The sequence below is a fragment of the Sphingobium estronivorans genome (genome assembly GCF_008692605.1).
Lineage (GTDB): Bacteria > Pseudomonadota > Alphaproteobacteria > Sphingomonadales > Sphingomonadaceae > Sphingobium > Sphingobium estronivorans.
The window spans coordinates 1-57671 of sequence record NZ_LFCT01000016.1 but is presented as its reverse complement, the minus strand read 5'-3'; the positions used below and the strand labels follow the sequence as shown (position 1 = coordinate 57671).

Annotated in this window: 49 protein-coding genes and 1 tRNA gene (1 of these 50 running past the window's edge); 32 read left to right on the top strand and 18 right to left on the bottom strand. The window is 64.9% G+C overall.

All coding sequences use genetic code 11. The features are described from left to right. The 8 genes from F7P65_RS12225 to F7P65_RS12190 all read left to right on the top strand — a co-directional run. On the top strand, nt 1–687 hold the 3' portion of the coding sequence (locus F7P65_RS12225; protein ID WP_150292046.1) for a DMT family transporter. Its footprint begins 222 nt before the window's first position; the window shows 687 of its 909 coding nt (coding positions 223–909); its start codon lies off the left edge, out of view; it ends in the stop codon at nt 685–687. 10 nt (nt 688–697) lie between these two features. After that, the gene (locus F7P65_RS12220) at nt 698–1180 is read left to right on the top strand and encodes a GNAT family N-acetyltransferase (RefSeq protein WP_150292044.1); all 483 of its coding nucleotides are present in this window, start codon (nt 698–700) and stop codon (nt 1178–1180) included. 100 nt (nt 1181–1280) lie between these two features. Then, nucleotides 1281–3611, top strand: coding sequence for a DNA translocase FtsK (locus F7P65_RS12215; protein WP_150292042.1), 2331 nt, complete (start codon nt 1281–1283; stop codon nt 3609–3611). A gap of 544 nt (nt 3612–4155) precedes the next feature. Further along, nucleotides 4156–4794 carry a LolA family protein gene (locus tag F7P65_RS12210; protein ID WP_150292040.1) on the top strand — a complete coding sequence of 213 codons (639 nt, stop codon included), beginning with the start codon at nt 4156–4158 and terminating at the stop codon, nt 4792–4794. A 260-nt stretch (nt 4795–5054) separates the two neighbouring features. Continuing rightward, nucleotides 5055–5852, top strand: a complete 798-nt coding sequence (gene xth, locus F7P65_RS12205) for an exodeoxyribonuclease III (protein ID WP_150292037.1) — start codon at nt 5055–5057, stop codon at nt 5850–5852. Then, the gene (gene ribA, locus F7P65_RS12200; RefSeq protein ID WP_150292035.1) at nt 5852–6910 is read left to right on the top strand and encodes a GTP cyclohydrolase II; all 1059 of its coding nucleotides are present in this window, start codon (nt 5852–5854) and stop codon (nt 6908–6910) included. The genes xth and ribA overlap by 1 nt, the downstream gene beginning before the upstream one ends. Next, on the top strand, nt 6907–7407 hold the full coding sequence (locus tag F7P65_RS12195) for a L,D-transpeptidase family protein (protein WP_150292033.1): 501 nt from the start codon (nt 6907–6909) through the stop codon (nt 7405–7407). Before ribA ends, F7P65_RS12195 begins: the two co-directional genes overlap by 4 nt. Nucleotides 7408–7506: 99 nt before the next feature. After that, nucleotides 7507–8453, top strand: a protein-coding gene (locus tag F7P65_RS12190; protein ID WP_092956531.1) for an IS630 family transposase whose coding sequence is annotated in 2 segments (ribosomal slippage) — nt 7507–7843 and nt 7843–8453 — 948 coding nt in all. Because the reading frame shifts where the segments join, the coding sequence is not laid out codon by codon here. 12 nt (nt 8454–8465) lie between these two features. Here the strand turns inward: F7P65_RS12190 and F7P65_RS12185 are convergent. Both F7P65_RS12185 and mutS read right to left on the bottom strand, forming a co-directional pair. Continuing rightward, the gene (locus F7P65_RS12185) at nt 8466–11225 is read right to left on the bottom strand and encodes a [protein-PII] uridylyltransferase (RefSeq protein ID WP_150292031.1); all 2760 of its coding nucleotides are present in this window, start codon (nt 11223–11225) and stop codon (nt 8466–8468) included. A 9-nt stretch (nt 11226–11234) separates the two neighbouring features. Next, on the bottom strand, nt 11235–13886 hold the full coding sequence (gene mutS / locus F7P65_RS12180; RefSeq protein ID WP_150292029.1) for a DNA mismatch repair protein MutS: 2652 nt from the start codon (nt 13884–13886) through the stop codon (nt 11235–11237). A 137-nt stretch (nt 13887–14023) separates the two neighbouring features. Between mutS and F7P65_RS12175 the strand changes: the two genes are divergently transcribed. Beyond that, a complete protein-coding gene (locus F7P65_RS12175) occupies nt 14024–16285 on the top strand; it encodes an NADP-dependent malic enzyme (protein ID WP_150292027.1) in 2262 nt (753 codons plus the stop codon). A gap of 18 nt (nt 16286–16303) precedes the next feature. Here the strand turns inward: F7P65_RS12175 and cofC are convergent, their stop codons facing one another. From cofC to cofE, 3 genes are read right to left on the bottom strand one after another with little or no spacing between them, the layout of a single operon-like run. Then, on the bottom strand, nt 16304–16876 hold the full coding sequence (cofC, locus tag F7P65_RS12170; RefSeq protein ID WP_150292025.1) for a 2-phospho-L-lactate guanylyltransferase: 573 nt from the start codon (nt 16874–16876) through the stop codon (nt 16304–16306). After that, the gene (gene cofD / locus F7P65_RS12165; RefSeq protein WP_150292023.1) at nt 16873–17808 is read right to left on the bottom strand and encodes a 2-phospho-L-lactate transferase; all 936 of its coding nucleotides are present in this window, start codon (nt 17806–17808) and stop codon (nt 16873–16875) included. The genes cofC and cofD overlap by 4 nt, the downstream gene beginning before the upstream one ends. Then, a complete protein-coding gene (gene cofE, locus F7P65_RS12160; RefSeq protein ID WP_150292021.1) occupies nt 17805–18563 on the bottom strand; it encodes a coenzyme F420-0:L-glutamate ligase in 759 nt (252 codons plus the stop codon). Before cofE ends, cofD begins: the two co-directional genes overlap by 4 nt. A 105-nt stretch (nt 18564–18668) precedes the next feature. On the opposite strand from cofE, the gene F7P65_RS12155 reads away from it, so the two are divergent. Further along, a complete protein-coding gene (locus tag F7P65_RS12155) occupies nt 18669–19181 on the top strand; it encodes a flavin reductase family protein (protein WP_150292019.1) in 513 nt (170 codons plus the stop codon). A 32-nt stretch (nt 19182–19213) separates the two neighbouring features. On the opposite strand, the gene F7P65_RS12150 is transcribed toward F7P65_RS12155, so the two are convergent. The 4 genes from F7P65_RS12150 to F7P65_RS12135 all read right to left on the bottom strand — a co-directional run bounded on the left by F7P65_RS12150 (nt 19214) and on the right by F7P65_RS12135 (nt 26695). Then, on the bottom strand, nt 19214–22951 hold the full coding sequence (locus F7P65_RS12150) for a cadherin domain-containing protein (protein WP_150292018.1): 3738 nt from the start codon (nt 22949–22951) through the stop codon (nt 19214–19216). Nucleotides 22952–23196: 245 nt separating this feature from the next. Continuing rightward, the gene (locus tag F7P65_RS12145; RefSeq protein WP_150292016.1) at nt 23197–24363 is read right to left on the bottom strand and encodes a glycosyltransferase family 4 protein; all 1167 of its coding nucleotides are present in this window, start codon (nt 24361–24363) and stop codon (nt 23197–23199) included. Beyond that, nucleotides 24360–25694, bottom strand: coding sequence for a pectate lyase family protein (locus F7P65_RS12140; protein WP_150292014.1), 1335 nt, complete (start codon nt 25692–25694; stop codon nt 24360–24362). The genes F7P65_RS12145 and F7P65_RS12140 overlap by 4 nt, the downstream gene beginning before the upstream one ends. Then, nucleotides 25691–26695 carry a sulfotransferase family protein gene (locus F7P65_RS12135; RefSeq protein ID WP_150292012.1) on the bottom strand — a complete coding sequence of 335 codons (1005 nt, stop codon included), beginning with the start codon at nt 26693–26695 and terminating at the stop codon, nt 25691–25693. The genes F7P65_RS12140 and F7P65_RS12135 overlap by 4 nt, the downstream gene beginning before the upstream one ends. Nucleotides 26696–26896: 201 nt before the next feature. Between F7P65_RS12135 and F7P65_RS12130 the strand changes: the two genes are divergently transcribed. Beyond that, a complete protein-coding gene (locus F7P65_RS12130; RefSeq protein WP_205452050.1) occupies nt 26897–28231 on the top strand; it encodes an O-antigen ligase family protein in 1335 nt (444 codons plus the stop codon). Here the strand turns inward: F7P65_RS12130 and F7P65_RS12125 are convergent, their stop codons facing one another. Continuing rightward, nucleotides 28232–29212: a 2OG-Fe(II) oxygenase family protein gene (locus F7P65_RS12125; RefSeq protein ID WP_150292010.1), complete on the bottom strand. Its 981-nt coding sequence runs from the start codon at nt 29210–29212 to the stop codon at nt 28232–28234. A 311-nt stretch (nt 29213–29523) separates the two neighbouring features. Between F7P65_RS12125 and F7P65_RS12120 the strand changes: the two genes are divergently transcribed. Together F7P65_RS12120 and F7P65_RS12115 are read left to right on the top strand one after the other, a co-directional pair. Then, complete coding sequence (locus F7P65_RS12120; RefSeq protein WP_150292007.1) at nt 29524–31794, top strand: GumC family protein; 2271 nt, start codon at nt 29524–29526, stop codon at nt 31792–31794. A 59-nt stretch (nt 31795–31853) separates the two neighbouring features. Beyond that, nucleotides 31854–32534 (top strand): helix-turn-helix transcriptional regulator, encoded by a 681-nt coding sequence (locus F7P65_RS12115; RefSeq protein WP_150292005.1) that lies wholly within the window; start codon nt 31854–31856, stop codon nt 32532–32534. 77 nt (nt 32535–32611) lie between these two features. Here the strand turns inward: F7P65_RS12115 and F7P65_RS12110 are convergent, their stop codons facing one another. The 6 genes from F7P65_RS12110 to F7P65_RS12085 all read right to left on the bottom strand — a co-directional run bounded on the left by F7P65_RS12110 (nt 32612) and on the right by F7P65_RS12085 (nt 38558). Continuing rightward, entirely contained in the window at nt 32612–33994 is a 1383-nt protein-coding gene (locus F7P65_RS12110) for a lipopolysaccharide biosynthesis protein (RefSeq protein WP_150292003.1), read from the bottom strand. A 126-nt stretch (nt 33995–34120) separates the two neighbouring features. Further along, nucleotides 34121–34873, bottom strand: coding sequence for a LuxR C-terminal-related transcriptional regulator (locus F7P65_RS12105; RefSeq protein ID WP_150292002.1), 753 nt, complete (start codon nt 34871–34873; stop codon nt 34121–34123). A 343-nt stretch (nt 34874–35216) separates the two neighbouring features. After that, nucleotides 35217–35900 carry a PIG-L deacetylase family protein gene (locus tag F7P65_RS12100; RefSeq protein WP_150292001.1) on the bottom strand — a complete coding sequence of 228 codons (684 nt, stop codon included), beginning with the start codon at nt 35898–35900 and terminating at the stop codon, nt 35217–35219. Nucleotides 35901–35903: 3 nt separating this feature from the next. Next, nucleotides 35904–36818, bottom strand: a complete 915-nt coding sequence (locus tag F7P65_RS12095) for a formyltransferase family protein (protein WP_150292000.1) — start codon at nt 36816–36818, stop codon at nt 35904–35906. Then, complete coding sequence (locus F7P65_RS12090; protein ID WP_150291999.1) at nt 36781–37377, bottom strand: sugar transferase; 597 nt, start codon at nt 37375–37377, stop codon at nt 36781–36783. Before F7P65_RS12090 ends, F7P65_RS12095 begins: the two co-directional genes overlap by 38 nt. Then, entirely contained in the window at nt 37374–38558 is a 1185-nt protein-coding gene (locus tag F7P65_RS12085) for a glycosyltransferase family 4 protein (protein WP_150291998.1), read from the bottom strand. Before F7P65_RS12085 ends, F7P65_RS12090 begins: the two co-directional genes overlap by 4 nt. A gap of 314 nt (nt 38559–38872) precedes the next feature. Between F7P65_RS12085 and F7P65_RS12080 the strand changes: the two genes are divergently transcribed. The 11 genes from F7P65_RS12080 (at nt 38873) to F7P65_RS12030 (ending at nt 51004) form a co-directional block, all read left to right on the top strand. Continuing rightward, nucleotides 38873–41017: a polysaccharide biosynthesis protein gene (locus F7P65_RS12080; RefSeq protein WP_150291997.1), complete on the top strand. Its 2145-nt coding sequence runs from the start codon at nt 38873–38875 to the stop codon at nt 41015–41017. Between the two features lie 27 nt (nt 41018–41044). Then, the gene (locus F7P65_RS12075) at nt 41045–42268 is read left to right on the top strand and encodes a DegT/DnrJ/EryC1/StrS family aminotransferase (RefSeq protein WP_150291996.1); all 1224 of its coding nucleotides are present in this window, start codon (nt 41045–41047) and stop codon (nt 42266–42268) included. Nucleotides 42269–42287: 19 nt separating this feature from the next. Then, nucleotides 42288–43127 carry a sulfotransferase family protein gene (locus tag F7P65_RS12070; RefSeq protein ID WP_150291995.1) on the top strand — a complete coding sequence of 280 codons (840 nt, stop codon included), beginning with the start codon at nt 42288–42290 and terminating at the stop codon, nt 43125–43127. A 130-nt stretch (nt 43128–43257) separates the two neighbouring features. Continuing rightward, nucleotides 43258–43833, top strand: a complete 576-nt coding sequence (locus F7P65_RS12065) for a polysaccharide biosynthesis/export family protein (RefSeq protein WP_150291994.1) — start codon at nt 43258–43260, stop codon at nt 43831–43833. Continuing rightward, on the top strand, nt 43833–45071 hold the full coding sequence (locus tag F7P65_RS12060) for an outer membrane beta-barrel protein (protein WP_150292182.1): 1239 nt from the start codon (nt 43833–43835) through the stop codon (nt 45069–45071). Before F7P65_RS12065 ends, F7P65_RS12060 begins: the two co-directional genes overlap by 1 nt. 134 nt (nt 45072–45205) lie before the next feature. Further along, complete coding sequence (locus F7P65_RS12055; RefSeq protein WP_150292180.1) at nt 45206–46342, top strand: glycosyltransferase family 4 protein; 1137 nt, start codon at nt 45206–45208, stop codon at nt 46340–46342. Beyond that, entirely contained in the window at nt 46339–47202 is an 864-nt protein-coding gene (locus F7P65_RS12050) for a sulfotransferase domain-containing protein (RefSeq protein ID WP_150291993.1), read from the top strand. The genes F7P65_RS12055 and F7P65_RS12050 overlap by 4 nt, the downstream gene beginning before the upstream one ends. A 1-nt stretch (nt 47203) precedes the next feature. Next, nucleotides 47204–48334, top strand: coding sequence for a glycosyltransferase family 4 protein (locus F7P65_RS12045; protein WP_150291992.1), 1131 nt, complete (start codon nt 47204–47206; stop codon nt 48332–48334). Between the two features lie 65 nt (nt 48335–48399). Continuing rightward, entirely contained in the window at nt 48400–49116 is a 717-nt protein-coding gene (locus F7P65_RS12040) for a metallophosphoesterase family protein (protein WP_150292178.1), read from the top strand. Beyond that, nucleotides 49113–50096 (top strand): ATP-grasp domain-containing protein, encoded by a 984-nt coding sequence (locus F7P65_RS12035; protein WP_150291991.1) that lies wholly within the window; start codon nt 49113–49115, stop codon nt 50094–50096. Before F7P65_RS12040 ends, F7P65_RS12035 begins: the two co-directional genes overlap by 4 nt. Then, a complete protein-coding gene (locus F7P65_RS12030) occupies nt 50093–51004 on the top strand; it encodes an NAD-dependent epimerase/dehydratase family protein (protein ID WP_150291990.1) in 912 nt (303 codons plus the stop codon). The genes F7P65_RS12035 and F7P65_RS12030 overlap by 4 nt, the downstream gene beginning before the upstream one ends. Nucleotides 51005–51028: 24 nt before the next feature. Here the strand turns inward: F7P65_RS12030 and F7P65_RS12025 are convergent, their stop codons facing one another. Beyond that, on the bottom strand, nt 51029–51598 hold the full coding sequence (locus F7P65_RS12025) for an outer membrane protein assembly factor BamE (protein WP_150291989.1): 570 nt from the start codon (nt 51596–51598) through the stop codon (nt 51029–51031). Between the two features lie 87 nt (nt 51599–51685). Between F7P65_RS12025 and F7P65_RS12020 the strand changes: the two genes are divergently transcribed. From F7P65_RS12020 to dinB, 3 genes are all read left to right on the top strand, one after another. Then, a complete protein-coding gene (locus F7P65_RS12020; protein ID WP_150291988.1) occupies nt 51686–52201 on the top strand; it encodes a ubiquinol-cytochrome C chaperone family protein in 516 nt (171 codons plus the stop codon). Then, a complete protein-coding gene (locus F7P65_RS12015) occupies nt 52198–52722 on the top strand; it encodes a YceD family protein (protein WP_150291987.1) in 525 nt (174 codons plus the stop codon). Before F7P65_RS12020 ends, F7P65_RS12015 begins: the two co-directional genes overlap by 4 nt. Nucleotides 52723–52785: 63 nt before the next feature. Continuing rightward, nucleotides 52786–53868 carry a DNA polymerase IV gene (gene dinB, locus F7P65_RS12010; protein ID WP_150291986.1) on the top strand — a complete coding sequence of 361 codons (1083 nt, stop codon included), beginning with the start codon at nt 52786–52788 and terminating at the stop codon, nt 53866–53868. A 6-nt stretch (nt 53869–53874) separates the two neighbouring features. Here dinB and F7P65_RS12005 read toward each other — a convergent pair whose 3' ends face one another. Continuing rightward, entirely contained in the window at nt 53875–54687 is an 813-nt protein-coding gene (locus F7P65_RS12005) for a DUF1134 domain-containing protein (protein WP_150291985.1), read from the bottom strand. Nucleotides 54688–54916: 229 nt separating this feature from the next. On the opposite strand from F7P65_RS12005, the gene F7P65_RS12000 reads away from it, so the two are divergent. From F7P65_RS12000 to F7P65_RS11980, 5 genes are all read left to right on the top strand, one after another. Continuing rightward, nucleotides 54917–55008, top strand: a tRNA-Ser gene (locus tag F7P65_RS12000). Nucleotides 55009–55296: 288 nt separating this feature from the next. Further along, nucleotides 55297–55755: a Panacea domain-containing protein gene (locus tag F7P65_RS11995; RefSeq protein ID WP_150291984.1), complete on the top strand. Its 459-nt coding sequence runs from the start codon at nt 55297–55299 to the stop codon at nt 55753–55755. Then, nucleotides 55752–56165: a hypothetical protein gene (locus F7P65_RS11990; RefSeq protein ID WP_205452049.1), complete on the top strand. Its 414-nt coding sequence runs from the start codon at nt 55752–55754 to the stop codon at nt 56163–56165. Before F7P65_RS11995 ends, F7P65_RS11990 begins: the two co-directional genes overlap by 4 nt. A 788-nt stretch (nt 56166–56953) precedes the next feature. Continuing rightward, nucleotides 56954–57391 (top strand): DNA glycosylase AlkZ-like family protein, encoded by a 438-nt coding sequence (locus tag F7P65_RS11985; protein ID WP_150291982.1) that lies wholly within the window; start codon nt 56954–56956, stop codon nt 57389–57391. Nucleotides 57392–57419: 28 nt separating this feature from the next. Next, nucleotides 57420–57671 (top strand): DUF2280 domain-containing protein (locus tag F7P65_RS11980; protein WP_150291981.1); only part of this gene is annotated, 252 nt, incomplete at its 3' end.

The following is a 57671-nucleotide window of genomic DNA, read 5'->3' as shown; positions in this document are numbered from 1 at the left end:
CGCGGGGTTGTGGTCGCGGCGATGGCCAGTCTGTTCTTCTGGGCGATCATGCGGCTGCCGCTGGCCGAAGCCATTGCCCTGTCCTTCATCGCGCCGCTGATCGCGCTCTATCTTGCCGCGCTGTTGCTCAAGGAACGGATCGGACGGCAGGCGGTGGGGGCGTCGCTGCTGGGGCTGGTCGGCGTCGGGATCATCCTGTCCGGGCAAATGCGGGGCGATTATGATCTGAATGCTCTACTTGGAGCGGGCGCCGTCCTGCTCTCCGCCGTGCTGTTCGCGTGGAACCTGATCCTGCAACGGCAACAGGCGCAGCTCGCCTCGCCGATTGAGGTCGCCTTCTTCCAGCATGTCGTGATGCTGGGCGTGTTCGCACTCTTTGCCGCTATTGTCCGATGGCCGCCCATAGTGCCGGAGGCGGCGTCATGGGCGCTGGTCCTGCTGGCCGCGACGCTGGCCTTCACTTCGCTGGCGGCGTTGGCATGGGCCTATGCGCGGGCGGAGGCGCAGGCCCTGATTCCGGTCGAATATACCGCCTTCATCTGGGCAGCGATCATCGGCTGGCTCGTCTTTGGCGACCGGCTGACCCTCAGCACGGCAGCGGGCGCGACGTTGATCGTGGCGGGTTGCCTGATCGCGGCGCGCGCGCGACCGGCCGAGCCGCCGCATGTCGAACCTTCCATCGCCTGAAAGGAAAAACATGTCCGTCATCATCCGCGAGGCCGTTCCTGCCGACATCGGGACAATCCATGTCTTCATCCTGGCTCTGGCCGATTATGAAAAGCTGTCGCATGAGGTGAGGGCGGATCGCGCGGGACTGGACAAATATCTCTTCGGTCCGCGTCCGATGGCCGAAGTGCTGATTGCGGAAAATGCCGGGCAGGCCATCGGCTTTGCACTGTTCTTCCACAATTTCTCGACCTTTGAGGGGCGGCCGGGGGTTTATCTGGAGGATCTGTTCGTCATCCCCGAAGCGCGGGGCTTGGGCGCAGGCAAGGCGCTGCTGTCCCGTCTCGCGCAAATCGCGTTGGAGCGGGATTGCGCCCGGCTGGAATGGTGGGTGCTGGATTGGAACGCGCCGTCCATCGCCTTCTATCGTTCGCTGGGCGCGCGCCCGATGGACGAATGGACGGTACAGCGCGTCGATGGCGACGCGCTCAACGCTTTGGCCGCAATCGGGTAGGGCAGGCGTCGTCGGGACGAGCCGAGGGGCGGGAGTCTTGACGGGGACTCCCCGCTCGGCGCATTGTGCCGAAACAGAACATTTGGGGGACAAGAAAGGCATGGCTGTCGGCCGTGGAGCCAAACGCACACCGGAATGGCGTGAAATGCTGAAACGCAGCCTGATCCGCAGCGGCGCGCTGATGGGCGCGCTGGGGCTGATCGCGGCCACGCTTTTCGTGGCGCTGGCGTTGCTCAGCTACTCGCCCAGCGATCCGTCGCTGATGACCGTGGCAGGCGATGAGGCGGTCCACAACATCATGGGCGCGCCCGGCGCCTGGGTGGCCGATTTCCTGCTGCTGCTGCTCGGCGTGCCGGTGGCGCTGGCGCTGCCGCTGATGGCGATCACCGCGCGTCGCCTGTGGGGCGATCAGGATATGAGCGGATGGAAGGGGCAAGCAGGCAAATGCATTGCCGGCATCGCCCTGATCGGCGTGGCGCTGGCGCTGTTCCAGCCCAATCCGCTGGTCGGCCTCCCGTCGGGCTGGGGCGGCATGACGGGGTTGGCGGTGGCCAAGGGCATATTGAGCCTGTTGGCGCAGTTCCCGGCGGCGCAGGGCTGGATCACCGGCATAGCGATCGTGCTGACTTTGATCGCGGGTCTGGCGGTCTGGTATCGCAGCCTGGCGCTGGAAAAGCCGATTATCGCTCTTCGCCGGCCTTCGCTGCCACGCTTCAGTCTGCCCCGGCCTGCTTTCGCTCTGCCGGGCGTGGGCGGCATGGCGGCCGATCCTCTTGAGGAGGAGGATGAGGTTGTCGAACGTGTTGCCGCGCCGCGCAAGACCGTCAGCAACGAACCCAAGCCGCCGATCAACATCCAGACGCCGAAGCCCGCCCCGGTGCAGCGTACCATGGCGCCGGTGTCGCAGGACGATCTGTTCGGCCACACGTCCCTGCCTTCGCCCGACCTGTTGAACCCGATTCCGGCAGGTCAGGGCACGAAGATCGACAAGGCCGCGCTGGAGCGCAATGCCCGGCTGCTGGAATCGGTGCTCGACGATTTCCATGTGAAGGGCAATATCGTGGAGGTCCGCCCCGGTCCGGTCGTCACCATGTACGAGCTGGAACCCGCGCCGGGCATCAAGGCGAGCCGCGTGATCGCGCTGGCCGACGACATCGCCCGCAACATGTCAGCGCTGTCGGCCCGCGTAGCGACGATTCCGGGGCGCACGGTGATCGGCATCGAACTGCCCAACGCCAATCGCGAGGGCGTGTCCTTCCGCGAACTCATCACCAGCGAGCAGTTCGGGCAGGAAGCGACGCTGCCGATCATCCTGGGCAAGAATATCTCGGGCGAACCGATCATCGCGGACCTCGCGCCCATGCCGCACCTGCTGATCGCGGGCACGACGGGTTCGGGCAAGTCGGTCGGCCTGAACGCCATGATCCTGTCGCTGCTCTATCGCATGACGCCGGATCAGCTGCGGCTCATCATGATCGACCCCAAGATGCTGGAACTGTCGACCTATGACGATATTCCGCATCTGCTCTCGCCGGTCGTGACCGAACCGAGCAAGGCGATCCGCGCGCTCAAATGGGCGGTGGAGCAGATGGAGGACCGCTATCGCATGATGGCGTCGATCTCCGTGCGCAACCTCGCCAATTATAATGAGAAGGTCCGCGCCGCGAAAGCGAAGGGCAAGCCGCTCGGCCGCCGCGTGCAGACCGGCTACGATCCCGAAACCGGCAAGCCGATCTATGAGGAGGAGCAGCTCGATTTCCAGCCGCTGCCGCAGATCGTGGTGGTGGTGGACGAACTCGCCGACTTGATGATGACGGCGGGCAAGGAAGTCGAATTCCTGATTCAGCGCCTCGCGCAGAAGGCCCGCGCGGCGGGCATTCACCTGATCCTCGCCACGCAGCGTCCTTCGGTCGACGTCATCACCGGCGTGATCAAGGCGAACCTGCCGACCCGCATCAGCTTCTTCGTCACGTCCAAGATCGACAGCCGGACCATTTTGGGCGAGCAGGGCGCCGAGCAACTGCTGGGCAAGGGCGACATGCTCTACATGCACGGCGGCAAGGGGCTGATGCGCGTCCACGGCCCGTTCGTGTCCGACGATGAGGTGCGCGTGGTCGCCGATCACTGGCGCGCGCAGGGCCAGCCCGATTATATCGCCGCCGTCACCGAGGAACCGGAGGAGGGCAGCTTCGCGCTCGACGGCGTGGATCTGGGCGACGACAGCCCCGACGCGCAGCTGTTCCGCAAAGCGTGCCAACTGGTGTTCGAGAATCAGAAGGCCTCGACCAGCTGGCTCCAGCGCCAACTCCGCATTGGCTATAACAGTGCGGCGCGCCTGATCGAGCAGATGGAAGAGCAGGGTCTGGTGGGTCCGCCCAACCATGTCGGCCGCCGCGAGGTGCTGCGCGATGAAAATGGCAATCCGCTCTGAGTCCATCGGCACGCAGAGATTTCATTTGGGATGATGCGAAAAAGTCACGACCCATTGCGCTGTGCAACGGGATTTGGCCGAGCTGATCCCGGCCGTTGCGACACGGCAAAGGGATCGCAAGGCCCAAGAAATGCCTGATTTCCGGGCCTGATTGCGTTTCATGCAATCGCAATGAGGTTCTTCGCATTTGCGGCGAAATGCATTTTCACCGAAGAAGGCCCTGCCTTTCAGGCATCCTCTCCTAAAAACTTTCGGCTGGTCTTCGGATCAGCCTTTTTTTTGTCGCCGCGCCGGTCTAAGCAGGGGCCGCTTACCGCAGCGCCTAAAAAATAATTTGGGAGAGGGGCCGCCGGAAAAACCGGCACTGGCGAAGCGGAAGCGCAGGGGGATTGAGCGGCCCATGGCCGCTCTCCCCCTTTCCGTTTCAGCGGTCCCCTTCTTCGACAGGGGAGCGCGACCGTTGCTTTCATGGAACGAGTGGGTTCACAGCGGGTTCAAGCCCTGCCACCTAGGCTTCTCATCCTGAACAACCGGAGATGATTGCATGAAGCGCATCCTTGCGCCCCTCGCCCTGACGCTGGCCGCTGTGCCTTTCGTGGTGCCGATGTTGCCCGCCGCGGCACAGGCGGACCCGTCCGACCTGTCCAGGGTCAATGCCTATATACGCGCGGTGACGACCATGACCGCGGATTTCGCCCAGACCGACCGCAACGGCCAGACGCTGACGGGGCAGCTCACCATCAAGCAGCCGGGCAAAATCCGCTTCCAATATCAAAAGGGCGTGCCGCTGCTGATCGTGGGCGACGGCAAGGCGCTGACCATGATCGATTATGAAGTGCGGCAGGTGCAGCGCTGGCCGATCGGCAATTCGCCGCTGGGCGCCCTGATCGATCCCAGCAAGGACCTGTCCAAATTCGGCAAGGTGATCCAGACCGGCGATCCCACCGTGCTGTCCGTGCAGGCCCGCGATCCCAAGCGGCCCGAATATGGCACGATCACCATGATCTTCAAACGCGACGCCTCCAGCCCCGCGGGATTGCAGCTTTACGGCTGGGTGGCGCTCGATGCGCAGAACAACCGGACGGCGGTGAAACTCAGCAACCAGCGTTACGGCGTGCCCGTGGCCGATTCCGCCTTCCGCTGGGTCGATCCACGGCCCAAGGGACGCGCCGCCGGCGGGTGAAGCGGGCCGCGTTCGCGACGGATCGACAGGATTTCGTTTCCGTTCATCTGAGGCTCATATCCCGACCCCTAGAAAGGACTCCACGGCACGAGGCGCGACCGGGATTTCCCCCCTGTTACCCGGACCCTCGCTTCTGTCGCAAAGCGCTTCAAGGGCGCGATCGAGACCCCCGTTCCACGCCCCCGGAGCGGGGGTCTTACTTATCCGGTCGAGAGCGGGCCGCCCTTGCACATGACGGCTGACGCCCCTAGTGGATCAGCATGTCTCAGACACTCAGCATTGCATCGTGGAATATCAACAGCGTTCGGGCGCGGCTCGATATTGTCGAGCGGTTTCTGAAGGAGGAGGCGCCCGATATTCTCTGCCTTCAGGAAACGAAGGTCGTGAACGAGATTTTCCCCACGGACATGTTCCGACAGCTGGGTTACGTCCATCAGGTGTTGAACGGTCAGCGGATGCACCATGGTGTGGCGATCATGTCCAGAGTGCCGATCCATGAGGACGCCCGCCTCGACTGGCAGGCCAATGGCGAGGCGCGCCATGTTGGTGTCCGGCTGGATAATGGCGTGCGGATCGAGAATGTCTATGTGCCTGCGGGCGGCGACGTGGCCGACCGGGAGGTCAATCCGAAATTCGGCCAGAAGCTGGACTTTCTGGAGCGGATGATCGAATGGTCCTCCGGGCTGGAAGACAAGCCGACAATCCTCACCGGCGACTTCAACATCGCGCCGATGGAATGCGATGTATGGAGCCACAAGCAACTGCTGAACGTCGTCAGCCATACGCCGATCGAATGCGAGATATTGGCGCGGTTGCAGGCGTCCAACGATTGGGTCGATATCGGCCGGCATTTTTATCCCGCGCCGCAGCGGCTTTACACCTGGTGGAGCTATCGTGCCCGTGACTGGGCGGAATCGGATCGGGGACGGCGGCTCGACCATATGTGGATGACAAAGGATGTAGCGGACAAGGCGCTCCGCCATCGCGCGGTTGAACCCGCGCGCAGCTGGGGCAAGCCGTCCGACCATATTCCGATCATCACGGAATTCGCTTTCTGATGAGCGCGCGGGAAGCAGCGCGCGCCATCGATGCGCTGCGTCGCGGCTGGGCGGTGACTGTCCGCGCCGATGACGGCGCGCTGCGCCTGATGGCGGTGGAGGGCGCGGATGCGGTGACGCTGCGCGCTTTCGACCCAGCGGGGGAGGCCGATATCCTGATCTCCGCCGCGCGGGCGCAGACGCTGAAGCTCGCCAACCAGATCGCGGCGGCCGATCCCGACATGCCGGTGCTGGTGGCGCGGGCGCCGTGGATAGACGTGGATGTGGCGACGGCGATGTCCGACCCGGTGCTGGATCTGGCCTCGCCGCTCAAGGGACCGTTCGCCGCCAAGCCGTTGACCGCGCCGGTGGCGGCCAAGGCGGCGCTGCGGCTGGCACGGCTGGCGGGCATATTGCCGGCCTTTTTCGCGAAGGCGACGGGTGAGAGCGAGGCGGAGGTCAGCGCCGCTGACATCGACGCCTATGACGACGCCGTGCACCTCGACATCGCGACGCGGGCGCGGCTGCCGGTGTCCGCCAGCGAAACGGCGGAAATCGTCGCTTTCCGCAGCCCCGACGAACCGCGCGAGCATGTCGCGCTGATTATCGGCCAACGCGATTCCTCGCCGCCGGTGATCCGGCTGCACAGCGAATGCCTGACCGGCGATGTCCTGGGGTCGCTGAAATGCGATTGCGGCCCGCAATTGCATGAGGCGCTGCACCAGATCGCGGACTCGACATGGGGCATTCTCCTCTATCTGCGGCAGGAGGGGCGGGGCATTGGTCTCGTCAACAAGCTGCGGGCCTATGCCTTGCAGGATCAGGGTTTCGATACGGTCGACGCCAATGTGCGGCTGGGCTTTGCTATCGACGCCCGCGATTTCTCCGTCGCGGCGCGGATGCTGGACCTGCTCGGCGTGGGCGAGGTGCGGCTGCTGACCAACAATCCCAACAAGGTGGCAGGGCTGGAGGCGGCGGGCATCAAGGTGGCGGAGCGCCTGCCGATCATCCTGCCCGCCAATCCGCACAATGAACGCTATCTGGCGACCAAGCGCGACCGGACCGGGCATCAGCTGTGAGCGTCATCCGCGTCGATACCGGCGCGGGGCGCCTGTCCTTCGGTGCCGTCGACATGCCCTGCACCATCGGGCGCGGCGGCGCCTGCGCGGCGGCGGACAAGCGGGAAGGCGACGGCTGCACGCCCCTGGGGCTATGGCCGATCCGGGGCGTGCTGTTGCGGCCGGGCAAGGTGGAGACGACCGGCATCGGTCTGCCCTGGCGCTGGGTGCGGGCAGGGGATGGCTGGTCCGACGATCCGGCCGATCCCGCCTATAACCGGCCGGTCCATCTGCCGCGCGCTTTCTCGGCGGAAAATCTGATGCGCGACGACGACGCCTACGACGTGATCGTGGTGCTGGGGCATAATGACGCACCGCCGGCGCCGGGACAGGGGAGCGCGATCTTCTTCCACCTGTCGGAAGGGCGACCCACTGCCGGCTGCGTCGCGGTCGAGCGAACGGACATGCTCCGCCTGTTGCCGTTGCTGATGCCGGGCGATCTCATGGAGATTGTGTAGCTCACTAGAGCGGTTTCCACACGAACTGAATCAGTAGGGGTTCCCTTTGCTGCGCTGATGTGATTCACGCTGTCTGCTGGTTGCAGGAGGCCAGCATGGATGGCACGAACGCTTTCACAAGACCTGCGGGACAGGGTCATTGCTGCGATTGATGGGGGTTTGAGTTGTCGTGCTGCCGCTGACCGGTTTGGTGTCAGCGCATCGAGCGCGATCCGCTGGCGGCAACGCGCGCTGGAACATGGTGAGGCTGTCGCCAAGCCACGCGGCGGAGATCGGCATTCGGCCAGGATCGAGGCGCATGGCGGCTTCATCCGTGAACTGCTTGCCGAACAGGGCGACATGACCCTTGTCGAAGTGCAGGCTCGGTTGATCGATCGGGGCGCCCCGGTCGGGATCGGCACGCTGCATCGCTTTTTCGTGCGCCATGGCATCACGCGGAAAAAAAGACCGGGCACGCGATCGAGCAGGACCGTCCCGACGTCCTGAAGCAGCGTCGCGACTGGTTCGACGGTCAGCTCGATCTGGAACCAGAACGCCTGGTCTTCATCGACGAGACCTGGACGGCGACCAATATGACCCGCAGCCATGGCCGCTGTGCCAAAGGCGAGCGTCTGCGGATGGGCTTCCCGCATGGTCATCGCAAGACGACCACGCTGGTAGCCGGCCTGCGCATGACCGGCATGATTGCGCCGATGGTGCTCGACGGCCCGATCAACGGCGACTGGTTCGAAGCCTACGTAGCTCAAGTGCTTGTGCCAGAACTGCGACCGGGCGACATCGTCATCATGGACAACCTGTCGAGCCACAAGCGCCCGGCGGTCCAACTGCTCATCGAGGGCGCAGGTGCAACCCTGCGCTTCCTTCCACCCTACAGCCCGGACTTCAACCCAATCGAGAAGGCGTTTTCCCGGCTGAAGGCAATGCTGCGCAAAGCAGGCGAGCGAACCGTTAGCGGGCTTTGGGGTCTGATCGGAAAGCTCGTCGATATCTTCCAGCCCGACGAATCCGCCAATTACTTCAAATCGTGCGGTTATGAACCGGAATGAGTGGAAACCGCTCTAAGCCCGCTCCAGATCCGCCCCTTCACCGCCGGCCGCCTCCAGCAGCCGCCGCTCCAGCGTTTGCAACCGCCCCTTGCTTTCGATCTTCCCGCCCAACAGGTCGGTCACGTAGAAAGTATCCACCGCCCGTTCGCCATAGGTGGCGACATGCGCGCTGTGCATCGTGACCTTCGACTGGAACAGGGCGTTGGCCAGGCTGAACAGCAACGCCGGGCGGTCCCGCGCATTGACCTCGATCACGGTGAAGCGGTTCGACGCCTTGTTGTCGATCAGCACATTGGGTTCGATGCGGAAGGCTTCGGCGCGGGTCCGGGGCAGGGGGCGCGCTTCCAGCTTGGTGATCATGCGGTGGCGGTTCGCCAGCGAATCCTGGATCGACTTGCGGATGCGGGCGAGCTGGTCGGAACTGTGGAAGGCGCCGCCCAGCGGATCCTGCACCAGGAAATTGTCGATCGCCACGCCGTCGCGCGTGGTGTGGATGCGCGCGTCGATGATGTTGGCGCCCGCCAGATGGATGGCGCCCGCGACCCGGTAGAACAGCCCCGGATGATCGGCGGCATAGACAGTGACCAGGGTCGCGCCGCGCTGCGGATAATATTGCGCGGCGATGGAGAGCGGGGAATCGCCCGCCTCCAATATATGCTGCGCATTGTGGATGAGGATGTCCTCCGGCTCCGCGATCCAGTAGCTTTCGGGCAGCCTTTTGCTGAGCTTGTCGAAATCCGCATCGGACAGGTTCAACGCCTGGCGCAGCGCCTGCTGCTTGGCGGTGACGCGCTCGCTGCGGCCCTTCTGCTTGTGGCCGAGGCGCAGCACCTCTTCCGCCGCTTCATAAAGGTCGCCCAGCAACTGCCGCTTCCAGCTGTTCCACACGCCCGGCCCCACGGCGCGGATGTCGACCACGGTGAGGCAGAGCAGCAGGCGCAGCCGTTCCGGACTCTGCACCACGTCGACGAAATCGAGGATGGTCTTGTAATCGGCCAGATCCCGCTTGAAGGCGGTCGCCGACATCAGCAGGTGATGCAGCACCAGCCACGACACCGTCTCGGTTTCCGCCGCCGTCAGGCCCAGGCGCGGGCAGAGATATTCCGCCACCTCCGCGCCCAAAATACTGTGATCGCCGCCGCGCCCCTTGGCAATGTCGTGCAGCAACACCGCGACATAGACGACGCGGCGGGAGATCATCTTGCCCATCAGCTCGGTGGACAGCGGATGGTCCTGCTCCAGTTCGCCCTTTTCGATCTTCGCCAACAGGCCGACGGCGCGGATGGTGTGCTCGTCCACCGTATAATGGTGGTACATGTCGAACTGCATCTGCGCCACGACCCGACGAAAATCGGGGATGAAGCGGCCGAACACCGTGGACTCGTTCATCCAGCGCAGCACCGTTTCCGGGTCGCGGGGGGAAGTCAACACCTCCATGAAGGCGGCGTTGGCGCGCGGGTCCCGGCGTATTCTGGTGCTGATCAAGCTGGCGTCGCGGCTGGCGGCGCGCATGGCGCTGGGATGGATGGCGAGGCCATGTTTGTCGGCCAGCGCGAAGATTTCAAGCAGGCGGACCGGATCGTCCTGAAAGAAATGATCGTTGGGCAGCGCCAGCCGTCCGCGATCCAGCACGAAACCGTCCAGCTTTTTCGGACGCCGGAAAAAGCTGGGGATATAACGCCGTCCACGTTCCGCCATCTGGTCATCCAGATGCGCCAGGAACACGGCGGTGAGGTCGCCGACCGTCTTCGCGTTCAGGAAATAATAACGCATGAAGCGCTCCACCCCCGACCGCCCGGTCCGCCCGGTAAAGTGCATCCGCGTGGCGGTTTCCAGCTGAAGGTCGAAGGTCAACCGGTCCTCCGCCCGCCCGGTGATCATGTGCAGGTGGCAGCGCACCGCCCAGAGGAAATCCTCCGCCTTCTGGAACTGGCGCAGTTCGCTTTCGGTCAGCAGGCCGACATCGACCAGTTCATCGACCGACTTCACCCGATTCACATATTTGCCGATCCAGAACAGCGTGTGCAGGTCGCGCAGGCCGCCCTTGCCCTCCTTCACATTGGGTTCGACGACATAGCGGCTGTCGCCCATCCGCCGGTGGCGCTCGTCGCGCTCCTCCAGCTTTTCGGTGACGAAGGCGCGGGCGGTGCCCTGCATGACTTCCGCGTCGAAGCGGGTCGCGACCTCCTCATACAGCGCGCGGTCGCCCCAGATATAGCGGGCCTCCAGCAAAGCGGTGCGGACGGTGAGGTCGCTCTTCGCCATGCGCATGGTTTCGTCGATGGAACGGCTGGAGTGGCCGACCTTCAGCCCCAGATCCCACAGGGAATAGAGCATGGATTCAATGACCTGCTCGGTCCAGCCGGTCGGTTTCCACGGGGTGATGAAGCCGATGTCGACATCGCTGTGCGGCGCCATCTCGCCCCGGCCATAGCCGCCCACCGCGATCAGCACGATCCGTTCGCCCGTGCTGCGGTTGCTCGCCGGGTAGAGATGATGCGTCGTCGCGTCGTAGAGCAGCCGCAATATCTGGTCGATCAGGAAGGCGAAGGCCGTGACGGCCTCGCGCCCGCGCGTCGGTTTCTGATCGAGGCGGCGGGCGACATCGTCCCGCCCGGCGTCCAGAGCGATCTTCAATTCTTTCACGATCAGGCCGCGCAGCTTCATCTGTTCGCCCCGATGTTCCTGCGCCAGGGCGTTGATGCGGTCGGAAATGGCGCGCCGGTCGATGATCGCGCGTCGGGACCCCAATTTCGGAAACTGCATGACCATGAGATCTATTTAGCCTTCCTGACCGGCTGCTGCCAGTTGCTTGAGGCGATAGAGCTGATCCAGTGCCTCCCGGGGCGAGAGCGCGTCGGCATCGATGCCCTCCAGCACGGCGCGCAGCGGATCGACCTTCTCCTCGACCGGCGCCGTGGCGGCGGCGAAAAGGGGCAGGTCGTCCAGTCCCGCCGCAATGCCGCCGGTCCTGGCCTTGCCCGCTTCAAGGCGGGCGAGAACGTCCTTCGCCCGTTTGAGCACCGCTGGCGGAAGCCCGGCCAGCCGCGCCACGGCCAGACCGTAGCTGCGATCCGCCGGTCCCTCCGCGACCTCGTGCAGCAGGACCAGATCGCCCTTCCACTCGCGCGCCCGGACATGGTGGAGCGAGAGCGATGACAGGCTTTCCGCCAGACGGGTCAGTTCATGATAATGGGTGGCGAAGAGGCAGCGGCAGCGATTGACCTCATGCACCGCCTCCACCACCGCCCAGGCCAGCGCCAGCCCATCATAGGTGGAGGTGCCGCGCCCGACCTCGTCGAGGATGACGAAGCTGCGCTCGGTCGCCTGGGCGAGGATCGCCGCGGTTTCCACCATCTCGACCATGAAGGTCGAACGGCCCTTGGCCAGATTGTCCGACGCGCCGACGCGGCTGAACAGGCGGTCGACCAGCGTGAGCGTTGCCGCCTCCGCCGGCACATAGGCGCCCGCCTGGGCGAGGACGACGATGATCGCATTCTGACGCAGGAAGGTCGATTTACCGCCCATATTGGGGCCGGTGACGAGCCAGAGCCGGTCCCTGGCGACCAGGCGGCAGTCATTGGCGACGAAGGGCTGGCCTTCGCGGCGTAGCGCATCCTCGACCACCGGATGGCGGCCGCCGCTGATGTCGAGGCAGGGCCCCTCACCGTCATCGGCCAGAAAATGGGGGCGCTGCCATCCGCCTTCGGCGGCGCGTTCGGCCAGTGCCGCCGCGACGTCCAGCCGGGCGAGCGCATCGGCGGCGCGGGCGATCTCCGCCTTGCGGGACAGGGTGGATTCAATCAGGTCTTCCAGATGCGCGGCTTCGGCGACGAGCGCATGGGCCCCCGCCTGCGTGACGCGGCTTGCCTGTTCGTGCAGATCGACCGAATTGAAGCGGACCACGCCGGCCAGAGTCTGGCGGTGGGTGAATCCGCTGTCGGGCTGCAGCAACTGGTCGGCGGCGCGGGCGGGCACTTCGACATGATAGCCAAGCACGCCATTGTGCCGGATCTTGAGCGCGGCAATGCCGGTCTGCTCGCGATATTGGGCCTCCAGCGCGGCGATAGCGCGGCGGCCGTCGCCGGCCAGTCTCCGCAACTCGTCCAGCGCGGGATCATAGCCGTCGGCAATATAGCCGCCGCTGGCGGTCTCGGTCGGCGGGCTGGGGACAAGGGCGCGGGAGAGGGCATCGACCAGCGCGCCATGGCCGTCGAGCGCGGGGAGCAACTGCGCAAGGAGCAGCGGCTGGTCCGGCAGGCGCCCCAACCGCTCGCGCAGCAGGCGCGCTTCGTGGAGACCATCGCGAAGCTGGCCCAGGTCGCGCGGGCTGCCCCGGCCCATGGCGAGGCGGCCCAGCGCGCGCCCGATATCGGGCAAGGCGCGCAGGGCGACGCGCAATTGATCGCGCAGCATGGAATCGTCGTGGAACAGCTGGACAAGGCCCAGCCGCGCTTCGATGGCGGCCTGATCCATCAGCGGCGCGGACAGGTCCTGCGCCAGCAATCGCGCGCCCGCTCCGGTGACGGTGCGGTCGACCGCGCCGAGCAGGCTGCCCTGCCGCGAACCGCTCATCGTGGCGGTGATTTCCAGGCTCTCGCGCGTCGCGGCGTCGATGGCGACATGCGCGCCGCTGCTCTTGCGCATCGGCGGCGCGAGGAAGGGCAGGGTGCCCTTGCCCGCATGGTCGAGATAGCTGAGCAGTCCGCCCATGGCCGCCAGTTCGGCGCGACCGAACTGCCCGAAGCCATCCAGCGTGGCGACGCCGAAAACGCGCTTCAGCGACGCTTCGGCGCGGCCGCTGGAAAAGGCGGCGCGGTCGAAGGGGTGGGAGTCGGGCAGATCCATGTCCAGGCTGTCGGGCAGCACGATCTCGCTGGGACGCAGCCGGGCGAGTTCAGCGGGCAGGTCAGCCGCGCGCAGGGTCAGCGTCTCGAACCGGCCGGTGGAAATGTCGGCGGCGGCAAGGCCATATTCCCCCGCATCCTCACCCCCGACCTGTGCGAGGGCCACCAGCATATTGTCGCGCCGGGAATCGAGCAGCGTCTCTTCGGTCAGCGTGCCCGCCGTCACATAGCGGACGATGGCGCGGGCGACGAGCGATTTGGACCCGCGCGCCTTGGCTTCGGCGGGGGTTTCGGTCTGCTCGGCAATGGCGACGCGGTGCCCGGCCTTGATCAGCCGCGCCAGATAGTTTTCCGCGCTGTGCACCGGGACCCCGCACATCGGGATCGGCACGCCGGCATGTTCGCCCCGACTGGTGAGCGCGATGTCCAGCGTTGCCGCGGCTGCCTTCGCATCTTCAAAGAACAGCTCGAAAAAATCGCCCATGCGGTAGAAGAGAAGGCAATCCTGCGCTTCCGCCTTGAGCGCAAGATATTGCGCCATCATGGGCGTGGCTTGTTGCGTGGATGTGTCGATGGTTCGCGCCATGGCACAGCGGATAGCCCGAACCGCCGGTTCAGGCCAGAGCTTCGCAAAACAGCAGGAAAATTGCGCTTCTCGCACTTGCCCCCGGGATATTCTTGCCGCTAGGGCCACCTTCATTGTTCAAAAAGGTGGGTGCAGTCATGACCGACAAGTCGAATGTGGAATTTTCCGAGCGCGAGGCGCTGTTCTTCCACTCGACGGGACGCCCCGGCAAGATCGAGATCATCGCATCGAAGCCAATGGCGACCCAGCGCGACCTTTCCCTTGCCTATTCGCCCGGCGTCGCGGTGCCGGTCCGCGCCATCGCCGAAGACCCGGCGACGGCCTATGACTATACGGCCAAGGGCAATCTGGTGGCGGTGATCTCCAACGGCACGGCGATCCTGGGCCTCGGTAACCTCGGCGCGCTGGCGTCCAAGCCGGTGATGGAGGGCAAGTCGGTCCTCTTCAAGCGTTTCGCCGACGTGGACAGCATCGACATCGAACTCAAGACCGAGGATGTCGACAAGTTCATCGACGCCGTCGAGCTGATGGAGCCGACCTTCGGCGGCATCAACCTTGAGGATATCAAGGCGCCCGAATGCTTCATCATCGAACAGACGCTGAAGGAACGGATGAACATCCCGGTCTTTCACGACGACCAGCATGGCACCGCGATCATCGCGGCAGCGGGTGCCATCAACGCGGCGATGCTGACCGGCCGCGAGATGAAGGATATGAAGGTGGTGGTAAACGGCGCGGGCGCGGCGTCGATTTCCTGCACCGAACTCATCAAGGCGCTGGGCGTCGCGCACGACAATGTCATCATGTGCGACAGCAAGGGCGTGATCTATCAGGGCCGCACCGAGGGCATGAACCAGTGGAAGTCGGCCCATGCGGTGAAGACCGATGCGCGCACGCTGGCCGAAGCCATCAAGGGTGCCGACGTGTTCCTGGGCCTGTCGGTCGCGGGCGCGGTCAGCCAGGAGATGGTGAAGACGATGGCGGACAAGCCGATCATCTTCGCCATGGCCAATCCCGACCCGGAAATCTCGCCCCCGGACGTCAAGGCGGTGCGCCCCGACGCCATCGTCGCCACCGGCCGGTCGGACTATCCCAACCAGGTCAACAACGTCCTTGGCTTCCCCTTCATCTTCCGTGGCGCGCTCGACGTGCGGGCGACCGGGATCAACGAGGCGATGAAGCTGGCCGCCGCCAAGGCGATCGCCGAACTGGCCCGCGAACAGGTGCCGGAGGAAGTCGCCAAGGCCTACGGCCGCTCGCACAGCTTCGGGCCGGATTATATCATCCCGGCGCCCTTCGACCCCCGCCTGATGGAGGTCGTGCCCTCCGCCGTGGCGCAGGCGGCGATGGAAACCGGCGTCGCGCAGAAGCCGATTGCCGACATGGCGGCCTATCGCCAGTCCTTGAAGGCGCGGCTCAACCCGACGACCTCGGTCCTGACCGCCGCCTATGAAGTGGCGAAGGCGAATCCCAAGCGCGTCGTCTTCGCCGAGGCGGAAGAGGAAGTGGTGCTGCGCGCCGCAATCCAGTTCCGCGACCTCGGCTATGGCATTCCGGTGCTGGTCGGCCGCGCCCATGTGCTCGACAAGCTCAAGGAACTGGGCGTGCAGGACCCGGAAAGCTTCGAACTGCACAACAGCGTCAATTCGCCGCTGGTGCCGGACATGGTCGACCTGCTCTACAAGCGCCTCCAGCGCCGCGGCTATCTGCGCCGCGACTGCGAGCGGATGGTCAATCGCGACCGCAACATCTTCGGTTCGCTGCTGGTCAAGATGGGCCATGCCGACGCGATGATCACCGGCATGACCCGGCCCTTCGCCCAGACCCTGCGCGAGGTGAAGCGGGTGATGGACCCGGCGGCGGGCCGCACGCCCTTCGGCATTCACGTCATGGTGTCGAAGGACAAGACGGTGTTCCTGGCCGATACCACGGTCAATGAGCGGCCTTCCGCGCAGGAACTGGCCGATATTGCGGAAGGCACGGTCGCGGTCGCCCGGCGCATGGGTCACGATCCGCGCGTCGCCTTCCTGTCCTATTCCAATTTCGGCAACCCGCCGGGCGCTCATCTGGCCAATATGCGCGACGCGGTGAAGATTCTCGACGAACGGGATGTCGACTTCGAATATGAAGGCGAAATGACCGTCGATGCGGCGCTCAATCCGACGGTGATGAAGAATTATCCCTTCAGCCGCCTGTCGGGTCCGGCGAACATCCTCGTCATGCCGGGGCTGCAATCGGCCAATATCTCGGCCAAGCTGCTGCGCGAACTGGGCGGCGCGACGATGATCGGGCCGCTGCTCGTCGGCATGGACAAGTCGGTGCAGATCGCCACCATGTCCTCCAACGCGTCGGAAGTGCTGACGCTGGCGGTGCTGGCGGCGGCGGGCGTCGCGCTCTGATATGGCTCGGCGCCGGGCTCAGCTCCGGCGCCAGCCCGTCAGATCGCCCGGCTGGTCGACATCGAAGCCCAGGCCCTGCCGGACGATGGCCGAAAAGGGCAGACCCAGCCGGCCGGCTTCGGCGCGATGCGCGATGAAGCTGCCCTCGCCATAATGGAACTGGAAATCGGCGGCCTGCGGCAGCGGCAGCGACACGGCGTTGGTGCCCTGTCCATGGAGGTCAGGCGCGACGGCCAGGCCGGAAACCTCCAGCAACGCGGCGACATCCGCCGCCTCGATCAATGGCAGATCGGCGGACAGGATCACCAGCCGGTCGATTCCCGCCAGCAGCGCCGCATCCCGCGCACTCGCCACGGCGGGATTGAGGCCGTGCCCCGGGTCGCCGAGCAGGCCGACCGTTTCGGGCAACCCATGCCGCGACGGCCCCAGCAGCCGCAGTCCCTCCATGCCCACCACCTCCGCCGCTGCGGCCACCGTGCGGTGCAGCATCCCGGCCACCAGATCGCGCCGACCCGCTTCGTCCAGCACGGGCGTGAGCCGCGTCTTGCAGGCGGCGGGCGTCTTGATCGGAATGACGATCCAGCCGGTCAACCGGCGATCCGCTCGGCCAGATCCAGCGCTGCCCGCGCCACCCGCGCGCGATCGTCCAGCGTCTTCATCAGCGTGTCGGTTACCGCATAAGGAATGGCAAGGCCCTCGCCGCCGTCGCGCTCGTCCACCAACAGAGCGTCGATCATATCGGCATAATGGGCGGCGATGGAACGGTTGGTGACGGCCAGCCCAAGTTCGCCCATCAACTTGGCGGTCGGGCCCTTGACCGCCTGCCCGCCGACAATGGGGGAGACGGCGACGACCGGCGCGGACGCCGCTTTCAGCGCCTCGCTGATCCCCGGCACCGCCAGAATCGGATCGACGCTGAGCCACGGATTGGAGGGCGCGATGAGGATGGCGCGGGTTTCGGGATCGCCGATCGCCTCGATCACGCCGGGGGCAGGGCGGGCGCGCTCCGCTCCCTCGAACCGGATGGCGCGCACGGCCGGCGCGCAGCGTTGCTCGACGAAATAACGCTGGAAAGGGAGCTCGCCCCGATCGGTTTCGACATGGGTGGCGACGGTATCGTCGCTCATCGGCAGCACCGAAAGTCCAAGCCCCCAGGCCGCCGCGAATCGCGCCGTCACCGCACTCAACCGCTCGCCGGAAGCCAACAGATGCGACCGCAGCACATGCAGCGCCATGTCGCCATCGCCCAGCAGGAACCAATCCTCTCCGCCCAGCGATTTGAGCGCGTCCATGAAGGTCCATGTCTCGCCCTCCCGGCCCCAGCCCTGCGCGGCATTGGCCTTGCCCGACAAAGTGTAGAGCAGCGTGTCGATGTCGGGTGAAATGGCGAGGCCCAGATGCCGGAAATCGTCAGCCGTGTTGACGATGGCGGTGATTGCTTGCGGCGGGCAGAGCTGCATCAGACCCAGCACCAGCTTGGCGCCGCCCACGCCTCCGGTCAAAACGACGATGCGGCCGCTCACCGGAACAGATCCTCTTCCAGCGGGCGGACCAGCGCGCCCGCGCCATTCTCGCCTGCGGGCAGCGCCAGGCCCCGGATCAGCGCGGCCGGCACGCTTTCCGCGCCTTCGCCCGTCGCCAGCGTCGCGGCGGTGGCGATCTGGTCGGCCAGTGCGATCTGCGTGACTTCCAGCCGCCGCCCGTCGCGATCCTCCTCCCCCCGCCGGTCGACCAGCGCCGGCAGCCCGGCCGCGCCGATGGCCACGCCCACCACGCCATGCCGCCAGGGCCGACCGAAACTGTCCGAAATCACGATCCCGATTCCCGCGGCGTCCGCCCCGGCCAACGCATCCAGCAGGCCGCGCGCCGATCTGTCCGGATCGACCGGCAGCAGCAGGGCACGGTCGGCCTCGCCCGGCCCGATATTCGACCGGTCTATGCCGCTGTTCGCCATCACATGGCCCAGCCGATGGCGGGTGATCAGCACATGGGGCACGGCCCGCACCACGGCGCTGCTTTCGCGCAGCACCAGTTCGACCAGTCGGGCGTCCTTGCGCGTCGTGGCGGCAAGGGCCATCGCCTCCTCGCCCGGCTCAATGGTGGAGAGGTCGATCATCCGCCCCTCCGCCTTGGACAGGATTTTCTGCGTCACCACCAGCACGTCGCCGGCCTTGAGCGGCCACAGGCCTGCCGCCGTCAGGCTTTCGCGCAGCAGCGCGGCAAGATCGTCGCCCGCGCGGATTTCGGGAAGATCGAAGAGCGGATGAATCGCAATCATGCCGTGCCTTAACGTGCCTGTGTCATTTACGGTAGCGTCGGCTTTTGCTTGCCAAGCCGCGTCAAGTCGAGAAGAGAAGACGGAAAGTCGATAAGAGCAGGGAAGATGACGATTTCAGGCACAGATTCCGTAGCGTTCGACGGCGCCACTTTCCGCCGCGTTCTTGGCCATTATCCGACCGGCGTTTGCGTGGTGACGGCGACGGAGGCGGGCAAGACGCCGGCGGGCATGGTCGTGGGGTCCTTCACCTCCGTCTCGCTCGATCCGCCGCTGGTCGCCTTCTTCCCGGCGAAAAATTCGCAAAGCTGGCCGCTGATCGAGCGCGCGGGCAAATTCTGCGTCAACATCCTGGCCAGCGATCAGCAGCCTCTGTGCCAGCAATTTTCGGTCAAGGGCGCGGAGGATAAATTCGCGGGCGTGACGCATCGCGTTTCGGCCAACGGCTCGCCGATTCTGGACGGCGTGGTGGCGTGGATCGACTGCCGGCTCGACGCCGTGCATGAGGCGGGCGATCATTACATCGTTCTGGGCCGCGTCATGGCGCTGGAGGTTGAGACGCCGGGCAAGCCGCTGCTCTTCTTCCAGGGCGGCTACGGCGAATTCGCCCAACTGAGCTGAACGAACGCCGGGGCGCAGCCCCGGCTCCCCAATCAGAAGAAGCTGGTCGAATCCACGCCGGCCAGGCTGTTGACGCCGAGCAGCAGCACGCTCTGTTCGAAAGCGCCGTCGCCATTGGCGTCGTAGAAGAGCCAGCCGTCGCTGGTCCCCGCGACGAAGGTCACATGATTGACACCGGCGGTCGTGTTGGCGGCAGCCAGCGCGTCGGCGAAATTATTGGTGGAGATCGCCCTTTCGGCATAGTCGGCGGCGGGCAGGCTGCCGTTCAGGAAATCGAAGTCGATGCGATCGCCCTCGCTGGCCTTGAAGTCGGTGATCCGGTCGTAGCTCGCCATGTTGAAGGTCGTATCGCCCCGGTTGAAGACGAACACATCCGCCTCGGTCCCGCCGGTCAGCGTGTCCTTGCCCGCGCCGCCGATCAATATGTCGTTGCCCGCGCCGCCCTTCAGCGTGTCGCCGGCCAGCCCGCCATCCAGCATGTCGTTGCCCGCGCCGCCGTCCAGGCTGTCCTGTCCATCCTCGCCATAAAGCCGGTCGTCGCCCGCATTGCCCAGCAGGGTATCGTTGCCCGCGCCACCCCACAGGCTGTTATTGCCGCTGTTGCCGGTGATGGTGTTGGCCAGATCATTGCCGGTGCCGTCGATATTGCCGGTGCCGGTCAGGGTCAGCTTCTCGACCTCCGCAGCGAGTTTGTAGCTGACCGAGGCGTTGACCAGATCGGTGCCCCCACCCGCCAGTTCGAAGACCAGATCGTCATTGGCGTTGTTGCCGTCGTCGGACCAGCTGTCGACGATATAGGTGTCGTCGCCGTCGCCGCCGGTCATGCTGTCCGCGCCGGTGCCGCCGTCCAGATAATCATTGCCCAGCCCGCCGATCAGCACGTCATTGCCGTCGCCGCCGAACAGATTGTCATTATCGTCGCCGCCGTCCAGCAGGTCGTTGCCGCCCATGCCGTACAGGATGTCGGCACCCAGGCCGCCTGAAAGCTGGTTCGTCGCGTCATTGCCGGTGATGGTGTTGGCCAGTTCATTGCCGATGCCGTCGATCGCCGCCGCCCCCATCAGGGTCAGCTTCTCGACATTGGCGGCCAGCCGGTAGCTGACCGAGGCATAGACCAGGTCGCTGCCGCCGCCTGCCAGTTCGATCACCTGATCGTCATTGCTCGCAAAGCCGTCGTCGGAATAGGTGTCGACATAGAAAATGTCGTTGCCCGCGCCGCCGTCCATATAATCGGCGCCCGCCCCGCCATCGATCGTGTCATTGCCGGCAAGGCCATAGATGGTGTCGTTGAGCGCGGTGGTCTGATAGGCGAGAACGGTGGTCGTCGGGCTGATGACATTATTGCCCGAGGAACCGGTGATGGTCTTGCCGCCTTCTGCGATGTCGGTGATGGCGATGGACAGCGACTGGTCGTCGAAATTGCTGCCGTCGGTCGCGCGGACCGTCACCTGGTAGACGCCGTCGCCATCGGCATCGAGGCGGTTTTCATAATCGGGCGCGTTGATGAAGGACAGCGCGCCCGTCACGGCGTCGACGGTGAAGAGCGCCGCGTCGGCCCCGCCCGCAATGGCAAAGCCCGGCGCCGTGCCGTCCGCATCGGTGGCGATGACGGTCGTGACCGCGCTGCCATTTTCCGCCATGCTGATGGACGCCGAAGCGCCGCCACCATTGGAGGTGATGACCGGCGCATTGTCGTTCACATTGGTGACGCCGATGGCCAGTGTCTGCGTGACGCTGTTGGTGCCGTCGCTGGCGCGGACGATGACATTGTAGATGCGGTCGCCATTGCTGTCGCTGGGCGTCTCATAATCGGGCGCCGTGTTGAAGGTCAGCGCGCCGGTCGCCGCGTCGATGGTGAAGAGCGCCGCGTCTGTGCCGCCGCTGATGCTGTAGCTGAGCGCCGCGCCGTCGGCATCGCTGGCCTGCACCGTGGCGGCAAGCAGGCTGTTTTCCGCCACGGAGAGCGTCGCCGAGACCGCCCCGCCATAGGAGGTCAGCACCGGCGCATTGTCGTTGAGATTGGCGACGGTGACGGCCAGCACCTGATTGTCGCTATTGCTGCCGTCGCTGGCCTGCACGATCACGTCATAGATATTGTCGTGATCGGCGTCGGCGGCGGCCTCATAATCCGGCGCGGTCCTGAAGGTCAGCGCGCCGGTCGTCGCGTCGATGGCGAACAGGGCGGCATCGGCCCCGCCGACAATGGCATAGCTGATCGAGGGACCGTCCGCATCCGTGGCCGTCACCATGGTCACGGCCGTGGCATTCTCATTGACCGTGATCGCCGCGCTCGCACCGCCGCCATTGGAGGTGATGACCGGCGCGAAGCCGTCCGGCACGTCGCGCACGGTCACGGAAAGCGCCTGCGTGTCCACTCCGCCATTGCCGTCATTGGCCGCGACGATCAGCTGATAGACATTGTCGCCATTGGCGTCGGCGGGACTCTCGAAATTCGGCGCGGCGATGAAGCGCAGTTCGCCGGTTACGGCGTCGATGGTGAACAGGGCGGCATCGTCGCCGCCGACGATCGAAAAGCCGACCGTCTGGCCCATGTCGGGATCGGTCGCGGTGACCGTGGTGACGGCCGTGCCATTCTCATCAATGGCCAGTGCGGCGGTTGCCCCGCCACCGTTGGAGGTGATGACCGGCGGTGCGTTCAGCGCCGTTGCGGGCGTCGTCACGTCCGCGAACTGGAAGAATTCGACATTGCGGATGGACTTGCTGCCCTCGGGCGATCCCGCGCGCTGGTCGACCGCGACGAGGCTGCCGTCGGTCTGGAGGGTGAACAGATAATCCGCCCGGTTGCCGGAAAAGACCACCGTATCGATATCGGCGCTGCCATCGATCACGTCATTGCCGGCGCCCGCGATGATCGTGTCGTTGCCGCCGCCACCATGCATATAGTCGTTGCCGGCGCCGCCATCGAGCCAGTCGTCGCCCGAATCCCCGTACAGCTCGTCCCCGGCCAGCCCGCCATAAAGCCGGTCATTGCCCGAATCGCCATGCAGCACGTCGCTGCCCGACACAGTGTCGTCATCGCCGTAGAGAATGTCGTCGCCCGCGCCGCCCGACAGGCTGTCGTCGCCCGCGCCGCCATAAAGCATGTCATTGCCGTCGCCGCCGGTCAGCTTGTCCTTGCCCCGCCCGCCATAGAGGATGTCGTTGCCCGATCCGCCGTCCAGCGTGTCGTCGCCGGAAATGCCGTTATTGCCGAGGTCGTCGCCATAGAGGATGTCATCGCCCGCCCCGCCGGAGATCGTGTCGCTGCCGCGCCAACCGAAGATGATGTCGTTGCCGCCGTCGCCCTGGAGGTTGTCCTTGCCCGCGCCGCCGATGATGATGTCGTTGCCTTCGCCGCCCTGGACCAGCACGTCTTTCATATAATCGACGCCGCCCGCGCCATGGGCGGACAGGTCGATGATGTCGTCGCCATCGGCCAGCCAGAACTGCTCGATATTGTCGAAGCTGCCGAAGCCGCCGGACATCACTCCATTATTGTAGAGGATGGCGTCGTTGAGATTGGACCCGTACATGATGTCCGTCCCCTGCCCGCCCAAATAGAGGTCGGTGGAGATCTGGATATTGGTTGCGGTCAGTTGATAGGCCGTGCCGCTGCCGGTGAGGATCGCGGAGTCCCAGACAAGCTGCGCCATCACCGCATCGGGGCGCACATAGTCCAGATTCGCGAGTCGGGTGAAAGCGAAGAACTGGTCCTTTTCATTCCCCGCCGTGATGGTCTGACTGCCCACGACATTGAAATAGTTCGCCATGATCGCCCCTGTCCCTGCATCCTCGTGAAAGGTCGAAAATCTGTACCCTCAAACGTCCCCCAGCAGGTGTGGGCATAGGGATAGAGACTCCTCCATTGGGGGTGCGCCGATGGGCTTATACCGATCCGCTGAGATGCTGACGCATCACGGATGGGAAATGCTCAGGCGCCGCACGGGCTTAACCGCCTTGCCATTAGGGATTATCGTTTCACGGAAGGATCGACACATGCTGTCGGTCAACGGGATCACGACCGCAACGCTTCGTAGATCGCGCTGACCCTGACGCAATGGGCGGCTTCGCTGAAGCGGCTGCGCGCATCGGCCTGCGCCGCCAGCGCCATCGCGCGCGCGTCGCCCGAATTGCCGCAGGCGCGGGCCAGGGCATCGGCATCGTCCGGCTCGACCAAGATGCCGATGCCGCCCTCCAGCGCCTCGATATTGCCGCCGGAGCGGGCCGCGACGATGGGCGTGCCGACCAGCATCGCCTCCACCAGCGTCCGTCCGAACGGTTCGCCGATGGCGGGCACGACAAGCCGGTCGCAGGCCGCGATCCAGAAGGGGCCGGGCGTGCGATAGCCCATCAGCTTCACCCGGTCGGCCACGCCTTTGTCCGCGATCCGCTTGCGCAGCGCGCCATCCATGGCGGGCACGCGCGCCTCGCCGAACATCAGACCCATCACCGGACGGGCTGTCATCGTTTGCAGGCGCGCGATCATGTCCACGAACAGCAAGGGCCGCTTCCTCGGTACGAAAGCGCCGAAATAGCCCAGCAGCAGCGTTTCCCGCGCCACTCCCAATTCGCGGATCAGCGCGTCGCGCGCCTTGGACCGGTCGACGTCCAGGCTGGTGTCGAAGGGGCTGTGGACCACTGAAGCGCGATCCCGCGCCGACCACAGGCCTGCGGGCGGCAGCGCGAAGGACGACACCGCCAGCACCCGATGCGCCAGAGCGGGCGCCAGCAATCGCAGGCCGAGCGCGTTCGGGTCGCCGCGATGGTGCCAGATCAGCTTCGCGCCCGCCATGCGCGCCGCCAGCGCCCAGTTGGCGCTGCTCCGCCCGTCATTGACATGGACGATGTCGATCCGGTTCCGCCGCAGGAAGCGTGCGCGGGGCAGCACGCCGGTCAGCGTCCGTCCGAACTTCCGCAGGGTGAAGGCCTCCCCCGGCACGAACAGTCCCCGGCTCGCGGGATCGTCCATCTGCTCCTGCCCGGCGAAGAAATTGGCGATCATGCCATCGGGGACTTCGGTGACGACGATCGGCCGATAGAGGGTCGGGTCGAGATGCTCCATCAGCCCGCGCACCGAAATATGGCTGCCGCCGACGCTGTCGCCGGAAAAGGGGAAGCAGATGCGCAGACGATCGTCCTCCGCCGTGTCGGCGGCTTGCAGCCGGGGCAGGGGCGCGTTCATCCCGCTCCTCCGCCGATCAGGTCGCGCGAGCGCTGATCGAGAAACTGGTCGAGATTGGCGACGCCGTCGCCATCGGCATCGCCCCAGGGATCCGCCTTGCGCGGGTCGGCGCCATGCTGCGCTTCCCAGCGGTCGTCCATGCCGTCGCCATCCGCATCGGGATAGGCCATGCCGGACGCCGGGTTGTCGATGACGCCGGGCTGCTTGACGATATGCCCCTTGCGCTTGCGCACCTGGTTGACGATGCGCAAGTCGAACGGATCGCGCGGAAAGGCGCCGGCGTCGTTCAGCACCGCCTCATAGGCGGCGTCCGCCCTCGCTGCCGCGATGGTGGAAGGGCAGGGAGGCCTGTCCACCGTGGCCTCCTTCATCAGCGGCGAGATATGGACGAAATCCCCGTCGAACCGATTGTCGGCCAGATAGACCCGCGCGGTCCCCTTCGATCCCATGATATTGCGCGCCACGCCTATTGTGTCGGGCCGGGTGTTCCTGCCCGCGATGAAGCTGTTGCCGATCAGCGATACCGGCACGCCGCCGAAGCTCTCCCAGATTTCGGCAAATTCCGACTGGCCGTTATAGAGAATGTTGTTGATCACCTCCGCGCAGGAGCCGGGCGGGAAGTTGAGGTCGGGATTGCGATCGCCATTATGCGCGCAGATATTGGCGATGAAGCTCAGATGCTGCGGCCCCTTGGGATCGCTTGCCAGCAGCGCGCATTTGTCGTGGCGCGGAATCCCCTCGGCGAAGATGGAGTTGCTGATGGTGATCCAGTCATTGTCGCCATAGCCGTTGATCAGCTCGTCCCGCGCCCAGCTCGCGCTCACATGATCGACGATGACCTGGCGGCTGTTCTCGATGGTGAAGCTGTCCTCCGACCCGCGATGGGTGCCCATCCGGTCGTTGCGCACGCGGATATGGCGGATGACGATGTCATGGGTATTCTTGATGAGAATGGGCGTGCGCCCTTCCTCGCCCCCTCCATGGGTGACGACGATCCCGCCGCCGGGCGCCGTCTGCCCGGCGATGGTGAGATAGGGATTGGCGATCACCGGGGGCCGGCTGGTGAAGCGGATGACCCCGCTCACCCGGAACACGCACACGCGGGGTCCCGAAGCCTCGACACAGGCGCGCAGCGACCCCGGCCCGCCATCCGCCAATGTATCCACGGCGATGATCCGCCCGCCGCGCCCGCCCTTGGCCGCCGCGCCATAGCCCACCGCGCCCGGAAAGGCGGCTTCGCCCTTTACCGGCTGCGCCCGCGATTCATTGCCCGCGCCCGAACAGCCCGCCATGACGATGGGCAGCGCGATTCCGGCCAGCAACCGTTTCATGCCGTATCTCCCTGACGCAGCGGGTAGCCGTAGCGGCGCAGCAAGGGCGCGCACAAAAGGGTGAAGAGCTTTTGCTTCCAGCCGGGCATTTCCCGCTTCCACTTGTCGTCTCCGCGAATGATGAGCGACTTTTGCATCCGGTGCCGGCTTCCTGCGACCTGATGCTGCGGCGCGAAAGGGGCGAGGTCGGCGACGGGCGGATGCGGCGCTTCCCCGACCAGGGCGACGATCCGCCCGATCGTTCCCCGCGGATCGTCGACGAAATCCTCATAGCGCACCCGGATGCTCCGCTTCGGTCCGACCCGGCGGCACAGCCATTCCGCCGCGACATTCACCATGGTCCAGCGCAATGCGGTGTAGAGCAGCGGCTTGGGCCGGAGTTCCCGCTGCACGCCTTTTTCGACGCTGCGCCGATGTCCCTTCATCAGCGACCAGGCCACTCCGCGTCCGTCGCGCACCACATGCACGACATGCAGGTCGATCCCCGGCATCGCCGCCAGCGCAAAGGCCCGCCCGGGCAGCTTGGACGAATCGACCAGGACCGGCCGCCCCGACACCATCGCCATGCCGCGCAGCAATTTCAGTGTGCGCCGCCCATGATCGCGCCAGCCCGGCAGCCTCAACAGCCGCCCCGGCGCCACCAGCCCTTCGGTCCGTTCCTGCGTGCGGCGATAGCGGGCCAGGAATTCCGCCGGCTCGTCCTGCATCCAGCGCATGACGATGGCTTTCCATTCCGGGCAGTCCCGCACCCGCTCCCCGCAGGCGCAATATTCGCCCTTGTCCCAGACATGCCGCGCCAACGTCGTCACTTCGCCCGCGCCCATGATCGCCGGATGCTCGCCCAATGCGATGTCGAGCAGGGTCGTCCCGCTGCGGCCATAGCCCGCGACGTAGATCAGCCGGACCGCCGTCTGCTCCGCTGCCGCTTCCGTGCCTTTGGCGGCCTGTCCCGACCTGTTCGTCGATTCGGCTTTGTGCAGGGGCAGGATCGCATCCGTCACCAGGCTCGTCCTTGTCGCATGCGTCGCCCGGTCGGTCCGGGGGCGTCGGGCGCTTTTATCCTTTGCGGGTGGGAGCCGTTCAACGGGTCACACGGCTGATGCCCCGGCAAATTCGGATAGGGGCCGTCTGACTGAAATCGCCCCGCGCCCTGTCCCGAAGGGCGTTTGCGCCGGGGCCCTGCCCACGGCAGCCTCTTGCGCGTGACGACTCTGACCAACCCCGGCTTGTCCATCTCCTCACCGGGCCCCGCCCGGCCGGATGTTTTCGCGGCCCATGAACAGCTTTGGGACAGGATCGCCCGCTACAGCCTGCTGACGGCGATTTTCCTCAGCGGCTGGGGCCTGTTGCGCGTGGGGCAGATCAACCTCACCTTTTCCGATCTCGCCTTTCTCATCAGCTTCACCATTTCCGGTCTGCGCGGACGCCTCAGCGCCACACCCTTCCGCTCGCTGACGCCCTTCTGGCTCACCGGGCTCGTCATGATGCTGGGCGGCCTTTTCATCGGATCGGTGGTCAATGGCGACCCGTTGCGCTGGGTGAATATCGCCCTGCAATATATGGTGGCCTTCCTCCTCATCCCGATCCTGCTGATGCAACAGGAGGAAAGGACCATCCGCAAGGCGCCGCTGATCTTCATGCTGGGCATCACCTGCTCGGAAGCGATCGGCATCGCGGCCAGCTTCTTCCTGACCTTCCACGACACGCTGCACTGGCTGGGCGACGGCTTCATCACCGGCAATGGCCGCCTGGGTTCGATGGCGGGCCAGCCCAATCCCAATGGCGCGGTCGTCGCCTTTTCGCTGCCGATGCTGCTTTATTCGATGCGCCACCGGTTGATCGGCCGCCTCGGCGGGTTCGCCTGCCTCATCCTGCTGCTCTGGGGCCTGATGCTGAGCGCCTCCTTCACCGGCTTTTCGGCCTCGCTGATGGCGATCTTGGTCACGCTGCTGCTAATGGGGGTGCGCTATATCTTCCGGCTGGGGATGGTGGCGCTGGTCGCGGCGGGCCTGTTCCTGGCCAGCGGCGCGCCCCTGCCCAAAGCCTTTCAGGAACGCGTCGGCAATGCGGTGGAAAGCGGCGACATCGATCAGGCCGGCACTTTCATCAACCGTTCGCAGCTCATTCAGGAAGCCTGGGGCATGGCCGAGGAGAATACGATCATCGGCATGGGCGTCGACCAGTATCGCGAGTTTTCCGCTTATGACAATCCGGTCCACAACCTGTTCCTGCTGATCTGGAACGAGGGCGGCGCAATCGCCTTCTGCGGCCTCATCCTTCTGCTGGGCCTGCTTTGCCTGCTGGGGGCGAACGGCCTGCGCGTCAGCCGCGACAAGGGCGCGATGGCGATCGCCGTGGTGCTGGTGTTCCTGATCTACACCATGTCCTATCCGCACATGTATTCGCGCATGTGGGTGATGCCGGTGATGGTGGTACTGACCGTTACCTATACGCAGCGGCGCATGCCGGAGCCGGACGAGGCGGGGCGGCTGATCTACGCAAAGCCGGTCGGGCCGCAGCCGTTGCCGCAACTTTGATCAGGCAGAGCCGATCAGCAGCGTGACATTGTCGGTGCGCGGATTACCGGACGCTTCGGCCCCATCCTTCCCCACATGCAAAACCCGGTGCAGCACGTGCGGCACACCATAGTCGCGCATTGCCATGCTGCCCGGAAAGACCGCCAGCATGTTCCGGTCGATCGGCAGGTCGATCCATTGTCCATCCACGAAAATCTGGGTCAGCATATGGTCGCGTTGCCCGCACAGTGCCGAGAAATAGCGATAGTCGACATGGGCGCCCTCGATCATCCGCTGGCCCGGCGCGATGGTCCGGCTGCGGTCGCGGCGCAGCAACCCGCGGTTGATCGCCGCGACCATCCGTCTGATGACCGGGACGTGCGCCAGCATCCCGTAAAGGTCGGACAGTCCCCGGCCGCTGAGCGGTCCCGCCGCTTCCCAGCGCCGCTCGTCCAACGCGCAGCCGGCCCGGCCCCACCGCCCCAGCGAGTTGCGCGCCAGAGCGTCCAGCCGGTCGAAATCCTCCACGCTTTCCTGATATTTGAGCCGTTGGACGACCACCTGGAAATCCGCCGGCGGGTTGCCCTGCGGCGCCATCGCGGTCATCAGCCGCCAGCCGATCGACCAGCACTGGTCGAGTATCGCCTGACCCGTGCTATAATGCTGGCCGCCCTGCACGAAATAGGCGGGCCGGGCGGTGACATGATCCGCGTCCCTGTCGTGCGACAGCGCCATTTTCCGCGCGATATAGCCGTGCCGTCCGGGCTGGAAGTAGAACAGATCGCCCAGGCTGGCGGTAATGTCGCCGCTGCCATAATAGTTGCGCGCGATGTCGACCAACGGCGCTTCCCAGGGCATCTGCTCGGCCGGATTCTCCAACAGTTCGCGCCACAATTCGGTGATGATCTCCGGGCAGCGCACCAGCACCGCGGCATGGCCTGCGCCGAACAGGCGCGCCAGCGAGCCGGGCTCCAGATCCTGCAATGCCAGTTCTGCGATCATGTGGACGTTCCCCTGTGGGAAGCGTTCTTATCCCACATCAACTTCGGCACAATGGTGCGAATTGGGCGATCCGGAATAGTCAGAAACCCAGCAGAAATATTTAGGGAATAATCGCTTTGCGGTCGATTGCAGCCGATGAAGGCGCGGCCTGTCCCGCTCCTTCATCCGAAGGGTTAGCACCTATGCGCCATCCGCCGTCCCGATGCGCTTTTGCTCTGGCACGCGACAACCCGCAATATCGCCGCGATTGAAGGAACCGCCTTCCGCATGGTGGCACCCATGCGCCTTCGCGATGCGACAGGGAGACTATCATGGCGTCTGCACAGCTGACACTGATCGACGGCGCGTCCGGCGGCGGAGCGGAAAAGCCCGGCGACCTGTCCTTCGAACTGCAACAGCTTTCCGCGCGGCAAATCTGGTTCCTGCTGCGGCGTCATATGAAGTTGGTGGCGGCGATCGTCATCAGCTGCGTTGTCGTGGTGCTGCTCGTCCAGTTGCAATTGCCCAACCGTTACGAGGCGACCGCGACGGTGCAGGTCGAACTGAACGACTCCACCGGCTCCAACCAGGCGGACGCCACCCGCAACCAGCAGCGCGTCGCCAATGAAGCGCGCATGTACCGTTCGCAGGCCTTGGCTGAACAGGTGGTGCGTGACCTCAATCTGACGCGCAATCCCGCCTTTACCCATGGCGTGCCGATGACGGTGCAGCAGGGCGCCGTGCAGCTGACCAAGAATGTGCGGGTGGTGAGTTCGACCGATTCGGATTTCATCGACATCATCGTCGAGTCGCAAAAGCCCGAACTGGCCGCGCGCATCGCCAATCGCTTCGTCGACAGCCTGCAGAAGATGCGATCGCAGCGCCGCCAGACCTGGCGCGACGGCCTGAGCGTGGCCCTGGACAAGGAAACCGCCCGGCTCGCCCATGAGGTGGAAACGGCCGAGCGTGCCGTGGCCGATTTCCGCCGCGCGCATCTCATGCCCATGGGCGCGGGCAGCGCGGAGGATTATCAGCAGATGAACCGCATCGCCGTGGAGGCCGCCTCCACCGCCGCGATGAGCAGCGCGATGCAGGCGCAGGCCGCTGGCGTCAGCCGCGCCGCCGCGATGCGGACCGTGGCGGGCGCGACCTCACCCGCGCTCGACAATCTTCAGAAGCAATATGACGATCTGATCCGCCAGCGTTCTGAAATTTCGGTCCAGATGGGCGCGGCCCATCCCCAGATGCAGGCGCTGTCGGCGCAGATCGCGCAGGTCGGTGCGGCGTTGCAGAAGGAACGCGCGGCGGTCATCGTCACCCAGCAGACGAAGAACGACACCGATGCCGGGCGTGAGCGGGCGATGGCGGTGGCGGAAGCGAGCGCTGCCTCGGCCCGCGCGGGCCAGCTTCAGTCGAAGCTGAATGCGATCACGGGCGCGGCCTTCCGCAACAATGCGAACCTTGTCGACCTGTCGATCCTCGACCGCCGGGCGGAAGTCGCGCGTCAGGCCTATCTCACCACGGCGCAGCGCGCCCAGACGGTGCAGTCGGAACTGGAAACCACCGGCGTCAACTCGACCATGGTGTCGGCCGCTCCCGTGCCGCTCTATCCGGTCGCGCCCGCGCCCAAGAAGATGGCGCTGGCCGCCTTTGTCGGCTCCTCCGTGCTGGCCTTCCTGATCGTGCTGGGGATCGAGATGTTCGACAACCGCCTGCGCAGCGGCGACCAGCTTCGCCGCCTCTTCGGGCTGCGGACGCTGGCGATGCTGCCCAAGCTGGAGGATGCGATCGGCATCACGATCGAGGAAAATCCGGTGATCACCCAGCCGCAATCGCTATTCACCGAAGTCGCCCGCAACCTCGCCAGCGAGATCGGGGACCTGCCCCATGGCGGCGCGAGCCAGCGCGTGCTGGTAACATCCCCCCTGCCGGGCGACGGCAAGTCCAGCGTGGCGTTGACATTGGCTGCCGCCGCCGCCTCGATGGGCCGCCGCGCCATTGTGGTCGATCTCGATCTGCGCCGCCCCGGCCCCAGCATCCTGCGGTCGATTCAGGACAGTTCGGATACGCCCGACCTGATCGACGTGCTGACTCATGCAAGCGAGAGCCGCAAGCTCATCCCCCAGGCCGAATCCCATGTGGAGCATGACGTGGCCGAGGGGGCCGGGCCCCGGGCGCTGATGCCGGTGGTGCTCAGCACGCGCGAACAGATCCGCAATCCCGCCGCCGTGGTGCAGGGATGGCAGGTCGGCCGCCTGCTCGACGATCTGCGCGACCGGTTCGACCTGGTGGTCATCAATGCGCCCGCCATATTGGCCGTGCGCGATGCGCGGACGCTGTCGACATTGGCGGACTCGACCCTGATGGTCGTGCGCTGGGGCCATACCACGGTCGAACAGATGCGCGCCTCCCTCCAGATGGTGAACAATCAGGTGGTCGGCGCGGTCTTCAACCAGGTCGATTATGAGGAACATGCAAAGCGCGGCTATGGCGACGCGGTGCAATTCTACATGGGATCGGCCGCTTATTATTCCGACAGCTTCCCGGTCCAGCGGAGCTGGAAGGACCGGGTGCGCAATGTTTTCACCCGCCAGGCCGCGTGAGTGCGCTGCCGCCGCCCTCCCCATCCTCGGCGCAGCCGGTTTGTTTCGAAAGCGTAATAGTGGAAGAGGATGCTCCGAAAATCAGCCTGTTGATTATCGACAGCAGCCCGCTGCGCCGGGCCTGCATCGCCGTCGCGCTCGATACGGCAGGGACGCGGGTGCTGCCGCAAGTCGGGCTGGAGACAGACGGAGCGGTCGAAGCGCCTGACATCATCCTCTTCCAGACCGGCGACTCCGATGCGGAAAGCGCTGCCCTTCCCATCCAGATCGCGGAAGCCCGGCGGCGCTGGCCTGCGGCTCCGATCCTGGTGATCGCGGACCATGGCAATGAAGCGCTGATGCAGGCGGCCATTGCGGCGGGTGCGCAGGGATTGTTGCGCTCCAGCACTGGCATCGCCACCATGCAGCAGGCCCTGTTCCTGCTGAAGGACGGATTGGCGGTCTATCCGGCGGCTTTCACCGCGCTGCTGCAGGCGCGAATGGCGTCGGCCGGCGGATCGAATGGGGTCAGCGAACGGATCGCGCTGGCCGTCGACAAGTTCAAGCTGCTGACCAAGCGGCAGCGCGACGTGCTCCGCCTGCTCGCCCAAGGTGCGTCCAACAAGGACATTGCCCAGAAGCTCAACATCAGCGAGAGCACGGTCAAGGTTCATGTGCGGGCGATCATGGCGGTCAATGGCGCCTCCAATCGCACGCAGATCGTCGCGCATCTGCTCAAGGGCGGCGAAAGCGAGGATTAGGAGACCGGCCTACAGGCCATGAAAAAGGCTTCCGGGAAGTGTCCTGGAAGCCTTTTTATCGTCGATCTGTCTGCGGTTCAGCCGATGCCTGCCGCCACCGGCCGGACCCGCGCCCGGCGCAGCCAGTTCACGTCCAGCAGCACTGCCGTCACCACGCCCAATATGACATGGGCGATATTGCCGCCGATCGGTCCGTAGCGCGGCACGGCATAGGCCGCGACGGCCACGAACAGCGCCGTGCCGAAGCCGGAAATCGCCAGCACCGTCCAGCTCTGGTTCATCGCCAGCATCGCCGATCGCGAGGGCGCGGCATGCAGCATCAGCATCACCGCGACCAATTGGGTCAGCAGCAAGACATATGTGTCCGCATAGGCCTCGCCCGGCCCGACGCGAATGAGCAGCGGGCCGAATATCCAGGCGCCCGCCAGCATGGCGAACCCCACTGCCGCGAGCGCCGCCTGCACTTGCAGCGTGGCGCCCCGGAAATTGCGGATATTGCCGTTGGCCCACATGCGGGCGACGTCGGGATAGACCACTGCCTGCACCTGCGCCCCGACTTGGGTGGCAACCTTGGCGATCCGCTTGGCGAGATAATAGACCGCTGCCGCGGAACTGCCCGCTACCGCGCCGACGAACAGCGAGTCCGCCTCCGTGGTGATGACGCGCAGGGTCAGCGACAGGTTGGTCGAGCAGGCAAAGCCGAAGAAGCCGGGAAAATCCTGCACCAGCCCCTTCAACCGGGCGCGCAGCGGATTGGGGATGCCCATCTGCCGTAGGGCACGGAAGCCGACCCAGACGACCAATACCGATCCCAGCGCCTGGGAAGCCGTCCATGCCACCATGAAACCGACGACCCCGGCATGCGTCACCATGCAGATGAAGGCCAGCAGGATGCGCAGCACATTGCCCGCCACCTGCGCATAGGCGAGCATCTTGAACTGGCCAGACAGGCGCAGGGCGGCGGTCGGCACGCCGGCGATGTTGAACAGCGTCGCGACCGAATAGATCGCCACCAGTTCCACATGCAGCGGCTTCAGCCCGAACAGCGGGCCGAACAGCAACGCCAGCCCGGTCGCGCTGAACGCCGCCAGCGCGGCCGCGCCGATGTCCAGCATCAGGCCGTAGCAATAGAGCCGCTGCATGCGCCGGGGCGAACCCTGCGCTTCTTCCTGCACGGCGAAGCGGATCAGCGGCTGCCAGGATTCGAAGCGCAGGATCCGCTCGACCACGCGATTATAGGACAGAACGAGTACCATGACGCCATAGGTGGCCGGTCCCAGCGAACGGGCCGCCATCGCCACGCTGACCAGCATGATGAGCGCGTTCAGGAAATTGCCGGACAGCAAATGCCCCACCGCGATCAGCCGGCCCCGGGTTCCCTTGACCAGGACATCCCCGAACCGGCTGCGCAGCATGGGCAAGGCGCGTGCGGTCAGCACGCCCTTGATTCCAAAGTTCATGACGATCCCCCCTTGGGGTCGTAAAGATCAGGGCACAGGCTCAGTCGGACGCAGATCCCGTGCTCTGGTTCTTTGTGGTCGCATCGTTCCCGCGCAAAAGCCGTTCTCGCTTCGGCGCGCGACGCTCTAGACGCGGCTTGCTATTCCAGCCAGTTCCAGGGCCGGCAGTTGCGCCGGATGGGGAAGGCTGGCGGGCAGTTCCGGTTCGACCTCGGTCACGCGTCCGCGCATCCCGTGATTGGCAGCCCAGATCGCCGCCTGGGTCCGGTTCTTGACGCGCAGCTTGCGCAGCACCGCCTTGACATGGACCTTCACCGTGGCTTCGCTGATGTCCATCCGCTTGGAAATGACCTTGTTCGGGCACCCCATGATGAGCCAGCGCAGGATTTCCAGTTCCCGGTCGGACAGGCAGGCGGCATCCACTGGCCGTTCCACCTCCAGCGCATCGGTCAGGCTGGGCCGCGATTGCAGCTCGTCCGCCAACTGGGGCGGCAGCACCCGTTCCCCCATCGCCACCAGCCGCAGCGTCGCCACCAGCCGGTCGCAGGAAATTTCCTTGATGATATAACCCAGCGCGCCCAGCTTGAACGCCTTGAGCATGATCTGGAAATCGAATCTGTCGGATAACAGAACGAGATAGGAACAGGGGAAACGCTTCTGCAGAACCGATAATGTTTCGACGTCCATCGTTTCGGTTCCGTCATCGATCAACAGCAATGAAGGACCGGTATCTTCTTCCGGCACTTCAACCTGTTGAAGGGCGGTCGTTATGTTGGGGAATTGCGTGACGCGGAAATCCCGCTCCATCAATATTCGGCTCAACCCCTCTCGAACGATGGCATTACCGCACAACAGACGCACATTGACTGGGTAAGACATTGGGTGGTCCCCTCATGATCTCCTCTACCCCGTAAGCAGGCCCCAAACGGTAAGTAGAAGACCAGTAATAAAATGCCTGTAGTGCGACCCTTTCTTTTTGTTTCAACCACTTATCAGTACCATATTTCTGCCGTCGGAGTCCCCGATTGTACATGAGAAATTTGGGGGTAGCGAAATATCCCATTAACGCATTGTTAATCTGCATATTTTTTTTGGCGATATATTAACAATGCTGCATATGCGGCAAATAATCTTACTACTTTGGTAGTATCGCGAACGGTGTAAACCGGGTGGTGAACCCCCAAATCCATTTTGGATGATTCGCCGGCATCTTTAATCCAGATTATATAATTTGGCGTATAACTACAAAGGCTTCGGCGGCACGGCGATGGACGGTTGCGCCTCTTAGCGTGGCAAGCGCGCGAATGGCCTCGATCGACCGCTCGTCCGGCGCCGGCTTCACCTGGGTCTCAAAAGTCTGGAAGGCGGCAATCTTCCGCTCGATGGTGTCGCCGATGTCGACGAACATATTGGGGATGAATGCCGGCGTGATGCCGGGCGCCAGCCAGTTGGTTTCCGACAGCGTCTCATAGGCGAGCACGCAGCCGGGCACCGCGGCGCTGCGCGGGCGGGCATGGACCAGGGCGGCGTTGAAAACGGCCTGATGGTCCAGATGGATATCGCCGATAAAGGGAATCAGCAGAAGATCGGGTTCGATCCGTGAAAGCGCCGATGAAATCGCATGATTAAGGTCGCTTGACTTGACCTGATCGAGCCCGGCGGCGGGGAAATCCAGAAAATGCGTCTCCGCGACCCCGATCATTTCATGCGCATGCAAGGTTTCCTTCCTGATGACTTGCACCAGTTCTTCGTCGAACAGGGGCGGCTGTCCACGCGTGACGACGACGACATGCACTTGCGCACCGGCCGCCGCGGCGCGCGCCATGGTGCCGCCGCAGCCCAATATCTCGTCATCGGCATGGGGCGCCACCACGGCGACGCGGCGTGCGTTGAAAGGCGATGTCATGGGCTATTCCCCCAATGCGATGTGAAGCCGGGGCGGCTTGTCGGCGCCGCTCCACTGGCTGACGGTCAGCGCGCTGTCGTGGCCGCACATCACGGTGAAGCTCTCCGCCGTGCGCAGGATGACCTGACCAGGCCGAGCGGCGTGCCGTCTGCCTATGTCCGACAGCGCCGCAGCCCAGATCTGAAGGTCCGCGCCGTTCATCCGCGTGAACGCGCCGGGATAGGGATGACCCGCCGCGCGGATCAGCCGCAGGACATCCTCGGCAGGCTGGCGCCAGTCGATCCGGCCGTCGGCGGGCGTCCGCCGCGCCGCCCAGGTCGCGCAGCTTTCATCCTGCATCCTGCGCGGCTCGTCCCCCGCCGCCAGCCGCTCCAGCGACCGGTCGAGCATGACCGCCAGCGCCTCCATATGCTTGGCATAGAGCGAGGCCGCCGTTTCCAGCGGCGCGACATGGAAATATTGCTGGTCCAGTATTGCGCCCGTGTCCGTGCCCGCGTCGATCCAGAACAGCGTTCCGGCGGTGATCGGCTCTTGTTGCAATATCGTCCAGGGAATGGCCGCCCGGCCGCGCAGCCGGGGCAGGGCGGCGGGATGATAGCCGACCACCCGATCCGGAAAGAGATCGCGGAAGGCGGCCCCGCAAATTTGCGACCAGCCCATGACGAACGCCATGTCGGCACCGGCGCCGCGCAGGGCGGCCAGCGCTTCTTCCCGGTTGATATTGTCGACATGGATGACCGGGCAGCCCCGGTCCCGCGCCGCCGGTGCCAGATCGACGAAATCCGAATGCCGCCCGGCCAGTGCCGGGTCGAGCGTGACGACGGCGGCGACTTCCCAGCCCGGATGCCGGATGATCGCATCGAACGCGATGCGGGTGGTTTCAACCGCCCCGATGAGGAGGGCGCGCTTCATCGACATGCCAGTTGATCCTCTTTTCGCCGCCGATCACGACCAGCAGCGTGCGGGCGACGATCCACGCATCCAGCCGCATGCTCCGGTTGCGCACATACCAAAGGTCGAAGCGCAGCTTTTCCTCGACGGTCAGCAGCGTGTTGCCGCTGACCTGCGCCAGCCCGGTGAGGCCAGGCCGCACCGCGCCGCGCAATCGCCCTTCCTCCCGCATCATGCCGATGGTTTCGGGCAATAATGGGCGCGGCCCGACGAAAGCCATGTCGCCTCGCACGATGTTGAGCAGTTCGGGCAATTCATCCAGCCGCGACCGGCGCAGGAACCGGCCCATCGCCGTCACCCGCTGCGAATCGGGCAACGGCAGGCCCTGCGCATCGACGGCGTGGCGCATGGTGCGGAACTTCATCATTTCGAAAACCCGCCCGTCGCGTCCGCTGCGCCGCTGACGGAACAGCACCGGCCGCCCCAGATCGGACAGCACCAGCGCCGCCAGCAGGAGCAACAAAGGCGCCAGCAGCCCGAACAGCGCCAGCGCCAGCAGCCCCGCAGGTCTCAACCAGCCCCTCATGCGCTTTCCGGCATCAGCAAAGCGGGCTGCGTCGCTGCCGGCGGCACGGCCGAAGGCGTGGCCGCCTGCAACTGCATGACATCCAGCAGCATCGCATTCACCTTGTCGACATCATAGATGTCGACGGCCGTTTGCCGCGCGGCCCTGGCCATGGTCGCGACCCGCGCCGGGTCCGCGATCAGCATCTCCATGGCGGCCGCCAGTGCCGGGCCGTCGCGCGGCGGCACCAGCAGGCCGTTCACGCCTTCCTCTATCGGCTCCCGGCAACCGGGCATGTTGGTGGTGATGACGGGACGCCCCGTCGCCAGCGCCTCCAAGATCGTACGCGGCAATCCCTCGCGATAGAAGGACGGCAGCACGAAGACATGGGCCGACGCGATGAAGGGACGCACGTCGCGCGTTTCGGGCAGGAATTCGATCAGCCCGGCCTCGCGCCACAATTGCAGGTCGGCGGTGGTGTAGCCCGTTGGATTTTCCGTTTCCGGCCGGGTCAGCAGCAGGAAGCGCACATCGGGCCGCCTCGCCCTTATGATCCGCGCCGCCTCGACATATTCGCCCACCCCCTTGTCGCGCATCAGGCGGCCCATCATCAGGAAGGTGAAAGGCCCCTCCGGCAGGGCTTGTCCGGCGAAATGGCGCACGTCAATGCCGGAACCCGGCACCTGCATCACCCGCTGGCCGGGCGAAACGATGCCGCTGTCCCTCATCACCCGACGATCGTCGCTGTTGAAGACGAAGATGCAGCCCGCCCGCTTCACGCCGACCCGGTACAGCCGCGAGACCACGGACCGCAGCCAGCGGCGGTCCTCCGCCTCCTCGCTGAAGACATAGCCAAGCCCGCTCATGATCGCGAAATAGCGCGCGCCGACCAGCCGTGCGGCCATGCCGCCATAAATGATCGGCTTTTGCGTGTAGGCGACCACGACATCGGGCCGCTCCGCCCGCATCAGCCGGATATAATGGAAGAGCGTGCGGACATCGTGCAGCGGATTGGTGCCGGCTCGCGCCATGGGCGTCCGGCGGAAGCGCACGCCCATGTCCGCGAGCCGCGCCAGCACCTCCGGCTCCTCATCGGGGGCGCAGGCGACGACCTCATGACCTTCGCTCACCATCCGCGCGATCAGCGCGCCCCGGAAATTGATGAGTGACCAGGACAGGCTGGACAGGATCACGACTTTCATGGCCCATATGCCTCCCTTGGCCGCCTGCACCGAGGGGTATCACAGGCCGCGCCACGGCTTGGCGGCGCATCGGTAGATTACCCCTTTGAGGCAAGGATGCTCCCCCTCCGCGCCGCAATGCCGTCGCCATGGGGCGAGCTTGGGCCACGCATATAGCCCATATGATAAAGGATCCGCTCCGTCGGGCTGCCGGTGGGATAAAGGATAGTGTCCGCTCGACCGATTACGAAAAACAGCCTGTTTCGATAGTTTTCCGATCACCGGCGGTTGGCTTCCCCCCGCTTTCCGCCGGACCAGGGATTGGAGATATCGGGATGCCGAACCTCGCGCCAGCCGGTCAGGACGGAACGCAGATCGCCGCGGATGCGCCGCGCGTGCCCCTGCTGTTGCGGCTGGAGGCCATGGGACGCGCCTTCGCGATGCGGCGCCCGACGCGCTTCTGGGTCATTCGGCTCGCCACCGTGCTGATGCTGGACGCCCTCATCATGCTGGGCAGCTTCGCGCTGTCGCGGCTGATCCTGTCCGACCTCGCCATGCCGCATACCCTGTACGACCCCTGGTTCATGGCGATGTTCGTCGGGGTCAACCTGGCGGCGCTGTTCGCCATCGGCACCTATCGTCAGAGCTGGCGCTTCGTGTCGATCGGCGATGCGCTGTCGCTGGCGATCAGCCTGTTGGCCAGCGGCTGGCTGCTCTGGATGATCACGGCGGGCCTGATCGCGCCGCAGAAGATGATGCGCGGGGTGATGACGATCTTCCTGACCGTCGATGTGCCGTTGACCGTCGCGCTGCTGCTGGCGGCGCGGGCGATCCGGCGGGAATTGTTCAGGCATCTCCGCTCCGCCCGCCTGCGCCGGACCGCGCAGGCGCGGCGGCGCATCCTGTTGCTGGGCGAACTGGACTGGGCGCGGGTGATGGCGGATCTGGTCCCCACCGATGCGTCGGGACTGGAGATTGTCGGCGTCATCTCCTTCGACGGGCATGAGCGGCGGCTGAATCTGGGTGGCCTGCCGATATTGGGGTCGCCTGAAATGCTGCCGCAGATCGTGGCCGATCTCGACCGGGCGGGCAAACGTCCGGTCAGTCTGGTCGTGCAGGAAAGCAGCGAGCGACTCGACCGGCAGCAGATATTGCGCATCGCGAGCCTGGCCGAGCAGGAAAATCTGGTCGTTTCGCGTTTCCGCAATCCCTGGACCAGCGCTCAGCCATTGAACGGCGAGCGCATGGCCATTGAGAAGATGCCGCTCGCGGAACTTCTGGGGCGGCCGGAAATCACCGTGCAGCACAGCTATCTGGAGCGGGTCGTCACCGGCGCGCGGATCATGGTGACGGGGGCGGGGGGCACGATCGGCGGCGAACTGGTGCGCCAGCTTGCCCATTATGCCCCGGTGGAGATCGTGCTGCTCGACCACAGCGAATATAATCTCTACGCCATCGAGATGGAGGCGCGGGAGAAATTCCCCCATGTCCGCTTCCATGCCGAACTCTGCTCGATCCGCCAGCGCCCCGCGCTATGGCAGGTGTTCGAACGGCGACGGCCGGAAATCGTGTTCCACGCCGCCGCATTGAAGCATGTGCCGATGGTGGAGGCCAATCCCTGCGCCGGGGTGCACACCAATGTGCTGGGCACGCGCAATGTCGCGGACGCGGTCTGCGAATTCGAAGCCCGCGCCATGATTCAGGTGTCGACCGACAAGGCGGTGAACCCCGTCGGCCTGATGGGCGCGACCAAGCGGCTGGGGGAGCTTTACTGTCAGGCGCTCGACCTGATCGGCAGTTGCGATCCCGACAGCCCCCGCTTCCTGACGGTGCGATTCGGCAATGTGCTGGGGTCGAGCGGCTCCTTGATCCCGCTGTTCCAGCATCAGCTCGCCACCGGCAAGCCGCTGACCGTCACCCATCCCGACATCGAACGCTTCTTCATGACGGTGCAGGAGGCGGTGCTGCTGATCCTCCAGAGCAGCGCCCGCGCGCTGGAAACGGATTCGGAGCGCGGCACCATCTTCGTCCTCGACATGGGCGAGCCGGTGAAGATCGTGGAGATCGCCCGCCGTGTCATCCGCATGGCGGGGCTGCGCCCGGACATTGACGTGCCGATCAAGTTCATCGGCCTGCGCCCCGGCGAAAAGCTGTTCGAGGAACTGTTCGACACGTCGGAGGACAAGATCGAAAGCGCCATTCCCGGCATTTTCGAAGCCATGCCCTCGCCCATTCCGCTGGAGATGCTGGTGGAAGGCTTCGGCCAGCTTGCCCGGCTGATCGCAGCGGGCGATGCGGATGAGCTGGTGCGGCTGACCCATGAGATGGTCGCGGCCTCGGCCAGTTCGCGCTGGGCGGAAATCCTGCGGCGGCTCGCGGCGGAAAGCGCCGACACGCTGTTCATGATGCCGCGTCCGGCGGTGGAAGGCCCGGCGGTTCTGCCGGCTTCGCCGCCGCACCTGCCGCGCGATGTTGCCTGATTTCCAGGCCCGTTCTTTGGGGAAAACATGATGCAAGCCGCACCTGCCCAAGCCACCATCCCATTCCGTCTCAGCCCCCTCGACAATCCGCAGTTGCGCTGGCCGCAGCATGAGGGGGACGAGATCGCAGCGGTCACGCGCATTCTGGAAACAGGCCGGGTCAATTCGATGATCCATGGCGAACAGACCCGAATGTTCGAGACGGAGTTCGCGGCCTTTTGCGGCGTTCCCCATGCCATTGCCGTCAGCAACGGCACGGTCGCGCTGGAACTGGCGCTCAGGGCCCTGGGAATCGGGCAGGGGGATGAGGTGATCCTGCCCTCGCGCAGTTTCTTCGCCAGCGCGGCCTGCATCGTCGCGGTGGGCGCCACGCCCGTCTTCGCCGACATTGATCCGGTCAGCAACACGATCGACCCGCAGTCCGCACGCCGGATGCTCAGCGGACGCAGCCGCGCCATTTTGTGCGTGCATCTGGCGGGCTGGCCCTGCGACATGACGGCCCTGCGTGCCCTGGCCGACGAAAAAGGCCTTTGGCTGGTCGAGGATTGCGCGCAGGCGCATGGCGCGACCCTCCACGGCTGCCCGGTCGGCAGCGTCGGCGACGCCGCCGCCTTTTCCTTCTGCACCGACAAGATCATGTCGACCGGCGGGGAGGGGGGCATGGTCCTGCTGCGCGACGAAGCCCAGTGGAAACGGGCCTGGGCCTATAAGGACCATGGCAAGAATCCGGACAAATTCTTCACTCCCGCCACCGCGAGCGGCTTTCGCTATCTGCACGACAGTTTCGGCAGCAATGGGCGGATGACCGAGATGCAGGCCGCCATCGGCCGGGCGCAACTCGCCAAGCTGCCCGGGTGGCTTGCCCGCCGTCGCCGCAACGCGGCGGTGTTGATGGACCTGTTGAGCAAGGATCCGGCCGTCGAGGTGCCGCCAATCCCGGAGGGCGTCGGCCATGCCTTCTACCGGCTTTACGTCACCATCGCGGCGGAGCGCCTGGACGAAGCGGGGACAGCGCCGGTCATCGACCGGATGGCGCGCATGGGGATGCCGGTCGGCAGCGGATCCTGTGCCGACATGACGCGGGAAGCCGCCTTTGCCGGACTGGATGTGCGCCGTGACGGCACGCTGCCGGTCGCGCAGGACCTGGGCCGGCGCAGCATCGCCTTTCCGGTCGACCATCTGCTCGACGACAGCGACATGCAGCGTCTCGCCAACTGTCTGGAAATCGCCATGGCCGAGATGGAATCCTGACGAAAGGGGAGCGAAAACGATGCACGACCGCCTGCCGCATTTCGTCATCATCGGCGCCGTGAAAGGTGCGACCACCTGGATCCACAATCAGCTTCAGGACAATCCGGCGGTTTTCCTGCCCGCGCCCGAGCCGCATTTCTTCAGCCAGGAATATGAACGCGGCCTCGACCATTATCGCCGCTTCTTCGACGGCGCGCGTCCGGACCAGATGCTGGGGGAAAAGTCCGCCGATTATCTCGCCCACCCCGATGCCGCCGCCCGCCTCGCCGCCGCGATGCCGAAGGCGCGGCTGGTGGTGCAATTGCGCAATCCGGTCGACCGCGCCTATTCCGACTACAAGATGCTGTTCCGCCGGGGCACTGTGACCGAGGGACCCGAACAGTATCTGGACGGCCGTCCCAGCGACCAGCCGCGCTTTCTGGAGGACGGCCTTTACGCCCGGCATCTGCGCCGCTGGCTCGGCCATTTCGATGCGGAGCAGATCAAGGTCATCCTGTTCGAGGATGTGAAGGCCGCGCCCGAAGCCACCGTCGCCATCGTCAGCGACCATATCGGCGTGCCCTGCCATTATTCGACGCAGGTGGGGTCCGACCCGCGCAACGACAGCAGCGAACGCTTCCTGCCGCTGCCGGTCCGCACCGCGCTTGCGCCGCTCAAGGAAGCAGTCCGTCCCTTGCGCGGTCATCCGATGTTCGAGCGGGTGCGCGGCGTGTTCGCGCGCCAGATCGCTTATCCGGCGCTCCCATCTGCGCTGCGCCAGCGCATGGTCGACTATTATGCCAGCGACATCGCCGATCTGGAGGAACTGATCGGCCGGGACCTCAGCCATTGGAAGCAGGACCGGCGGCTGGCGGCCTGACCTCTCCTTTGAATCATCCCCAAAGCGATGCCCGCCTCGCCCCTTTTTGCCTGCTCCGACCCGTTATTGCCCGCCCCTGAATCAGTCGAAGGGCTTAAACTTCCACGCATCCAACCGAGAGGGGACGCAGATGCGCAACCGGCTTTATCATGGTCTTTTCCTTGGCCTTTTCGCCCTGACGACAGCCTGTTCCAGCGGCACATCGGGCCTTGCCAGCCTGCCGCCCGCGCCGACCGTCGCCTATCGTCTCGGCGCGGGGGACGAGGTTCGCGTGACGATACCCGGCCTCAGCGCCGCCGATCCCGGCAATGGCAGCTATGTCATCAACGACCGGGGCCAGATTTCCCTGCCGGTGCTGGGCGATGTCGATGCCGGCGGCAAGACGGTCCCCGAATTGCAGGTCAGCATCGCCCAGCAACTGACCCAGCGCCAGTTGCTCAATGCCCCGACGGTCAGCGTCCAGCCGGTCAGGCTGCGCCCCTTCTATGTGCTGGGCGAGGTGAAGAGCCCCGGCGAATATCAATATCGCGCCGGCATGTCGGTGCTGGCGGCGGTCTCCGTCGCGGGCGGCTATACCTTCCGGGCCGAACAGGGCAGCGTCGCCATTACCCGCATGGTCGACGGGCGGCAGGTGATCGGCCGCGCGAGCGAGCGTGACATGATCCAGCCGGGCGACACCGTCCGCATCTATGAAAAGTGGTTCTGATGCGCGGCATGGCGTCGGGCGGCGCGGCTGCCGCATTGGTGCTGACCCTTGGCGGCGTGCCGCTGTCGGCTGCGCGGGCGCAGGATCTGCAATCGCCGACATCCGCGCTGGACGCGCCCGAAGCGCTGTTCGTGCCGACGCCCTTGACGGTCGGCGGCGCGACGGTGGAGATTGGCGGGGTGGCGCGCATCGAATATGACAGCAATATCTATGCGCAGGCTTTTGGCGAGAAGGATGACTTCCGCGCAGTGCTGCGCCCCTATGTCGAGCTGAACCGCAAGGGCGGCGTGATCGACCTGACCGCCCGCGCGGAAGGCGATTTTCGCCGCTATTTCAAACATGACAGCGAAAATGCAAATGGCGGCAAGGTCGCGGCGGGCCTCAACTGGGCCCCTTCCGTTTCCGACAGGCTGACGGCGGACGCCAGTTGGCAGCACGTCATTGAGGATCGCGGCGAACCCGAAGGCAATACCCAGCCCTCCATCGGCCCGCGCGAACTCAACGCGCTGGAAGGCGAACTGGGCTATACCCATCAAGGCGCGCGTATCGGCTTCATGCTGCGGGGCACCGCCTCGCGCTTCCGCTATACCAAGGCGATCGACGATAATCGCGATCTCGACAATCTGGGCGCGCTGGCGCGGGTCATGCTGCGCGTGTCGCCACTGATGAACGCCTTTGTCGAGGGCTTCGTGTCGCAGCGGGACTTCCGCCAGGCGCCGCAACTGGGCGAACTGGATCGGGATTCGCACACCTATGGCGGGCGTGCCGGCGTCGCCATCGATCCGGGCGGCACGATCCGGGGGGAGGCGGCCGTCGGCGTCTATCGCTTCGATCCCAAGGACAGCCGGATCGACGCGCGCACCCGCCTGTCGGCGCAGGTCGGCCTGGTCTATTCGCCGCGGCCGCGCACCGCCGTGACGCTGGACGGCTTCATCGGCAATGTCGCCACCTACCGCACCGGCGTGCAGTCGCGCGAGGATATGCGCTTCCGCCTGGGCGTCTCCCAGGAAGTCCGCCACAATCTGCGCGGCGAAGTGGGGCTGGTCTATCGCCGCAGCAAATATTTCGGCACCGGCCTTACCGAAAAAATCTATGGCGTGACCGGCGAACTGGAATATGCCCTCAACCGCCGCATCGCCCTGGCGGCCACGGCCCGCTGGTCGAAGCGCAACAGCACCGATCCGCTGGATGAATATGAACGGACCCGCGTCGGGCTGGAACTGCGGTTCCATTATTGATGAATGCGGTCATCCCGAGCTGAAACGGCAACACCCAAAGAGGCAGGCCATACCCCCTTCGCGCAATGGACTTGGGCTGCCCCGGCGGAGACACTGAACGCCGTAACAGCGTGATTATACAGGACTCCGCCGCCATGCTGGTAAGGGCATCCAGGCCACCCAATGTCGTGTTCGTCCTTCCGGGGCTTGGCGCGGGCGGGTCGGAACATATTGTCAGCCTGCTCTGCAACCATTTCGCGGCGCAGGGCTGGGCGATCACCCTGATTGCGTTCGAGGAGCCGTCCACCGAACCCTATTATCCCCATCATCCCGATGTGCGGATCGTCCGGCTGGGGATGAAGTCGCGCCGTCGCCTGGCGGCGTCTGGCGCGCTGGCCATGCTACACCGGCAAAGGTTGCTCAAAAGGGCCTTTAAGCAGGTCCGGCCCGAACTGGTGGTAAGCTTCCTCACCCGCACCAATATCCTGTCGGTGCTGGCTGCCCGGTCGCTCCACATTCCAGTGATCGTGTCGGAACGCAATAATCCCGCCTTGCAGGGCGTGGGACCGGTCTGGGGCAGGCTGCGGCGAATGACCTATCCGCGCGCCGTCGGCCTTGTCACCATGACGCAAGGGGCGATGGACTGGTTCACGGCCGCCATGGATGTGAACGGCTGGGTGATTCCCAATCCCGTGCCGCCCGCCGTCACGGAGGCCGCGCGCAGGCCCGAAGGCCGCACCATCGGCGCGGTCGGGCGGCTGGTGCCGCAAAAGGGCTTCGACCTGCTGCTGGCCGCCTTTGCCCGCGCCGCGCCGCGCATCCCCGACTGGAGGCTGGTGATCTGGGGCGAAGGGCCGGAGCGCGCGGCGCTGGAGCGGCAACGCGACCGGCTGGGCCTGACCGATCGCGTCAGCCTGCAGGGCGTCACCAGGACGCCCGGCGAATGGATCGCCAAGGCCGATCTGTTCGTCCTTTCCTCCCGCTTCGAAGGCTGGGGCATCGTCGTGGGCGAGGCCATGGGCGCTGGCCTTCCGGTCATTTCCTTCGACTGCCAATGGGGACCCGCCGAAATGATCGAGCATGGGACGAGCGGCCTGCTGGTGCCCAATGGCGATTGCGCTGCGCTGGGTGACGCCATCGTCTCGCTCTGCACCGACGAGCCGCGCCGCGCTGCGCTGGGCGTTGCCGCCCGGCAGCGCATGGCCCTGTTCGGCCACGATCAGGTGCTGGCGCATTGGCAGTCGGTCATCACCTCTGTTCTGGACCATCATCGCGTGAGGGCAGGATCATGAACATGATGTCGCTGAAGGGCTTCGCGCGGGCGATGCGGCGCCGCTTGCGGGACGAACCGCATCTGCGGCTGGCCGCCGCGCGGGCCGACGCCTTTCTGGTCTCCTATCCCAAAAGCGGCCGGACCTGGCTGCGCTACCTGCTCTCCTGTTATTTGGCGGAAAGCGCCCAGCTGGGGTTCGAGCCGGACCTGACCAGCACCTTCCGCGTCCTGCCCAATTTCGACCGCGATCCGGTGCGCGGCATCGATGCCTTTGTCGGGCGCAGCAGTGACGCTGCGCTCCCGCTGATATTGGTGAGCCACCTGCCTTATCGCGAGCGGTTGTTCCTCGACCGCCCGGTGCTGTTCCTCGTCCGCGATCCGCGCGATGTGATTGTATCGGCCTATTTTCACGCGACCCGTCATAAGAAGACGTTCGCCGGCGACATCGCCGCTTTCCTGAATGAACCCAAATATGGGCTGGCCGCGCTCACCGGCTATCTGAATGGCTGGGCGGACGGGCTGGCGGGGCGGCCGCATCACCTTATCAGCTACGAACATATGCTGGCGCAGCCGGCGCCGACTGTGGCGGGCATTCTCTCCTTCCTCGGCGTGGAGCCGGAAGGCGATCTCGTCGCCCGCGCCGTCGCCGCCGCGCAGTTCGATCGGATGCGCGACAAGGAGCGCGATGGCGGCATTCCCGGCCATGATTACGACCGCAATGACGACCAGAGCCTGCGGATGCGCAGCGGCAAGGCGGGGACCTTCGGCGAGTTGCTGAACGCCGATCAGGCGGACCTCGTGCTGGAACGCTGCCGCGCCGAATTGTCGCCGCGTGCGCTCAGGCTGCTCGCCGCCACGGGCGTCGATCTGGTCCGCTGACATGCGCATCTGTTCGATCATCACCAGCTTCACCTCGGGGGGCGCGGAGATGCTGGTCTGCAATCTGGCGGAAGCCTTCGCCGGGGCCGGTCATGAGGCGGCGGTCTTCGCGCTCAGCGATGCGGCGCAGGTCGGCAATGCCGCCGAGACCGAAGCCATGATGATGGCGCGCGTCCGGCAGAGCGGGGCGCGGGCATTGTCCCTGGGGCAGGCCCATCGCAACAACTGGATCGGCGGCGCGCTGGCGCTGCGACGGGCATTGCGGTCCATCCGGCCGGATGTGATCCACGCCCATACCGCCCGCGCCCTGCCGCTGATCGCGCTCGCCATGCCGGGCGTGCCGGTGGTGCTGACCCATCATAACAGCCGCCTGTCCTTTCCCGCTGCGGCCTTCCACGCCTTCAACCCCATCGTTCACGCCTATGTCGCGATCAGCGAACAGTGCGAATCGCTGTTGAGCGGCCATGCACGCAAGCCGATCCACCGGATCATGAATGCCGCCAACGCCCGTTTCCAGGCGCCGGAGCCGCGCCGCAAAGCCGCGCAGCACCCCCTGATCCTTGCCGTGGGCACCATCTCCGAACAGAAGGATTATCGCACGCTCCTTCAGGCGGCACGTCCCATCACCGAGGCGCTGGCCGCGCACGGCCGCACGGTTCGCATCTGCATTGCGGGCGGCGGACCGATGCTCGACCGGCTGAAGACGGAGGCTGCCGGCGAACCCGTCGAACTGCTCGGCGCGCGGGGCGATGTGGACGCGCTGATGCGGCAGGCGGACCTGTTCGTGAACTGCTCGCTCTGGGAGGGGTTTCCCATCGCGCTCATCGAAGCCGCGATGAGCGGCCTGCCCATCGTCGCGACCCAGGTGGCGGGCAATCGGGAGATGGTCGTGCCGGGCTTCAACGGCGAGTTGGTTCCACCGTCCGATCCCGCCGCGCTGGCGCGGGCCATCGTCGCCATGCTGGCCGATGACGACCGCTATGCCATCCTGTCGGCGGGTGCGCTGCAAACTGCCCGGCATTTTTCCATCGACAATTGCGCCGCTGCCCATCTCGCCCTCTATGACGAATTGCGCGCGAAGGGCCGGCGTGTCGGCCGGATCAGCGCGGCGATTAGGGATATACCCGCCTGACACAGCCTGCCCCGCCGGCTTCCATGCTAATTCTGCGGTCCGACCCGCTCTGGAAAATGGACGCCATGCGCATCGCGGCCCTGACGGATATTCATGCGGCAAGCCACCCGCTGCAACTTGCCCTGACCGCCGCGCGGCGCGAAGGCTTCGACGCTATGCTGATCCTGGGCGATCTGCTGACCTATGGGGTGCAGCCGCTGGAAACGCTGGAGCTGGTGCAGGGCGCCGCCACCCGCGACGGCGCGATCCTGATCAGCGGCAATCACGACCTGCTCTACCAATCCTCGCCCATGGCGGCGGCTTATCGCGCCGGCCTGCCCGACTGGCTGCGCGAAAGCGTCGACTGGACCGCCGCCCATATCCCGGCGGGCAGCATGAGCGCCTTTGACTGGCAGGAAAGCTGGTCTTCAGGGCCGCTGTTCGTCGCTCATGCCAATCCCTTCGCCTTTGGCGACTGGCGCTATATCCGCTCGGCAGAGGAGGCGGAGGAGGCCGCTGAGGCCGTTGCGGCGAAGGGTTTCCTCTACGGCCTGTTCGGTCATGTCCACCGGCATCGCCGCTATGACTGCGCCGCCGCCACCATCTTCACCCTCGGTTCGCTCGGCCAGCCCCGAGACGATGCGGACCGGATGCCGAAATGGGCGATGATCGAAATCAGAGGAGATCTTGTGACCGTCGAAACCCGAGACATTGACTTCGACCCGGAGGATCAGATGCACGCCATCCGCGCCACCACCTTGTCCGCCGCCACGCAGGAGCGGCTCTGCCGGTTTTTCACATGAAGATTCTCGTTACGGGAGCGGGGGCGGTGCTGGGGCAGGGCATCATCAAGTCGCTGCGGCAATCGACGCTGGACTGCGCGCTGATCGCGGCGGACCCCAATCCGCTGTCCTCGGGCCTGTATTGGGCGGACGCGGCCTATCGCCTGCCCTTCGCCAACGACCCGGCCTTTGGCGACCGCATCCATGAACTGCTCGACCGCGAGCGGCCCGATGTCGTGCTGGTCGGCACCGATGTCGAACTTTCCTATTTCGCCGCCGAGCGTCACCGGATCGAAGCGCTGTTCCGTACCCATATACTGGTCAGCGATCCGCGCGTTGTCGCCATTGCCGACGACAAGCTGGAAACCGCCCGCTTCTTCGAGAGCGTCGGCCTGCCTCACCCCGCCTCCGCGTGCGCGGAGGATCAGGAAGCGGTGGATGCGCTGGTCGGCAGCATCGGTTTCCCACTGATCGTGAAGCCCCGCATCGGTGCGCGCTCGGTCGGCGTTTCGCTGGTCAACGACCGGGTCGAACTGGCGCAGGCGCTGGAGGGACGGAGCGGGCTGGTGGTGCAGGAATGCGTCGGCGATCCCGATTGCGAATATACCGCCAGCACGCTCGTCTTCGACGGCGACGTGCAGGCGTCCATCGTGATGCGCCGCGACCTGCGCGACGGGAACACCTATCGCGCCTATACCGGCGACTATCCGGACCTGAACGAACAGGTCCGCACGCTCGGCCAGGCGCTGCAACCCTATGGCCCGGCCAATTTCCAGTTCCGGCTGGACGACCAGGGGGTTCCCCGCGTGTTCGAGATCAATGCCCGCTTTTCCGGCACCACGCCGCTGCGCGCCATGGCGGGCTTCAACGAGGTCGAGATGTGCGTGCGCAAGCTGCTCTACGGCACGCCCATCGCACAACCGCCGGTCCGGTCCGGTGTCATCCTGCGCCATCTGGACGAGATGTTCGTGCCGCACGACCGGATCGACGCGGTGCGGTGAGGCCGCTGCTGGCCCTGACCGGCGGCTCGGGCTTCGTCGGCCGCCATTTCGCGGCGGCTGCCCGGCAGCGGGGGTATCGCATCCGCCATCTTTCCCGGCAATGCCCCGGGGAGCAGGGCGATGAATGGCGCCACCTGGATCTGGCGGCGGCCGACACCGGAACGCCTGATCTCAAGGGCTGCACCGTGCTCATCCATCTCGCGGCGCATATCCCGGCCAACCATCAGGACCCGGCGGAAGCGGTGCGGTGCTGGCAGGTCAACGCGCTTGGCACATTGCATCTGGTGGAGGCGGCGATCCGTGACGGGGTTGGCCGGATCATGCAGGCGAGCAGCGCCAATGCCTATGCGCCGACCGTTGATCCGCCCGACGAGGCCGCGCCGCTCTTCCCGCGCAGCAGGGGCTATTATCTGGGGTCGAAGATCGCGCAGGAAATCTACGCGACGGAGCGTTGCCGCGCGGCGGGGGTGATGCTCCAGACCCTGCGGCTCGGTTCGGTCTATGGGGAGGGGCAGCAGAGCGGCGCGCTCGGTGCCATGATGCGGGCGGCATCCGGGGGCACCATATCCGTGCATGGCAAAGGGGGGTTCGGATCGGACCTCGTATCGATCGCGGATGTGGTGCAGGCGATGCTGCTCCTGCTGGGCAGCGAGGAAAGCGGCCCTTTCAATATCGGCAGCGGAATGCGTACGACCATAGCGGAACTGGCGGACTTGCTGGCCCGCCAAACCGGCGCTGCGGTCGTCCACGAATCGGCAACCGAAGAGGATTGGGGCTTTCCCCCGCTGAATATCGATCGCCTGCGGGGTTTGGGCTATTGCCCCGCGCCCCTGGTCGATGGCCTTCGCGGCATGTTGGCGGGGCTGGAGTTCAGCCCGGCGCCTTATACCAACCCGCTGAGATGCTGACGCATCACGGATTGCCTCCCGCTATTAGCTGCCGTTCGGCCCGCCGCCGGTGTTGCTGCCGCCGCCACCGCCGCCCATGCCGCCGGCACCGACCGCGCCGATATTGCCGAAGATTTCGTCGAACAGGCTGCGATGGCGGCCCAGCGTCGGCGTCTTGTCGCCCGAGGGTGAGATTTTCGCGACCTGCTCCATCCCCATGCGATCCACGGCGGCGACATTGCCCGCTGCGTCGAAGCGCACATGCAGCACCGTCTGCGCCACCGGCTTGGGATTGGAGAAAGCCAGCGCGCGCATGTCGCGCGACACATAATACCAGTCCTGATCTCCGAACTGCGCGGCGAAGCTCGGGCGGCCCAGCGTCCCTTCCACCGAGGCGCGGTTGTCGATGCCCGGTTGGATCGAATCGACCAGCAGCTTGTCGACCTGATAGCCCTGATGGGTGCGGACGCGGGTGCAGCCCGACGCGCCGAGGACCAATGCGCAAAGACCTGCCGCAAGCAAGATCCGCCCGCTGCGGGATTGGCGGCTGAACTGGCGCATGAACTTCTCCTGCGGGGGGCGACCCCGGACCTTGCCGAAAAACAAAGCCGCCATTGCATCGGGCGGCTGGGCGATCAATATGGAAATGCGGGGGCCTCGGCAAGGGGCCGCCTTTCGGTTCAGCCAGGAAACAGTCTCGTCATGCCCAGCATCTTCCAGCGCCTGTTCGCGCAAAGCGACCCAAAGGACGCGATGCGCACCCTCTACAACGCCATCGTCGCGGAGGGGCGCCAGCCTCATTGGTATGTGGAAGGGCAGGTTCCCGACAGCATCGACGGCCGTTTCGACATGATCGTCGCGATCTTAGCGCAGGCGTTGATGCGGCTGGAAGGGCTGGGTGCGGCGCAGGAAAGCGTGTGGCTGACCGAATTGTTCGTCGACGATATGGATGGCCAATTGCGGCAGGAGGGGATTGGCGATGTCGTCGTCGGCAAGCATATCGGCCGGATGGTGAGCGCGCTGGGCGGCCGCCTGGCGGCCTATCGCGCGGCGCTGGCGGGCGAAGAGGATCTGGCCGGGGCATTGACGCGCAATCTCTATCGCGGCCAGACGCCGCCCGCCGACGCGCTGGCGCATGTCGAATCGCATCTGCGCGCGCGCTGGGTGCGGTTGGGCGGCCTCAGCCGCGACGCGCTGATGGCGGGAGACCTTGGATGAACAGCAACCCTGAATTTTCGCGGCCCGTGCGGATCGACCAGCTTGCCCGTCATGCGCAGCCGGTGACGATCACCGCCGATTCTGCCGAGCGTGAAGCGCTGGCGAAGCGTTTCCATTTGCTCGCCTTCGACCGGCTGGAGGCGGATTACACGCTGAATGAGGAAAATGGCGCGATCTTCGCCCGTGGCCGGGTCCGCGCCGCGCTGGCGCAGCCCTGCGTCGCGACCGGCGTCGCGGTGCCGGAGACGGTCGATACCGATTTCCTCCTCCGCTTCGTCGAGGAGGGCGCGGACGCGCCCGAAGGCGACGAACTGGAACTGGATGCCGAGGATTGCGACACCATCGGCTTTGATGGGCTGGTCATCGACATGGGCGAGGCGGTGGCGGAGACGATCGCGCTGGCCATGACGCCCTATCCCCGCTCGCCCGAGGCGGACAGCGTCCTGCGTGAAGCGGGGGTGCTGTCCGAGGAACAGGCCAGCCCCTTTGCCGCGCTGCTGTCGCTCAAGGACAAGAAATGAGCCTGCACGCTTAGTCGTCCCGGCCTTTCCCTTCCGTTCGGCCCTGTGGCATAAGCCGGGGCCATGGAAGCCCCCCCGCGCAAGATCATCCATATCGACATGGATGCCTTTTATGCGTCGGTCGAGCAGCGCGACGATCCCTCGCTGCGGGGCAAGGCGCTGGCCGTGGGCGGCGGCGGGCCGCGCGGCGTGGTCGCCACAGCCAGCTATGAAGCGCGCAAATTCGGCGTCCGCTCCGCCATGCCGGGCGCAAGGGCGCGGCGGCTTTGCCCCGACCTGCTGTTCGTCCGGCCGCGTTTCGAGGTCTATCGCGCGGTGTCGGCGCAGGTGCGGGAGATTTTCGCGCGCTTCACCGACATCATCCAGCCGCTGTCGCTGGACGAAGCCTATCTCGATGTCACGGTGAACAAGCCGGGCCTGGCGTCCGCCACCCGCATTGCCGAGGAAATCCGCCGCCTGATCCGCGAGGAAACCGGCCTCACCGCCTCGGCGGGCGTGTCCTACAACAAGCTGATCGCCAAACTTGCCTCCGACCAGAACAAGCCCGACGGCATCTGCGTCGTGCGCCCGGAGGAGGGGGCGGCCTTCATCGCGAAGATGCCGGTGCGCCGCATCCACGGCGTCGGGCCGGTGACCGCGAAGCGGATGCAGGCGCTGGGCATCGAAACGGGCGCGGATCTGCGCGCGCGTGAACTGCCCTTCCTTCAGCAGCATTTCGGCAGCGCGGCTTTATATTATTATCGCGCTTCCCGTGGTGAGGACGACCGCCCGGTCCACGAACGGCAGGAACGCAAATCGGTGAGCGTCGAGGATACTTTCTTCGACGACCTCCTGACCGAAGACGCGCTGGTGACGGAGATCGACCGGATCGCAATCAACCTCTGGGGGCGGATCGAAAAGAGCGGCGCCTATGGCCGCACCATTGTCCTCAAGATCAAATTCGCGGATTTCCGCATCATCACCCGGTCGAAAAGCTTTGCTGCGCCGGTCCGGTCGGCCGATCTGCTGATGGAGACGGGGCGCGCTTTATTGCGGGCGCAACTGCCGCTGCGCATGGGCGCGCGGCTGCTGGGGCTGGGCGTGCACAATCTGGACCATGAGGAGCCGGAGGGGGAGGCTGGCGAACAGCTCAGCCTTTCCCTCTGACGATGCTCAGAAGGGGAGCCAGTTCCGCTTTTCAGTGAACTTCATATAGCCCGCATTGACCCCCAGCCGATAGCCGACGCCCAGCCGGATCGGGATCAGCACCACGCTGCCCCAGCGCAGATAGCTGGCGGTGAAGCCGCCCACCAGATAGGCGGTGCCTTCCGCCGCCGGGAAGCGGTGGTAGAGGTCCTGCGTGTCATAAAGATTATAGACCAGCACGAAGGTATTGGCCGCATTGCCGCCGACGTCGAAGCCGATTGACGGGCCGGTCCAGTATACTTCGCGCTTGCCCTCGATCTTGTGATTCAGCGTGCCCGAGCCGTAGCGCAGCCCGACGACGAACGCGCCCGACGCTTCGCGCCCGGCGATATAGGCATTGGGACGGCCCTGATCCTTCAGGATCTTCTCGATGATTCCGGCCAGGCCCTCCGCGCCCTTGCCGAACACGCCTTCGGCTGCACCGATCAGGTCGTCCTGCTGGTAGGAATCGCCGGGCGCCATCGCGGCGGGCGGTGAGTTCGCCGTAACCGGCGCGCCCGTGGCCGTGGCCCCCGTGCCGGCAGGTGCTGCCGTCGAAGCCGTGCTATTATCCGCCGGATAGCTGGTGCCCGGTTGGACGCTGTTGTCGACGCCCGGCTCGGTCGGCGCGCTGCCCTGCTGCGGTGGGGGTGCCAGGTCGGAATCGATGGCTGCATTGGGATCGACCGTGCGCACCTGTGCCTGTGCCGCGACCGGCGCCAGCGTCATTCCGGCCAGCACAGCCGCCAGCGCACCGGCCCGCGCCACGCGGCTGGATACCCGCCCCACTATCCCGATCATGCCCGATACTCCCGAAAAGGCCCGCTACTCAAACGATCCTTTAGATTATCGGGCAACAAGCTGAAACGACAATGAACGAACGGCGACCCGAGTCGATTCCGGGCCAGTCCGAATCCTTTTTCGCAAAAGTCGCAAATTTTCGTGATGAAGGACCGTTGCCATGAACGAAAGCCACCGCTATAGGCCGTCACCTAGCCACTGTTCACCTTTCCGGTGGGCAAATTCGTGCGGAGACGTGGGTGAGTGGCTGAAACCAGCGGTTTGCTAAACCGTCGTAGCCTTAAGGGGCTACCGAGGGTTCGAATCCCTCCGTCTCCGCCACCTTTTCCCTGATTTGCTTGATAATTTCGGGGATTGGGATGGCGTTCCCATAAAGGCTCCCCAATATTTTTTTCGCTAGTCATGTATCCGTTGTGTGGCAGTTGCACCCGTTCACCATCGCGGCCTGAGCATATCCTGCCTTGACGATTTGCTTCGCGCAGATCGAGGGCATACATTACGGCCCTGGCAATTTTGCGATAATCGTAGAACCGCACTGGAAATTCCGCTAAGCGGCGGCCACATGGAACGTAGTGGGAACGCTACGTGTATGGCAGTAAGGAGGTATCGATGGCAGATGCTCGTCTCGTCGCTAATCGACTTCTCGAATTAGCCGAAAGCGAAAATCGTTCCCTTACGCCAATGCAGCTTTTGAAGCTGGTTTACATTGCCCATGGCTGGACATTGGGTCTGCTAGGGAAGCCCTTGATTAACCAGCGTGTTGAAGCTTGGCAGTACGGTCCCGTCATTCGGGATGTGTACAATGGAGTCCGCAATTTCGGTAGAGGTGCCGTTCAGGGACCATTAGTGACCTTTCCCGGTCATCTCGCTTCGGATGAGCAAGCGATGATCGATCAGGTCTACAATTTGTACAAGCATCTGGATGGCATTGCCCTTTCGAATATTACGCATATGGCCAATACGCCGTGGGCTCAGACCTATAAGGCGGGCCAGTTTGGTATAGAAATTCCGAATGAGCTGATCGCAGCACATTACAAGAAGCTGGCGCAGGAGCGCACTAACGCTTGAGCGAGGGATCGGGGGGCAACGCGGCACCAATAATTCCGGGCCTTCCTCGTACAGAGGAAATGGCCGCTCAAGCCACTGCAAATGGCCCGACTGTTTCGTTGGCTTGGAAAGAGGCCGCATCTCTCGCTCGCAATCGTTCACCTGAAGAATTGGCGTCAGAGGCCGCAGAAGCTGAACACGGACGCAATCAAACTTTTCGTGACCACTTTGAGAGGGTTGCCCTCCTCGCGATGTATGCTGCGGCGCTTGCCATTCTCGGAGTGAGTATGGTCTGGATTTGGCATATGGTCGCCCCGCCGTGCTGGCGCTGGTTGGCGCAAGAAGACATTTCTCACCTCCAAAGCATCGCTACTACCGGTTTGCTGGTCGGGATTTTTACCAATCATTTTAAGAAGCGCTTGGGAGCCTGAAGGCCGCTTATCGGCAAGATCGGGGATTATTCGGCTCAAACAACGGGCCTTATCCTAATGCGCGATCAAGTACCTGGGGTTCTCAAATGGGCACGAACTCTGCCGCGCGTGACGGAAGCGCCCTATATGCAGCGAGCCGTCATTGACCCTATGAATGGGCAGTTACAGAAACGAATTGATCGACGCTGAGACTGCATCATACACACTCGACGGACTGAATCTTCGCGAACAGGCGTACGGCCATCTTCGGGATGGTTCGGTCAAATCTGGAAATTCCGGCAAATTAGTCAGGGCCGAGAATAAATCCCGGCCCTGCCTTCTCACTTGTGTAGATGGCGCACCATCTTATCCATCGTCGCGCTTGGGCGGACGCGGATTCGTGGGCCGGAAACGGAAGGCTTGCCCCTTGGGCTTGCACAACCGAGTCCCGTTACGCAGCGTGATACACTGCCGGATCACCCACTCGCCATCGTCTGGAGCCATAAGGCACCTCCTACGATAAACGTGTTGACGGTGGCATCGGAAGGTGCGATTCTTCAGTTCTCACACGGAAGCCGCGTTCCGACGCCGGTTTTGGGGAAGGTCGGCCGATAGGTCGGCCTTTCTTCGTTTTCATCGGCGCTTCGCCGGTCTCGCCTTACGACATTAGCTCATAGTTTCTCCGATTCCCTTGGAGTCCTTCATTCTATACCAAACCGCCACCCTATCGGCAACTCGCAAACGTTAATATTCAACTCACAGTTGAAAATGGGTTGATTTTCGGCTATGAGTTCAGAAGGGGAACGGCCATGGATACACTACTCAAACAGATGATTGAAGAGCGCGATGCGGCAGCCCGTCAGCGCGATATATTTGACGCCAAAGTACGCACTCTCAACACGCTTATCCATGATTATCAAAATAGCTTGGGACGTGCGAGTCAAAGCGACCTCTTTGGCCGGGTGATGTCCAGGGCGGAACGCAGTGAGCATGTCGCCAACATGATGAGAGCTGCCGAAGAACTGATTTTGGCAGCCAAACGTCCCCTCACTCGCTCTGAATTGCAAGACGCCTTAGAGGCACGGGGCTATCAGATTGACGGGACTGACAAAGCAAAGGTTCTTGGCACCAACCTTTGGCGATCAGGGCGTTTTCGCAGCATAAAGGGAGCGGGGTATTGGCCGAAACAGTCGCCGCTTCCAGCAGAATACAGAGAGTATGAAGAGCGCGGCTCAATCATTCAGTAACCCTCACCTGACCCCCACAGGATGACCCATGGCTGATCTACCAGAGGAAGCGAAACTCTTTATCGTGCAGGCGCTCGCACGATTTTCGTCACCAGCGGAGGTGGTGGTGATGATCCGCGAGGATTTTGGCATTGAGACGACCATCCAACAGGTCCGCACCTACAACCCAGAGCATCCCAAATTCGAAGCGGGCGGTAAATGGCGGCCAATTTTTGAGGCTGTGCGGAAGGCATATTTGGAGGACGTGTCATCCATTGAGGTGGTGCCGGAAATTCGGACA

Bases quoted from the DNA above. Each gene is read 5' to 3' on its own strand.
- F7P65_RS12015 (WP_150291987.1), top strand. From the start codon at position 52,198: ATGAACAGCAACCCTGAATTTTCGCGGCCCGTGCGGATCGACCAGCTT.
- F7P65_RS12090 (WP_150291999.1), bottom strand. From the start codon at position 37,377: ATGAGGGGCTGGTTGAGACCTGCGGGGCTGCTGGCGCTGGCGCTGTTC.
- F7P65_RS12055 (WP_150292180.1), top strand. From the start codon at position 45,206: ATGCTGGTAAGGGCATCCAGGCCACCCAATGTCGTGTTCGTCCTTCCG.
- F7P65_RS12050 (WP_150291993.1), top strand. From the start codon at position 46,339: ATGAACATGATGTCGCTGAAGGGCTTCGCGCGGGCGATGCGGCGCCGC.
- F7P65_RS11985 (WP_150291982.1), top strand. From the start codon at position 56,954: ATGGATACACTACTCAAACAGATGATTGAAGAGCGCGATGCGGCAGCC.
- F7P65_RS12120 (WP_150292007.1), top strand. From the start codon at position 29,524: ATGGCGTCTGCACAGCTGACACTGATCGACGGCGCGTCCGGCGGCGGA.
- F7P65_RS12110 (WP_150292003.1), bottom strand. From the start codon at position 33,994: ATGAACTTTGGAATCAAGGGCGTGCTGACCGCACGCGCCTTGCCCATG.
- F7P65_RS12175 (WP_150292027.1), top strand. From the start codon at position 14,024: ATGACCGACAAGTCGAATGTGGAATTTTCCGAGCGCGAGGCGCTGTTC.
- F7P65_RS12080 (WP_150291997.1), top strand. From the start codon at position 38,873: ATGCCGAACCTCGCGCCAGCCGGTCAGGACGGAACGCAGATCGCCGCG.
- F7P65_RS12105 (WP_150292002.1), bottom strand. From the start codon at position 34,873: ATGTCTTACCCAGTCAATGTGCGTCTGTTGTGCGGTAATGCCATCGTT.
- xth (WP_150292037.1), top strand. From the start codon at position 5,055: ATGTCTCAGACACTCAGCATTGCATCGTGGAATATCAACAGCGTTCGG.
- dinB (WP_150291986.1), top strand. From the start codon at position 52,786: ATGGAAGCCCCCCCGCGCAAGATCATCCATATCGACATGGATGCCTTT.
- F7P65_RS12220 (WP_150292044.1), top strand. From the start codon at position 698: ATGTCCGTCATCATCCGCGAGGCCGTTCCTGCCGACATCGGGACAATC.
- F7P65_RS12085 (WP_150291998.1), bottom strand. From the start codon at position 38,558: ATGAAAGTCGTGATCCTGTCCAGCCTGTCCTGGTCACTCATCAATTTC.
- F7P65_RS12045 (WP_150291992.1), top strand. From the start codon at position 47,204: ATGCGCATCTGTTCGATCATCACCAGCTTCACCTCGGGGGGCGCGGAG.
- F7P65_RS12005 (WP_150291985.1), bottom strand. From the start codon at position 54,687: ATGATCGGGATAGTGGGGCGGGTATCCAGCCGCGTGGCGCGGGCCGGT.
- F7P65_RS12070 (WP_150291995.1), top strand. From the start codon at position 42,288: ATGCACGACCGCCTGCCGCATTTCGTCATCATCGGCGCCGTGAAAGGT.
- F7P65_RS12140 (WP_150292014.1), bottom strand. From the start codon at position 25,694: ATGAAACGGTTGCTGGCCGGAATCGCGCTGCCCATCGTCATGGCGGGC.
- F7P65_RS12185 (WP_150292031.1), bottom strand. From the start codon at position 11,225: ATGGTCATGCAGTTTCCGAAATTGGGGTCCCGACGCGCGATCATCGAC.
- F7P65_RS12210 (WP_150292040.1), top strand. From the start codon at position 4,156: ATGAAGCGCATCCTTGCGCCCCTCGCCCTGACGCTGGCCGCTGTGCCT.
- F7P65_RS12060 (WP_150292182.1), top strand. From the start codon at position 43,833: ATGCGCGGCATGGCGTCGGGCGGCGCGGCTGCCGCATTGGTGCTGACC.
- cofE (WP_150292021.1), bottom strand. From the start codon at position 18,563: ATGATTGCGATTCATCCGCTCTTCGATCTTCCCGAAATCCGCGCGGGC.
- mutS (WP_150292029.1), bottom strand. From the start codon at position 13,886: ATGGCGCGAACCATCGACACATCCACGCAACAAGCCACGCCCATGATG.
- F7P65_RS12040 (WP_150292178.1), top strand. From the start codon at position 48,400: ATGCGCATCGCGGCCCTGACGGATATTCATGCGGCAAGCCACCCGCTG.
- F7P65_RS12065 (WP_150291994.1), top strand. From the start codon at position 43,258: ATGCGCAACCGGCTTTATCATGGTCTTTTCCTTGGCCTTTTCGCCCTG.
- F7P65_RS12145 (WP_150292016.1), bottom strand. From the start codon at position 24,363: ATGAACGCGCCCCTGCCCCGGCTGCAAGCCGCCGACACGGCGGAGGAC.
- F7P65_RS12215 (WP_150292042.1), top strand. From the start codon at position 1,281: ATGGCTGTCGGCCGTGGAGCCAAACGCACACCGGAATGGCGTGAAATG.
- F7P65_RS12035 (WP_150291991.1), top strand. From the start codon at position 49,113: ATGAAGATTCTCGTTACGGGAGCGGGGGCGGTGCTGGGGCAGGGCATC.
- F7P65_RS12155 (WP_150292019.1), top strand. From the start codon at position 18,669: ATGACGATTTCAGGCACAGATTCCGTAGCGTTCGACGGCGCCACTTTC.
- F7P65_RS12100 (WP_150292001.1), bottom strand. From the start codon at position 35,900: ATGACATCGCCTTTCAACGCACGCCGCGTCGCCGTGGTGGCGCCCCAT.
- ribA (WP_150292035.1), top strand. From the start codon at position 5,852: ATGAGCGCGCGGGAAGCAGCGCGCGCCATCGATGCGCTGCGTCGCGGC.
- F7P65_RS12150 (WP_150292018.1), bottom strand. From the start codon at position 22,951: ATGGCGAACTATTTCAATGTCGTGGGCAGTCAGACCATCACGGCGGGG.
- F7P65_RS12025 (WP_150291989.1), bottom strand. From the start codon at position 51,598: ATGGCGGCTTTGTTTTTCGGCAAGGTCCGGGGTCGCCCCCCGCAGGAG.
- F7P65_RS11995 (WP_150291984.1), top strand. From the start codon at position 55,297: ATGGCAGATGCTCGTCTCGTCGCTAATCGACTTCTCGAATTAGCCGAA.
- F7P65_RS12020 (WP_150291988.1), top strand. From the start codon at position 51,686: ATGCCCAGCATCTTCCAGCGCCTGTTCGCGCAAAGCGACCCAAAGGAC.
- F7P65_RS12095 (WP_150292000.1), bottom strand. From the start codon at position 36,818: ATGTCGATGAAGCGCGCCCTCCTCATCGGGGCGGTTGAAACCACCCGC.
- F7P65_RS12075 (WP_150291996.1), top strand. From the start codon at position 41,045: ATGATGCAAGCCGCACCTGCCCAAGCCACCATCCCATTCCGTCTCAGC.
- F7P65_RS12125 (WP_150292010.1), bottom strand. From the start codon at position 29,212: ATGATCGCAGAACTGGCATTGCAGGATCTGGAGCCCGGCTCGCTGGCG.